The organism is Paenibacillus konkukensis (assembly GCF_023523925.1).
GTDB lineage: Bacteria > Bacillota > Bacilli > Paenibacillales > NBRC-103111 > Paenibacillus_S > Paenibacillus_S doosanensis.
Map to the genome: position 1 here is coordinate 7,635,295 of NZ_CP027059.1, position 57,671 is coordinate 7,692,965.

54 protein-coding genes, 2 tRNA genes and 2 rRNA genes (2 of these 58 only partly in view) are annotated in these 57,671 nt (G+C 50.7%); 52 read left to right on the forward strand and 6 right to left on the reverse strand.

Annotated features, from left to right (window positions below):
* The 40 genes from truB to SK3146_RS33590 form a co-directional block, all read left to right on the forward strand.
* Positions 1-80, forward strand: the 3' portion of a protein-coding gene (truB, locus tag SK3146_RS33395) for a tRNA pseudouridine(55) synthase TruB (protein WP_249862849.1). Its footprint begins 844 nt before the window's first position; only the last 80 of its 924 coding nucleotides appear in the window; its start codon lies beyond the left edge, outside the window; the stop codon is at positions 78-80.
* A 39-nt stretch (positions 81-119) separates the two neighbouring features.
* Positions 120-1,073, forward strand: a complete 954-nt coding sequence (locus SK3146_RS33400) for a bifunctional riboflavin kinase/FAD synthetase (protein WP_249862850.1) — start codon at positions 120-122, stop codon at positions 1,071-1,073.
* Positions 1,074-1,223: 150 nt separating this feature from the next.
* Positions 1,224-1,493, forward strand: a complete 270-nt coding sequence (gene rpsO, locus SK3146_RS33405; protein WP_249862851.1) for a 30S ribosomal protein S15 — start codon at positions 1,224-1,226, stop codon at positions 1,491-1,493.
* A gap of 213 nt (positions 1,494-1,706) precedes the next feature.
* Positions 1,707-3,809, forward strand: a complete 2,103-nt coding sequence (pnp, locus tag SK3146_RS33410) for a polyribonucleotide nucleotidyltransferase (RefSeq protein ID WP_249862852.1) — start codon at positions 1,707-1,709, stop codon at positions 3,807-3,809.
* Between the two features lie 194 nt (positions 3,810-4,003).
* The gene (locus tag SK3146_RS33415) at positions 4,004-5,047 is read left to right on the forward strand and encodes a polysaccharide deacetylase family protein (protein ID WP_249862853.1); all 1,044 of its coding nucleotides are present in this window, start codon (positions 4,004-4,006) and stop codon (positions 5,045-5,047) included.
* A 51-nt stretch (positions 5,048-5,098) separates the two neighbouring features.
* On the forward strand, positions 5,099-6,349 hold the full coding sequence (locus tag SK3146_RS33420) for a M16 family metallopeptidase (RefSeq protein WP_249862854.1): 1,251 nt from the start codon (positions 5,099-5,101) through the stop codon (positions 6,347-6,349).
* Positions 6,350-6,401: 52 nt separating this feature from the next.
* The gene (gene dut / locus SK3146_RS33425; RefSeq protein WP_249866519.1) at positions 6,402-6,788 is read left to right on the forward strand and encodes a dUTP diphosphatase; all 387 of its coding nucleotides are present in this window, start codon (positions 6,402-6,404) and stop codon (positions 6,786-6,788) included.
* Positions 6,789-7,412: 624 nt separating this feature from the next.
* Positions 7,413-8,705, forward strand: coding sequence for a group II intron reverse transcriptase/maturase (gene ltrA, locus SK3146_RS33430; RefSeq protein ID WP_249862855.1), 1,293 nt, complete (start codon positions 7,413-7,415; stop codon positions 8,703-8,705).
* A 369-nt stretch (positions 8,706-9,074) separates the two neighbouring features.
* Positions 9,075-9,974, forward strand: a complete 900-nt coding sequence (gene dpsA, locus SK3146_RS33435; protein WP_249862856.1) for a dipicolinate synthase subunit DpsA — start codon at positions 9,075-9,077, stop codon at positions 9,972-9,974.
* A complete protein-coding gene (locus tag SK3146_RS33440) occupies positions 9,971-10,564 on the forward strand; it encodes a dipicolinate synthase subunit B (RefSeq protein WP_249862857.1) in 594 nt (197 codons plus the stop codon). Before dpsA ends, SK3146_RS33440 begins: the two co-directional genes overlap by 4 nt.
* 31 nt (positions 10,565-10,595) lie before the next feature.
* The gene (locus tag SK3146_RS33445; protein WP_249862858.1) at positions 10,596-11,633 is read left to right on the forward strand and encodes an aspartate-semialdehyde dehydrogenase; all 1,038 of its coding nucleotides are present in this window, start codon (positions 10,596-10,598) and stop codon (positions 11,631-11,633) included.
* 140 nt (positions 11,634-11,773) lie between these two features.
* A complete protein-coding gene (dapG, locus tag SK3146_RS33450; RefSeq protein ID WP_249862859.1) occupies positions 11,774-12,991 on the forward strand; it encodes an aspartate kinase in 1,218 nt (405 codons plus the stop codon).
* 25 nt (positions 12,992-13,016) lie between these two features.
* Positions 13,017-13,892, forward strand: a complete 876-nt coding sequence (gene dapA, locus SK3146_RS33455; RefSeq protein ID WP_249862860.1) for a 4-hydroxy-tetrahydrodipicolinate synthase — start codon at positions 13,017-13,019, stop codon at positions 13,890-13,892.
* 189 nt (positions 13,893-14,081) lie between these two features.
* Positions 14,082-15,758: a ribonuclease J gene (locus tag SK3146_RS33460; protein ID WP_249862861.1), complete on the forward strand. Its 1,677-nt coding sequence runs from the start codon at positions 14,082-14,084 to the stop codon at positions 15,756-15,758.
* Between the two features lie 218 nt (positions 15,759-15,976).
* The gene (locus tag SK3146_RS33465) at positions 15,977-16,726 is read left to right on the forward strand and encodes a ClpP family protease (RefSeq protein WP_283942797.1); all 750 of its coding nucleotides are present in this window, start codon (positions 15,977-15,979) and stop codon (positions 16,724-16,726) included.
* Positions 16,723-16,944, forward strand: coding sequence for a YlzJ-like family protein (locus tag SK3146_RS33470; RefSeq protein ID WP_249862862.1), 222 nt, complete (start codon positions 16,723-16,725; stop codon positions 16,942-16,944). The genes SK3146_RS33465 and SK3146_RS33470 overlap by 4 nt, the downstream gene beginning before the upstream one ends.
* A 78-nt stretch (positions 16,945-17,022) precedes the next feature.
* A complete protein-coding gene (locus SK3146_RS33475; protein WP_249862863.1) occupies positions 17,023-19,554 on the forward strand; it encodes a DNA translocase FtsK in 2,532 nt (843 codons plus the stop codon).
* A 375-nt stretch (positions 19,555-19,929) separates the two neighbouring features.
* Positions 19,930-20,718, forward strand: a complete 789-nt coding sequence (gene sleB, locus SK3146_RS33480) for a spore cortex-lytic enzyme (RefSeq protein WP_249862864.1) — start codon at positions 19,930-19,932, stop codon at positions 20,716-20,718.
* An 88-nt stretch (positions 20,719-20,806) separates the two neighbouring features.
* Positions 20,807-22,090, forward strand: a complete 1,284-nt coding sequence (gene yfmF / locus SK3146_RS33485; RefSeq protein WP_249862865.1) for an EF-P 5-aminopentanol modification-associated protein YfmF — start codon at positions 20,807-20,809, stop codon at positions 22,088-22,090.
* 4 nt (positions 22,091-22,094) lie between these two features.
* The gene (gene yfmH, locus SK3146_RS33490; RefSeq protein WP_249862866.1) at positions 22,095-23,381 is read left to right on the forward strand and encodes an EF-P 5-aminopentanol modification-associated protein YfmH; all 1,287 of its coding nucleotides are present in this window, start codon (positions 22,095-22,097) and stop codon (positions 23,379-23,381) included.
* Entirely contained in the window at positions 23,378-24,142 is a 765-nt protein-coding gene (gene ymfI, locus SK3146_RS33495; RefSeq protein ID WP_249862867.1) for an elongation factor P 5-aminopentanone reductase, read from the forward strand. The genes yfmH and ymfI overlap by 4 nt, the downstream gene beginning before the upstream one ends.
* A 77-nt stretch (positions 24,143-24,219) precedes the next feature.
* On the forward strand, positions 24,220-24,468 hold the full coding sequence (locus SK3146_RS33500) for a DUF3243 domain-containing protein (protein WP_249862868.1): 249 nt from the start codon (positions 24,220-24,222) through the stop codon (positions 24,466-24,468).
* Positions 24,469-24,663: 195 nt separating this feature from the next.
* A complete protein-coding gene (locus SK3146_RS33505; protein ID WP_249862869.1) occupies positions 24,664-25,407 on the forward strand; it encodes a hypothetical protein in 744 nt (247 codons plus the stop codon).
* 109 nt (positions 25,408-25,516) lie between these two features.
* A complete protein-coding gene (locus SK3146_RS33510) occupies positions 25,517-26,281 on the forward strand; it encodes a DUF3388 domain-containing protein (protein ID WP_249862870.1) in 765 nt (254 codons plus the stop codon).
* A 38-nt stretch (positions 26,282-26,319) separates the two neighbouring features.
* Positions 26,320-27,171 carry a helix-turn-helix domain-containing protein gene (locus tag SK3146_RS33515; RefSeq protein WP_249862871.1) on the forward strand — a complete coding sequence of 284 codons (852 nt, stop codon included), beginning with the start codon at positions 26,320-26,322 and terminating at the stop codon, positions 27,169-27,171.
* Positions 27,172-27,326: 155 nt separating this feature from the next.
* Positions 27,327-27,818 (forward strand): YajQ family cyclic di-GMP-binding protein, encoded by a 492-nt coding sequence (locus tag SK3146_RS33520; protein WP_249862872.1) that lies wholly within the window; start codon positions 27,327-27,329, stop codon positions 27,816-27,818.
* Between the two features lie 128 nt (positions 27,819-27,946).
* Positions 27,947-29,275, forward strand: coding sequence for a 30S ribosomal protein S12 methylthiotransferase RimO (gene rimO, locus SK3146_RS33525; RefSeq protein WP_249862873.1), 1,329 nt, complete (start codon positions 27,947-27,949; stop codon positions 29,273-29,275).
* A complete protein-coding gene (pgsA, locus tag SK3146_RS33530) occupies positions 29,272-29,850 on the forward strand; it encodes a CDP-diacylglycerol--glycerol-3-phosphate 3-phosphatidyltransferase (protein ID WP_249862874.1) in 579 nt (192 codons plus the stop codon). Before rimO ends, pgsA begins: the two co-directional genes overlap by 4 nt.
* A 72-nt stretch (positions 29,851-29,922) precedes the next feature.
* A complete protein-coding gene (locus SK3146_RS33535) occupies positions 29,923-31,170 on the forward strand; it encodes a competence/damage-inducible protein A (RefSeq protein ID WP_249862875.1) in 1,248 nt (415 codons plus the stop codon).
* Positions 31,171-31,351: 181 nt separating this feature from the next.
* Positions 31,352-32,404 carry a recombinase RecA gene (gene recA, locus SK3146_RS33540; RefSeq protein ID WP_283942798.1) on the forward strand — a complete coding sequence of 351 codons (1,053 nt, stop codon included), beginning with the start codon at positions 31,352-31,354 and terminating at the stop codon, positions 32,402-32,404.
* Positions 32,405-32,484: 80 nt separating this feature from the next.
* A complete protein-coding gene (locus SK3146_RS33545; protein WP_249862877.1) occupies positions 32,485-33,201 on the forward strand; it encodes a RecX family transcriptional regulator in 717 nt (238 codons plus the stop codon).
* A 288-nt stretch (positions 33,202-33,489) separates the two neighbouring features.
* On the forward strand, positions 33,490-35,031 hold the full coding sequence (gene rny, locus SK3146_RS33550; protein ID WP_249862878.1) for a ribonuclease Y: 1,542 nt from the start codon (positions 33,490-33,492) through the stop codon (positions 35,029-35,031).
* Positions 35,032-35,122: 91 nt separating this feature from the next.
* A complete protein-coding gene (locus tag SK3146_RS33555) occupies positions 35,123-35,917 on the forward strand; it encodes a TIGR00282 family metallophosphoesterase (protein WP_249862879.1) in 795 nt (264 codons plus the stop codon).
* 140 nt (positions 35,918-36,057) lie between these two features.
* Positions 36,058-36,318 (forward strand): stage V sporulation protein S, encoded by a 261-nt coding sequence (locus tag SK3146_RS33560; RefSeq protein WP_005550495.1) that lies wholly within the window; start codon positions 36,058-36,060, stop codon positions 36,316-36,318.
* A gap of 227 nt (positions 36,319-36,545) precedes the next feature.
* Positions 36,546-37,487 carry a dipeptidase gene (locus tag SK3146_RS33565; protein WP_249862880.1) on the forward strand — a complete coding sequence of 314 codons (942 nt, stop codon included), beginning with the start codon at positions 36,546-36,548 and terminating at the stop codon, positions 37,485-37,487.
* 234 nt (positions 37,488-37,721) lie between these two features.
* Positions 37,722-39,473 carry a 2-oxoacid:acceptor oxidoreductase subunit alpha gene (locus SK3146_RS33570; protein ID WP_249862881.1) on the forward strand — a complete coding sequence of 584 codons (1,752 nt, stop codon included), beginning with the start codon at positions 37,722-37,724 and terminating at the stop codon, positions 39,471-39,473.
* Complete coding sequence (locus SK3146_RS33575; protein ID WP_249862882.1) at positions 39,461-40,327, forward strand: 2-oxoacid:ferredoxin oxidoreductase subunit beta; 867 nt, start codon at positions 39,461-39,463, stop codon at positions 40,325-40,327. The genes SK3146_RS33570 and SK3146_RS33575 overlap by 13 nt, the downstream gene beginning before the upstream one ends.
* Positions 40,328-40,456: 129 nt before the next feature.
* On the forward strand, positions 40,457-41,026 hold the full coding sequence (gene pduL, locus SK3146_RS33580) for a phosphate propanoyltransferase (protein WP_249862883.1): 570 nt from the start codon (positions 40,457-40,459) through the stop codon (positions 41,024-41,026).
* Positions 41,027-41,114: 88 nt separating this feature from the next.
* Complete coding sequence (gene miaB, locus SK3146_RS33585) at positions 41,115-42,590, forward strand: tRNA (N6-isopentenyl adenosine(37)-C2)-methylthiotransferase MiaB (protein WP_249862884.1); 1,476 nt, start codon at positions 41,115-41,117, stop codon at positions 42,588-42,590.
* Between the two features lie 91 nt (positions 42,591-42,681).
* A complete protein-coding gene (locus SK3146_RS33590; protein WP_249866521.1) occupies positions 42,682-43,071 on the forward strand; it encodes a YlbF/YmcA family competence regulator in 390 nt (129 codons plus the stop codon).
* A 240-nt stretch (positions 43,072-43,311) separates the two neighbouring features.
* Here SK3146_RS33590 and SK3146_RS33595 read toward each other — a convergent pair whose 3' ends face one another.
* Both SK3146_RS33595 and SK3146_RS33600 read right to left on the reverse strand, forming a co-directional pair.
* A complete protein-coding gene (locus SK3146_RS33595) occupies positions 43,312-43,650 on the reverse strand; it encodes a L,D-transpeptidase (RefSeq protein WP_249862885.1) in 339 nt (112 codons plus the stop codon).
* Between the two features lie 34 nt (positions 43,651-43,684).
* Positions 43,685-44,143 carry an Hsp20/alpha crystallin family protein gene (locus SK3146_RS33600; protein WP_249862886.1) on the reverse strand — a complete coding sequence of 153 codons (459 nt, stop codon included), beginning with the start codon at positions 44,141-44,143 and terminating at the stop codon, positions 43,685-43,687.
* 147 nt (positions 44,144-44,290) lie between these two features.
* Between SK3146_RS33600 and SK3146_RS33605 the strand changes: the two genes are divergently transcribed.
* The 5 genes from SK3146_RS33605 (at position 44,291) to SK3146_RS33625 (ending at position 45,994) form a co-directional block, all read left to right on the forward strand.
* Positions 44,291-44,527, forward strand: coding sequence for a spore germination protein (locus SK3146_RS33605; protein WP_249862887.1), 237 nt, complete (start codon positions 44,291-44,293; stop codon positions 44,525-44,527).
* Positions 44,527-44,730: a spore germination protein GerPB gene (locus SK3146_RS33610; protein ID WP_249862888.1), complete on the forward strand. Its 204-nt coding sequence runs from the start codon at positions 44,527-44,529 to the stop codon at positions 44,728-44,730. Before SK3146_RS33605 ends, SK3146_RS33610 begins: the two co-directional genes overlap by 1 nt.
* 67 nt (positions 44,731-44,797) lie before the next feature.
* The gene (gerPC, locus tag SK3146_RS33615) at positions 44,798-45,412 is read left to right on the forward strand and encodes a spore germination protein GerPC (protein ID WP_249866522.1); all 615 of its coding nucleotides are present in this window, start codon (positions 44,798-44,800) and stop codon (positions 45,410-45,412) included.
* Positions 45,409-45,573 carry a spore gernimation protein GerPD gene (locus SK3146_RS33620; protein ID WP_249862889.1) on the forward strand — a complete coding sequence of 55 codons (165 nt, stop codon included), beginning with the start codon at positions 45,409-45,411 and terminating at the stop codon, positions 45,571-45,573. Before gerPC ends, SK3146_RS33620 begins: the two co-directional genes overlap by 4 nt.
* 4 nt (positions 45,574-45,577) lie before the next feature.
* Positions 45,578-45,994, forward strand: a complete 417-nt coding sequence (locus SK3146_RS33625) for a spore germination protein GerPE (protein ID WP_249862890.1) — start codon at positions 45,578-45,580, stop codon at positions 45,992-45,994.
* Positions 45,995-46,027: 33 nt separating this feature from the next.
* On the opposite strand, the gene SK3146_RS33630 is transcribed toward SK3146_RS33625, so the two are convergent.
* Positions 46,028-46,192 (reverse strand): hypothetical protein, encoded by a 165-nt coding sequence (locus SK3146_RS33630; protein ID WP_249862891.1) that lies wholly within the window; start codon positions 46,190-46,192, stop codon positions 46,028-46,030.
* Between the two features lie 457 nt (positions 46,193-46,649).
* On the opposite strand from SK3146_RS33630, the gene SK3146_RS33635 reads away from it, so the two are divergent.
* From SK3146_RS33635 to SK3146_RS33655, 5 genes are all read left to right on the forward strand, one after another.
* Complete coding sequence (locus SK3146_RS33635; protein ID WP_249862892.1) at positions 46,650-48,125, forward strand: IS5 family transposase; 1,476 nt, start codon at positions 46,650-46,652, stop codon at positions 48,123-48,125.
* Between the two features lie 410 nt (positions 48,126-48,535).
* Positions 48,536-50,079: ribosomal RNA gene (locus tag SK3146_RS33640) — 16S ribosomal RNA — on the forward strand.
* Between the two features lie 278 nt (positions 50,080-50,357).
* Positions 50,358-53,280 (forward strand): 23S ribosomal RNA (locus tag SK3146_RS33645).
* Together the 16S and 23S rRNA genes with 2 tRNA genes alongside form the textbook arrangement of a ribosomal RNA operon.
* A gap of 152 nt (positions 53,281-53,432) precedes the next feature.
* A tRNA-Leu gene (locus tag SK3146_RS33650) sits at positions 53,433-53,518 on the forward strand.
* A 156-nt stretch (positions 53,519-53,674) separates the two neighbouring features.
* Positions 53,675-53,759 (forward strand) — tRNA-Leu (locus tag SK3146_RS33655).
* Positions 53,760-54,290: 531 nt separating this feature from the next.
* Here SK3146_RS33655 and SK3146_RS33660 read toward each other — a convergent pair.
* From SK3146_RS33660 to SK3146_RS33670, 3 genes are all read right to left on the reverse strand, one after another.
* Positions 54,291-54,692: a hypothetical protein gene (locus SK3146_RS33660; RefSeq protein ID WP_249862893.1), complete on the reverse strand. Its 402-nt coding sequence runs from the start codon at positions 54,690-54,692 to the stop codon at positions 54,291-54,293.
* An 80-nt stretch (positions 54,693-54,772) separates the two neighbouring features.
* Entirely contained in the window at positions 54,773-55,678 is a 906-nt protein-coding gene (locus SK3146_RS33665) for a M56 family metallopeptidase (RefSeq protein ID WP_249862894.1), read from the reverse strand.
* 11 nt (positions 55,679-55,689) lie between these two features.
* The gene (locus SK3146_RS33670) at positions 55,690-56,049 is read right to left on the reverse strand and encodes a BlaI/MecI/CopY family transcriptional regulator (RefSeq protein ID WP_249862895.1); all 360 of its coding nucleotides are present in this window, start codon (positions 56,047-56,049) and stop codon (positions 55,690-55,692) included.
* Between the two features lie 635 nt (positions 56,050-56,684).
* Here SK3146_RS33670 and SK3146_RS33675 point away from each other — a divergent pair.
* Together SK3146_RS33675 and SK3146_RS33680 are read left to right on the forward strand one after the other, a co-directional pair.
* Complete coding sequence (locus SK3146_RS33675) at positions 56,685-56,912, forward strand: hypothetical protein (RefSeq protein WP_249862896.1); 228 nt, start codon at positions 56,685-56,687, stop codon at positions 56,910-56,912.
* A gap of 53 nt (positions 56,913-56,965) precedes the next feature.
* Positions 56,966-57,671: the 5' portion of a helix-turn-helix transcriptional regulator gene (locus SK3146_RS33680; protein WP_249862897.1), read on the forward strand. Its footprint extends 122 nt past the window's final position; the window shows 706 of its 828 coding nt (coding positions 1-706); its start codon is at positions 56,966-56,968; the stop codon falls past the right edge of the window.

Consider the following 57,671-nt stretch of genomic DNA (forward strand, 5'->3'; position numbering starts at 1 on the left):
GCCCGGATGCCCGGTTTATCGGCATATTCGAATGGGACGGCGATAAGCAGGAGCTTCAACCGGTCAAAGTGTTCTCTTGAGTAAGCTTCGTCTGGAAAGAATGTAGGTGATGATGTTTCATGCAATCGATAAAGTTGACATATCCGATAACGGAAAATGACAGCCATACGGTAACGGAGCCGCAGGTGATGGCTATCGGCGAATTTGACGGCCTTCACCTCGGGCACCAGGAAGTCATCAAGCGCGCGCTGACTACGGCGAAGCATCTGCGCACTCCGGCGGCGATTATGACCTTCCATCCCCATCCGAAGGAAGTGCTCGGGCAGCAAAAATATACGCAGCTGTTGACGCCCGTGGATCAAAAGCGGCGGATGCTCGAGCGGATGGGCGTCGATACGATGTATCTGGTCTCGTTCAACCCGGATTTTATGCAGCTGACTCCGGAGCAGTTTGTTGAAAATGTGCTCATTCCCATGAAAGTCAATACCGTGATCGTCGGTTTTGATTTCAACTTCGGCTACCGCGGGGCGGGTACGCCGGATACGCTGTGCGAGCTTGCGCAGGGCAGGTTTGCGGTGGAGGTTGTCCGGCCTTACCAGCAAGGAGGAGTCAAAGTGAGCAGCACGCTGGTGCGGGAGCATCTGCAAAAAGGCGAGATAGAGGAAGCGAATGCGCTGCTCGGACGTCGCTACACTGTCGAAGGAACCGTTGTGAACGGAGACGGCCGCGGCCGTACGATCGGTTTTCCGACGGCGAATATCAATTTGGCGGAATCGTTCGTCATTCCCGCTTTGGGCGTGTATGCGGTTCAGGTGACGATCGACGGGGAGAAGTTCAATGCGGTAATGAATGTTGGCAAGAAGCCGACGTTTGTTGCCGACTTGGAACGCCCTACGCTTGAAGCGCATTTGTTCGATTTTTCACGTACGATATACGGAAGCGCGATTTCGGTCGAATTCATTGCGTTTCTCCGGCCTGAACGGAAATTCAGCGCAGTGGACGAGCTGATCGCTCAAATTCGTCGCGATGCCGATCGGGCGAAATCGATTTTAACGGCATTGGAAAATAATTAGCAAACTCTATTTTACTTTTAACCTACTTATGTGCTATACTGATATTCGTTGTCGATTGAAAGAATCGGCGAGGAACCTTGGCATGGAGATTCGATGACTCCGACGTTCTCTGGGCCAACGGGGATATACAACTATGGAGGTGAATGAACAATGGCATTGACACAAGAGCGTAAGCAGGAATTGATCCAAACGCACAAAACTCATGAGTCCGATACAGGATCTCCTGAAGTGCAAATCGCGATTCTTACTGAAAACATCTTGAACCTGACTAGCCATTTGAAGACGCACAAGAAGGATCATCATTCTCGTCGCGGTCTTTTGAAAATGGTAGGTCAACGCCGTAAGCTGTTAACTTATTTGAAAAACAAAGACGTTAAACGCTACAGCGCCTTGATCGAGAAGCTTGGCCTTCGTCGATAATAGGAATGTCTTCAAGGAGCAACCATCGTTGTCTGCTGTTTGGGTCCGGTTTGGGCCCGGACAACAGGCCGCGCGGTTGCTTTTTCGTATGTTTCGCACAATTTGCAGAGATTTATTTCGAAAAAGAAGGAAATACTAGGCAGTATGCAGAAGTGATAGTAGTTCAATTCATGCATCGTGAAGTTTTCTTACGAAAACTCTTAGGAGGATTTTATGGAAAAAAGAGTACAGTTGGATTTGGGCAGACGTCCGTTCACTCTGGAAACCGGACGTCTTGCCAAGCAAGCAAACGCGGCCGTAACCGCACGTTACGGAGATACGGTTGTGCTTTGTACAGTAACGGCTTCTGCTGAACCTAAGGATCTGGATTTCTTCCCGCTAACCGTCAACTATGAAGAACGGTTGTATTCCGTAGGGAAAATTCCCGGCGGATTTATTAAACGGGAAGGACGTCCGAGCGAAAAGGCGATTTTGGCCAGCCGCTTGACCGACCGTCCGATCCGTCCGCTATTTCCGGAAGGGTTCCGCAATGATGTGCAGGTTGTCGCCATCGTCATGAGCGTCGATCAGGAATGCTCTCCTGAAATTACCGCAATGATCGGGGTTTCGGCGGCGCTGAGCATCTCCGACGTTCCGTTTAACGGTCCTATCGGCGGCGTTATTGTCGGCCGCGTCGACGGGCAATTCGTGATCAACCCGACGTTGGAGCAAGCGGACAAGAGCGATATTCATCTTGTCGTCGCAGGTACGAAGGACGCGATCATGATGGTTGAAGCGGGCGCCGACGAGGTGCCGGAAGAAGTCATGCTGGAAGCGATCATGTTCGGACATGATGAAATCCGCAAAATCGTCGCCGCTCAAGAGCAGCTGGTTCAAGAAGCCGGTAAGCCGAAGATGGAAGTCAAATTACATAGCGTGGATGCGGAAGTGAGCAAGGAAGTTCGCGCCTTCGTGCAAGAACGCCTCGTCGAAGCGGTGAAAATCGCCGAGAAGCACGCCCGTCAGGACGCTATCGATGCGGTCAACGCGGAGACGGTAGAACACTTCGAAGCGCAATACGCAGAGACTCCTGAGAAGCTGTCCGACGTAAAAGAGACGCTTTATGATATCGTCAAGGAAGAAGTCCGCCGCCTGATTACGCATGACAAGGTGAGACCGGACGGCAGAGCGCTGGATGAAATCCGTCCGATCGAATGCGACATCAACCTGCTTCCGAGAACTCACGGTTCCGGCTTATTCACACGCGGACAAACGCAGGCGCTGAGCGTGTGCACGCTGGGCGCGCTGGGCGACGTACAGATTCTCGACGGACTTGATCTGGAAGAAACCAAACGGTTTATGCATCATTACAACTTCCCTCCGTTCAGCGTAGGGGAAGCAAGACCGCTTCGTCCTCCGGGCCGCCGCGAAATCGGTCACGGCGCATTGGGCGAAAGAGCGCTGGAGCCGGTTATCCCGGCAGAATCGGATTTCCCTTATACGATCCGCCTTGTATCCGAGGTGCTCGAATCGAACGGTTCCACTTCGCAGGCGAGCATTTGCGCAAGCACGCTTGCCATGATGGACGCCGGGGTGCCGATCAAAGCGCCGGTTGCGGGCGTAGCTATGGGCCTCATCAAAGACGGCGAGCATTTCTCCATCTTGACCGATATTCAAGGCATGGAAGATCATCTTGGCGATATGGACTTCAAGGTGGCCGGCACAGCCGCAGGCGTAACCGCTCTGCAAATGGATATCAAGATCGACGGCATCGACCGCGCGATTCTTACGCAAGCGTTGGAGCAAGCTAAAAAAGGCCGCATGCACATCTTAGGCAAAATGCTGGAGCGCATTCAGCAGCCGAAACCGACATTGTCGCCTTACGCTCCGAAAATTCTCACGATGCAGATCAATCCGGATAAAATTCGTGACGTTATCGGCGCCGGCGGGAAAATCATCAATAAAATCATCGAGGAAACCGGCGTGAAAATCGACATCGAGCAGGACGGCCGCGTATTTATCGCATCGTCGAACGAGCAGATGAACGATAAAGCGCGTCAAATTATCGAAGGTATCGTCAAGGAAGTCGTCGTAGGCGAAACGTACCTCGGTACGGTGAAGCGGGTCGAGAAATTCGGCGCATTCGTGGAAATTTTGCCGGGCAAAGAAGGCTTGGTGCATATTTCGCAGCTATCTACCGAACGGGTTGCCAAGACGGAAGACGTCGTAGCCGTCGGCGACACCATTACGGTAAAGGTGACCGAGATCGATCAGCAGGGCCGCGTGAACCTGTCGCGCAAAGCGGTGCTAGCAGCTCAAGTGTCTGCGCAATCGTAACACCCGCTTTAACCCCATATAGCATTAACGATAAGAGCCAGAGTCGTCTGTCTCTTTTTGTTTTGTCCAAAAAAGGTTCCAAATCGTGCCCTCCACCTTCGCAGGCTTGTTTGCCGGGAAGAAAGGAGCCTGTCATAAAGTCGTCCCGATCCGCATAGAAATGGGACAAACGATCTAACGACAGGAGCAGGCCAATGAGACGTGTTCAGGTGTTAGTGTTGTCCGGTCTTTTTGCGTCGGTATTCATAGGGGTAGAGCTATCGGATAGTGTGCAGACGTTCGTTCAATATGCGAAGCATCGGGGCGATCAGGCCGCGGCGCCGGGATTAAGCGGTTTGGAGCTGTCGGCTTCGGCGGTGCTGGCCGGAATGAAGCGGCTTACTGAGGACCGGAGAGACAGGCTTAGGCAAGCGATTGCCCTGGAAGCGGAGAAGCGAAGAATCCCTCCCATCAACGCCCAGGTGGATAGGGTATGGAAAGCGATCCCGGGCTATAACGGGCTGGAGGTTGATGTCGAGCAATCGCTTGCCTTGTCCGAGCAGCTTCCCGATATGGAGAAGCCGAGAATTGTGATGAAAGAAGTGCCGCCCGCCATCGGCTTGGATCAGCTCGGAGCGCAGCCGATTTATAAGGGCAATCCGAACAAGCCGATGGTTTCGTTAATGATTAACGTCGCTTGGGGGAACGAATATTTGGATAGCATGCTGGACGTGCTCGCCAAGGAGAAGGTCCGCGCCACCTTTTTTTTTGACGGGACTTGGCTGAAAAACAATATTGCCGAAGCGAAAAAAATTAAAGACAAAGGCCATGAGCTGTCCAACCACGCGTATTCGCATAAAAATATGAGCGAGCTTTCGCGGTCGCAGGCAACGGCTGAAATTACAAAGACTCAGCAGCTGCTGGAGAAGGAGCTGGGGGTGCAGAACACGCTGTTCGCTCCGCCGTCCGGCGACTTTGATCAACAGACCGTGCAGATCGCGCATGAACTGAAGCTGAAAACCATATTATGGACATTGGATACCGTAGATTGGCAGCGGCCGGACCCGCAAACGATCGTCCGCAAAATCTCTTCGAGAGTCGAGCCGGGCTCGCTGATCTTAATGCATCCGACCTCATCCTCCAGCCGAGCGCTGCAGCAAATGATACAGGTTATCAAAAGCAAGGGGCTTCATTTGGGGACGGTGAGCGAGCTTATTTCTCCGAAGCGGGTTCCCGAAGTTGAGTCTACCCAGCAATAATGGTAATATCATAGAGGTACATACCGAGATTTTCCGAGGAGGCTCCATTCATTGAATAAATACGTGTTAAACAATGGCTTGCGGGTTATCGTAGAACCGATTCCTACGTGCCGCTCCGTATCCTTCGGGATCTGGGTTAAAACCGGTTCCCGCAACGAACATTTGCATAATAACGGGATCTCCCATTTTATCGAGCACATGCTGTTCAAGGGAACCGATAAATATTCGGCTAAAGATATCGCTGAAATTTTCGACGGCATCGGCGGCAACGTCAATGCGTTTACATCGAAGGAATACACCTGCTATTACGCCAAAGTGCTTGACGAGCATTTGCCCATAGCGGTGGAAGTTCTGGCCGATATGTTTTTCCGTTCTTCGTTCGACCCTTCCGAGCTGGAAAAGGAAAAAAACGTCATTTTCGAAGAAATCTCCATGTATGAGGATACGCCGGACGATATGGTCCATGATCTGATAGCGAAGGCGACGTTCAGCGACCATCCGCTAGGCTATACGATTATCGGAACGGAACAAAATTTGACGGCTATGGACTCGAATACGCTGCGCGAGTATATGAAGGAGCAATATTCGATCGACCGTACCGTCATTGCGATCGCCGGCAACGTGGATGACAGCTTGATGACGCTGATCGAAAAGCATTTCGGCGAATTTAAAAATACCGGCGCGGAGCAAATCGTAGAAGCTCCGGGATTCTCTTCCGATCTGAAATATCATTCCAAAAAGTCGGAACAAAACCATATCTGTTTATCGCTTCCCGGATTATCTGCGAACGACGACCGTTTGTATGCCATGGTTCTGCTGAACAATGCGATCGGCGGCGGAATGAGCTCCCGGCTGTTCCAGGAAATCAGGGAAAAGCGCGGCATGGCCTATTCCGTCTATTCTTATCATACATCGTATCAGGACAGCGGAATGTTTACGGTATACACCGGGACGGCTCCGAAGCAAACGGCCGACGTGCTGAAGGTGACGATGGAGCTGCTGAGCGAAATCAAGGACAAAGGGCTGACGGCCGCCGAGCTGAAAAAAGGCAAAGAGCAAATGAAGGGCAGCCTGATCCTGAGTCTGGAAAGCACCAGTAGCCGCATGAACCGGCTCGGAAAAAACGAGTTGATGCTCGGCAAACATTACAGCATGGACGAGATTATCGCGCGAATCGAGCAAGTGGAGCTTAGCGATATTCAAGGGCTCGCCCGCGAGATGATGTCCGTACCGTTCGCTCTGGCGATGGTCGGTCAAAAGGACGACGTGATCGACGGCTTCAGGAGGGATCAGCTTGTTTAACGTACAAATCAAACGATTGCCCGGCAACGAAGATATTCAGCTCCCGCAAAAAATGTCTCAGATGGCAAGCGGCTTTGACCTGTATGCGGCGGTAGAGGAGCCCGCCACCTTGAATCCGGGAGAACGCGCGCTGATTCCGACCGGCTTTTCGCTGGCGATGCCTGCGGAGCTTGAGGCCCAAATCCGCCCCCGCAGCGGACTTGCGCTGAAGCACGGCATTACTTCGCTGAATTCTCCGGGAACGATCGATGCGGATTACCGCGGCGAAGTAAAGGTTCTGCTCATTAACCACGGCCAAGAGCCTTTCGTCATTCGGAGAAACGAACGAATCGCGCAAATGGTGTTTCAAATCGTGCCTGCCGTAGAGCTTACGGAAGTGGATGAATTATCGGATACCGAGCGCGGCGCAGGCGGCTTCGGACATACCGGCACGAAATAAGACCGCAGTGGGTGGAAACCTTGCCGACAGCAGGCCGTCCATCAATCACCGCGCTTCAAAGCATCTTCCTGTTTTATCGGGAAGGTGCTTTTTTGTTGTTTAGCGTGCCCAGAGGCACGCATCTTCTAGCCGGTGAAAATCCGGTCGCGGGAGGGGCCAAGCCCCCGCGTAGCTAGGATGCCTGCGTACGGCGAAATCTGTGCGTAGAAGCGCGTCGACGAAAGTACCTGTCAGAGATAGGGCGAGCAAGATACCAGGCCGTAACATGAAGTGAATCCTGCCGCGTCGTCAAAAAGGCCTCGCAAGAGGGGAGAGAGGAAGTCGAACCTCGTGGATATGGGTGAAGACCAAGGAAGCTGCTGGGAACTTGGAGCGGCAGCGAAGAATCCTCCGGCGTACGGGGATCGGTATGGTATGAAAGAAGATGCAGTGAACTGGGGAGACCCTCCCCTGCACGAAATTTTTTTTTTCGTAACGAGACGTTCTATAAGCCCAGCCGGTGAAATGAACGGTCTGCAGGAAGGGAGTCCGAGGGGCTCATACTACCGAGGAACGCAGGACAACACAACCTGCGGGAGGGAAGGGGTCCTGCTTTGTTCATGTTTCTTAAGGAGGTACGAGTCAGTGAATGCCGAGAGGCTAACAACACCAAAGGAAAACGTTCAACAACTCCAAGAGAAACTAGGTCATGCGGCCAAGGAAAACAAGAAGCGTAGATTCCATGCGCTTTATGACAAGATCTACCGGATGGATACTCTGTGGGAAGCATGGAAGAGAGTACGAGCAAATAAAGGGTCGGCTGGAATCGACGGAGAGACACTGGCGGACATCGAAAAGCAAGGGGAGTATCTTTTCTTGTATGAATGCCATCAAATCCTCAAAGAAGGCAAGTATCATCCCCAGCCCGTAAGACGGCACTACATTCCGAAGAAAGATGGAAAGCAAAGGCCGCTAGGCATTCCCACCATCCGAGACCGCGTCATACAGATGGCGACGAAACTGGTATTGGAACCGATCTTTGAAGCGGATTTTCAAGAATCCTCGTTTGGATTCAGACCGAAGCGAAGCGCCAAGCAAGCGCTGGACCGAATCCGAAAAGCATGTAACCGCAAAGGCAATTGGGTGGTCGACGTCGATATCCAAGGTTACTTCGACAACATCAATCAGGAAAAGCTGATGAAACTGCTGGAGATGCGAATCAGTGACAGACGTATCCTGAAACTGGCACGGAAGTGGCTAAATGCAGGGGTCATGGAAGAAGGAACGGTTCGACGTTCGGATTTAGGAACGCCGCAGGGGGGAGTCATCTCTCCACTTTTAGCGAACATCGATCTGAACTACTTCGATATCCTGTGGGAACGATATGGTAGCGAATTCGGGGAACTGACGCGTTATGCGGATGATCTCGTGATCGTGTGTAAGACGAAGAAAGACGCAGACCGGGCATACGAACGTATTCGTGCCATTATGGATCGTCTTGAATTGACGTTACACCCGACCAAAACACGCATCGTCGGACTTTGGACAGGAGAAGAAGGCTTTGATTTTCTTGGCATGCACCATCGCAAAACGAAAGCGGAAACTTCTCAAGGGAAGGTGTACTATACAACCCAACAATGGTTGGCCCGGAAAGCGGAAGAACGCATCCGGGAGGTCGTAAAAGAACGTCTGGCCCCGCCGAACATGAGGCATAAATCATTTCTCGAACATGTGGAATGGCTAAATCCTAAGATTCAGGGGTGGAGGAACTATTACTACACGGCTTACAGCCAATTAAAGCTGGCAAAGTTGGACTGGTACATTTTGCAGAGGCTCACGAGATGGTATGCCAAGAAGAGGCAACGCGCAAGATGGATGAGTTCGCTACAAGAAGTGAGGTTCCTAAGTAGTCAATATGGACTTAAAACGCTCTTGTAATCTGCATGCACATGAATGACGAACATCGGAAAGCCGTATGAGGGAAAACCTCACGTACGGTTTGATGAGGAGGGGCAGATTTCTCTGCCCTTTACTCTAGGGAAATGATGCGCAGCAATGGCCTGTGGATATCCGGGGGCTCCCCCGAAAGTAATGTCTACCCATAGAGATCCCAGAGGAATGGTTAGACGCCGATCCAGCTTAGGCGGGATGCGGACGGAATAAGCTTCAGAGCATCACGTCACTTTGGGGGGATTTGTTCCGTTGGATGAGGTTCTGGCCGGAACGTAAGAGAGAGCTGTAACCCATTTTTAGGCGGCCGCATAAGATGAGTTATCGAAAGCGACAGAAAGAAAGAGGTGAGAATGAATGCTTACAGGAATTCAAGTGGCTATCATCGGTGGCGATGCTCGCCAGCTTGAAGTTATTCATAAATGCTCCGAGCTGGATGCTTCGATTACTTTGATCGGATTCGATAATTTGCAAAATCAATTCAGCGGCATCAGCAAAGCCGGACTGACCCCCGAAGCCCTTGAGGCGTTGGATGCAATCATTTTGCCTGTTGTTGGTACAGACGATCACGGGATTGTGGAAAGTATTTTTTCCACATCCGAGCTGCGCTTGACGGAAGAACACATCAAGGCGCTTCCCAAGCACGCCCAGGTATTTACAGGTATGGCTAAAGCTTACTTGCGCAAACTGTGCTCCCAGTATTCGATTCGGCTGGTGGAATTGCTTGACCGGGACGATGTGGCGATTTACAACTCGATACCGACTGCTGAGGGCGCCATTATGATGGCTATTCAAAATACCGATTTTACGATTCACGGCTCAACCAGCATGGTGCTGGGCTTCGGCCGAACGGGGATTACCGTGGCCAGAACGCTGCAAGGCCTGGGCGCTAAAGTCAAGGTAGGCGTCAACAAGCCGGAGTACTATGCAAGAGCTTGGGAAATGGGCTTCACCCCTTTTTACACGCAGGATTTGTATGCTCAGGTGGCGAATATTGACTTGCTTTTTAACACAATTCCGTCTATGATAGTCACAGCACAGATTATTGCCAATATTCCACATCGCGCAGTGATCATCGACTTGGCCTCGAAGCCGGGAGGGACGGATTTCCGTTTCGCCGAGAAGCGGGGGATCAAGGCTTTGCTCGCGCCGGGACTCCCTGGAATTGTTGCGCCGAAAACAGCCGGTCGCATCATTGCCGACACCCTGAGCCGCATTATCCTTGAGGATGCAGGACAGAGGAGGAATAAGGAATGAATTGGCAAGGAACGACGGTAGGTTTTGCGCTTACGGGATCCCATTGCACTTTTGCTGAGGTTATGCCGCAGATTCAGCGGTTTGTCGACGCCGGAGCCCGTGTGGTTCCGATTGTTTCGTATACGATACTTACAACGGATACCCGTTTCGGTACATCCGAAAATTGGCAGCAGCAGTTGAAGGAGATTACCGGGAACGATATCATTGCTTCCATTGTAGATGCGGAGCCGCTTGGACCTTCCAAGCTGCTGGATGTGCTTGTCATCGCTCCTTGTACGGGGAATACGACGAGCAAGCTTGCTAACGCCATGACTGAAAGCCCGGTCTTGATGGCGGCCAAGGCGCAAATGAGAAATCAGAAGCCGTTGGTATTGGCCATATCTACGAATGACGGTCTTGGACTGAATGCAATGAATATCGGCAAATTGTTGATTACCAAAAACATTTACTTTGTTCCGTTCGGGCAAGATGCGCCTGCGGCCAAGCCGAATTCTCTCGTTGCGCGTATGGATCTTATTATGGAAACGTGCGAAGCCGCACTTGAGGGCAAGCAGCTTCAGCCGATGGTGATCGAACGATTCAATTACTAATAATGATTTTGTTTAGGGAGAGACAATCAAGATGTCGAATCAGAAATTATTCAACATTGCAGTAGTAGGCGCAACAGGTGCAGTAGGAGAGCAAATTATACGCTTGCTGGATGAACGTAATTTCCCTATTCAAGAGTTGAAGCTGTTATCGTCCGCGCGTTCCGCAGGAACGAAGATTAAGTTCAAAGGTCGCGACATTACCGTTGAAGAAGCCGCTCCCGATAGCTTCAAAGGTATCGATATCGCTTTGTTCAGCGCAGGCGGCAGCGTAAGCGCGGAGTTGATTCCCCATGCCGTGGAGCATGGCGCCGTGTGTATCGATAATACCAGCGCCTTCCGGATGGACCCGGAAACTCCGCTTGTCGTGCCGGAAGTGAACATCGACAAAATCAACGAACATAAAGGCGTTATCGCCAATCCGAACTGCTCGACGATCCAGATGGTTGCCGCCTTGAAGCCGCTGTATGACCGTTACGGCATTTCCCGTATCATCGTCTCCACCTATCAGGCGGTATCCGGCGCCGGAGCACGTGCGATTGATGAAATGCTGCGCCAATCGAAGGAAGTGCTGGGGGGCCGTCCGGCAGAACCGCAAATTTTGCCGGTCGGAGCTTTGCCCGTGAAGCATCAGATCGCTTTTAACGCCATTCCGCAAATCGATAAATTTACGGATAACGGCTTTACCTACGAAGAGATGAAAATGATTAACGAGACGAAAAAGATTCTGGGAGACGAATCGCTGGAAGTGACCGCAACTTGCGTGCGTATTCCGGTCGTATACGGTCATTCCGAGTCGGTCTATGTCGAGTTGAATCAGGATTTTGACGTGGAAGAAGTGAAGCGGCTGCTTGCGGACGCGCCTGGTATCGTTTTGCAGGATAATCCGTCGGAGCAGCAATATCCGCTTGCAACGGACGCAGCGGGTAAACTCGAAACATTCGTCGGCCGCATTCGCCGCGATTTGAGCAATCCCCGCGCGCTAAACCTGTGGATCGTATCCGACAATCTGCTGAAGGGCGCGGCCTGGAATGCGGTACAAATCGCGGAATATATCGCTATCGAGCAATAATTGTACATTGCAGGCTTCCGCAAGGAGGCCTAGCTGTTGTTCTGCATATAAGGATGCTTACGAAGCGGGCTTCTTCGATAACCGGGTCCGGACGACCCGCGAAGCAAAGCTTGTCTTCCGACATTGACAGGAGGGACCTCATGAACATTCTGGTTCAGAAATTCGGAGGCACGTCCCTTTCCAGCGTCGAAGCTAGAGCACTCGTCGTCGAACACATTCAGGATGCATTGGCACAAGACTACAAACTCGTTATCGTCGTATCGGCTATGGGAAGAAAAGGCGAGCCCTACGCAACGGATACGTTATTGGATTTCATAAGCCAAAACGGCAATCGATTGCCGGCAAGAGAAAGAGACATGCTGCTGTGCTGCGGCGAGCTGATTTCGGCCGCCACTTTATGCAGTCTGCTGCATGCCGGCGGAATCTCGGCTACGGCTTTGACAGGGGCTCAGGCGGGGATTACGACGAACGACGATTTCGGCAACGCGCAAATCGTTTCCATACAGCCTCAGCGCATTATGGAGCTTCTGAAACGCGATCAGGTCGTTATCGTCGCCGGCTTCCAGGGCCAAACGAAGCAGCATGATTTTACTACGCTTGGCCGCGGCGGCAGCGATACGACGGCTACGGCTCTGGGAGCCGCGCTGAAAGCGGAAATCGTCGACATTTTTACCGATGTCGAGGGCATTTTAACGGCCGATCCGCGGATCGTCGAGGATGCGAGACGGCTGCCTGTCGTCTCCTATTCGGAAATATGCAATATGGCTCATCACGGAGCCAAGGTGATTCACCCCCGTGCGGTGGAGGTGGCGATGCACGCCAATATCCCGATCCGGGTCCGCTCCACCTTCAGTAAAGATCCGGGCACTCTGGTGACTCACTCGGATGCGATCGTACAAAAGAAAGACGCGGTTCAGGACCGTTTTGTTACAGGAATCGCCAACTTTGCGAACATCACGCAAATCCAGGTAGCGGCAGGTGAAGGCGTTTACGACCTGCAGCTGAGCGTATTTAAAGCGATGGCCGTCCACCATATCAGCGTGGATTTTATCAACGTGAATCCGTCGGGCGTGGTTTACACCGTGTTCGACCATGAAGCGGAGAGGGCCGTCCGCATATTGACGGAATTGGGATATAAACCGCAGCATACTTCCAATTGCGCCAAGGTGTCCATCATCGGGGGCGGCATGAACGGCGTTCCGGGCATTATGGCGCAAATTGTCGAAGCGTTGACGGAAGAAGATATAAGCATACTGCAGTCCGCGGACTCCAACGCGACCATCTGGGTCCTTGTCCAAGGAGCCGATATGGCTCATGCGGTCCGCGCGCTGCACAAAAAATTCGAGCTGCATCGATAACAGAAAACGTGGGAGGAATTTAGTCGTGGATTTCGGAAGACTCATTACTGCAATGGTGACGCCTTTTGATGCCAATTTGCAAATTGATTGGGATCAAACTGCCAAACTGATCGATTATTTGATTGAGGAGCAGGCTAGCGACAGTTTGGTCGTTTGCGGGACAACCGGAGAATCGCCGACGCTTACCGAGGAGGAGAAGCTGGAGCTGTTCAAATTTGCAGTCAAGCATGCAGGCGGCCGCTGCAAAATCATCGCAGGTACTGGCAGCAATGATACCGCGCATTCCATTCATTTATCACGGGAAGCCGAGAAGCTGGGCGTCGATGCCCTGCTCCTGGTAGTCCCTTACTATAATCGCCCTTCCCAGGAGGGAATGTATCAGCATTACAAAGCGATCGCCGAAGCGGTCAACATTCCGTGCATTTTGTATAACGTGCCCGGGCGCACCGGCGTCAATCTGAATGCCGATACGACGATCCGTTTATCGCAGATTCCTAATATCGCGGCTACCAAAGATTGCGCCGATCTCGATCAATTGACCCGAGTCGTCAGAGACGCAGCTCCCGGATTCCTTGTGTACAGCGGGGAGGACAACATGACGCTGCCTGCGTTATCCGTCGGCGCGCATGGGGTTATTAGCGTAGCGAGTCATGTGATTGGAAAAGATATGAAGAATATGATAAACTGTTATTTGCAGGGAAACGTTCGCGAAGCGACGCAAATCCATGCCAAACTTCATCCCGTATTTAAAGGCTTGTTCGAATGCCCGCATCGCGTGCCGAACCCGGCACCGGTCAAATTCGCTTTGAACGGCAGGGGAGTCGAAGTGGGGGGAGTTCGTTTACCGTTAATAAATGTAACCGAAGAAGAAGGACGATTCATTACTTCGTTGTTTGAATGAGGTGTCTTAGAAAATCGGTGCGTTTTTTAGCATCGGTTTTCTTTTTTTAGGAAACAATAGCTCGTAAAAAGGGCAGCTTGAAATTGCGGTTTTTCTTCATGTATAATGGTGGCAAGTGACTGGTGCGGTTTTGGTTTGGTTTGAGTTCTTATGAAAATTCGTCGTCAATATAAATTAGGAGGTATTGCTTTGTCTAAGAAAAATATAGATAAGCTTTCGATTATCGCTCTGGGCGGCGTGGGCGAAATCGGGAAAAACATGTATGTGGTGCAGTATGCCAATGATATCGTTGTCATCGATTGCGGTTTGAAGTTCCCTGAAGAGGACATGCTGGGTATCGACATCGTAATCCCGGATATCACTTATTTGTCCGAGAACCGGGATAAAGTCAGAGGAATTATCATTACGCACGGACATGAGGATCACATCGGCGGATTGCCTTATGTGCTCAAGCATTTGAATGTTCCTGTATACGGTACCAAGCTGACTTTGGGATTGATCGAAACGAAGCTGAAAGAAGCGAATTTGCTCGGTGAAACGAAGCGGATTCTCATCAATTCCGAAAGCGAGCTTAAGCTGGGTGCCTTGACGGCGACATTCTTTAAAACGAATCATAGTATTCCGGATTCTGTAGGCGTTTGCGTAGAAACTCCGGAAGGCAATGTCGTGCATACGGGGGACTTCAAGTTCGACCAGACTCCTGTAAACGGACAGTATGCCGATCTGCATAGTATGGCCGCTATCGGCAGAAAAGGAGTGTTGGCTCTTTTATCCGATAGCACGAATGCCGAGCGTCCGGGTTATACCGGTTCGGAGAAAAGCGTCGGCATTCAAATCGAGGAAGTATTCCGCAGGGCGAAGCAGCGGGTTATCATCGCTACATTCGCTTCGAACATTCATCGGATTCAACAGGTTGTGGACGCTTGCGTAGCTACCCGGAGAAAGCTGACGGTGATCGGACGCAGTATGGTCAACGTCGTAGGGATTGCCAGTGAATTGGGCTATTTGCATATTCCTGACGGAATGCTGATCGAGCCGGAGGAAGTGAACAAGCTGGCGGCGGACCGTGTAGCCATTTTGTCGACGGGAAGCCAAGGAGAGCCGATGTCGGCTCTTACGCGGATGGCCAGATCGACCCATCGCAAGGTGGATATTTTGCCTGGGGATACCGTGATCATCGCGGCGACTCCAATTCCGGGCAATGAGCGCTACGTGGGAAGAACCGTAGATGAATTGATGCGCATCGGCGCTCACGTTATTTACGGTCCTGGTTCCGTTACGGGAGTTCACGTATCCGGGCACGGCAGTCAGGAAGAGCTGAAGCTGATGCTTAACATCATGAAGCCGAAATATTTCATTCCGATTCACGGCGAATACCGGATGCTGCGTCAGCACGGGTTGTTGGCGGAATCCGTAGGTATTCCGAAGGAAGATATCTTCATCGTGGACAACGGCGAAACGGTGGAAGTTCAGGACGGAGTTGCCCGCAAAGGGTCGAAAGTTCCTTCCGGCAACATTCTGATCGACGGTCTGGGAGTGGGCGACGTTGGCAATATCGTGCTTCGCGACCGTAAGCTTCTTTCACAGGACGGCATCCTGGTCGTTGTCGTTACGCTAAGCAAACAAGACGGTGCTATATTATCCGGGCCTGATATTATATCCAGAGGTTTCGTATACGTTAGAGAATCGGAAGGCTTGCTGGATGAAGCAAACCGGATCGTAACAAGCACACTGAATCGTTTGATGAACGAAAATGTGAACGAATGGGCATCGTTGAAAACCCATGTAAAAGATGCACTAGGACGATTTTTATATGAACAAACCAGAAGAAGACCTATGATCCTTCCAATCATTATGGAAGTTTGATCCAAAACCACCAGTCAGCAGCTTGTAACCTTTTATCCATATAGGTGTTTGCTTAATCCAACCGAAGATCGAACGGGGGCTTGTCCCTCGGGCGATCTTTTTCTTTTTCCGCCAAACGTTTCTACCTGTCATAGCGGCACGAACGGACGCTGCATATTTTCGCACAGCCAATCCATACTATGGGGGATGATGAAACGATAGTTAGGGGGACTTCCTTTATGACCAATTCGAAGCAGCAAGAGACTCAGCCGCAACCGCCGGCACAGCCTATGACAGACGAATCCAGAAAGAATCCGACCGTCGACGCGATTCAGCAGTTAGGGCAGACAGCGACCCCGACGAACGAATCGAATATTTTCTGCATGACGATTATCGGACAGGTGGAAGGCCATTTGGTGCTGCCGCCGCAAAATAAAACGACCAAATACGAACATTTGATTCCTCAGCTGGTCGCAGCCGAACAAAATTCGAAAATCGAAGGCGTCCTTATCATCCTCAACACGGTCGGAGGCGATGTCGAAGCGGGGCTGGCCATTGCCGAGATGATCGCGACTTTATCGAAACCGACGGTAACGCTTGTGCTCGGGGGAGGCCACTCCATCGGCGTACCGATCGCCGTATCCGCCAATTACTCGATTATTGCCGAGACGGCGACGATGACCATTCATCCGATCCGATTGAACGGACTGGTTATTGGAGTACCGCAAACGTTCGAATATTTGGATAAAATGCAGGAGCGGGTCATTCGCTTTATTACGGGACACTCCAGGGTCACCGAAGAAAAGCTGAAGGAATTGATGTTCAAGACGGGAGAACTGACGCGCGATATCGGGACGACGGTTATTGGGGCCGATGCCGTGAAATACGGCCTAATCAATCAAATCGGCGGCTTGGGCGACGCCATCGGCGAATTGAACCGGAGAATTGAAGACAGACGCCACTCGCAAGCCGGAGGGATGGTTCAATGATCCATTACACCGTTATGCCGCTCGATGTCGTCATGGAAGGAATCGACAAGCTGGAAGCCAACCATATGGAGATTGTCATGAACGGGATTACGATGCAGGTGCAGCCGATGAATGCGAATCAGGCCGCAATCGTCCGGATTATTAGCTGCAATCCTCAGGATTACATGCATCCGGAGTATGCACCGGGTCGAATTATCGAATTTCATCCGACCATTTAGTTCTCTGGTCTGATTTTTGCCAAGCAGTTAAGCTTCCACCCAAAGTATGGTATAATCTGTACTTGGAGGTGAGCCGCGTTGGCGAGGCCAAAAAAGAAAAGCAAGGCCATTAAAACGAACTTGAAATATGAATTGTACGGCATCGTCATCTTGACGCTGTCCATCATTGCGCTATCGCTAGAAGGGCCTGTAGCGCGAGCCTTCATGTATTTGTTCCGGTTTACCATCGGGTCGATGGATTTTACGATACCGCTTGTTTTCATCTACATAGGATTGTATGTTATGGTCAAAAGAGAATGGCCTGTGTGGCGGACGACACGCAAATCGGGAGTGCTGCTGATTTTATTGGCTCTGATCCTGATGAACCATATCTCGCTGTTCGACAAGCTGTATCCGAACGGCAAGTTTACTGCAGGGATGATATGGTCGCAAACATGGAAAAGCATGATGGACGGGCTGCAAGCGTCGGACAAAGGGCGAGTGGTGCTAGAGGTCGAAGCCGGCGGCGGAATGATCGGCGCGTCGCTCTACAGCATCTTATTCTTTCTGTTCGCCAATCTGGGAGCGAAGCTGATTCAATATACGATGTTTATGATAGGGATACTGCTCGTTACGCGGATATCGATCGGCGATTTGCTGCTGAAGATCAAGGGCGGCCACAAATTTGCCGATACGCTGCTTGGCCAGTACATCAAGCGGAAGCTGGTGGAACGAAAACGGAAGGCAGCGGCCGTTCCGGCGAAGAAGAAAGCCGTGGTTATTCCTTTTGTGCCGGACGATAACGAGTTCGACGAAGAAACCTTAAAGCCGGAGCGTAAAGGCAAGAAGGCCGGCAAGAAACGTTCGTTGTTTATGGATTTGATCCAGCCCAAGCAGCAGGGGACGGATGAGAAGGAAGCAGACGGCGGCGGGGACGATGCTTTCCCGGCCGGTCCCGCGGCGGCAGGCAAGGCCGTAGCCGAATGGGACGAGGACGAAGCGCCGTACGATCAGGATCAGGAGCCGCTCATTCCGGTGATCCGCGATTTCCAAGAGCATGTGCAGCAGGAAACCGTCCAGCCTGCCCACAAGCCTCAAGCGGTTTCCGCTCCCGCTTCGGCGGCTCAAGCGCAAGCCCAAACCGGCAAAGAGCAAGATGGTGAAGGCGGGGCGCCCGAGGATTTCGACATTAACAACAAGCCGCTGGCTGCCCCTTACGAGCTGCCTTCCTTCCAGCTGTTGGCGAAGCCAAACGTAGGCAAAGGAGGAGAAACGCTCGATTACAAGGCGGTGGCGCGTAAATTGGAGGCTACGCTCGAAAGCTTCGGGGTGCGAGCCAAAGTGCTTGAGGTTGTCCGCGGCCCGTCGGTCACACGTTACGAAATTCAGCCGGACGTCGGCGTGAAGGTCAGCCGGATCGTCAGCTTGACCGACGATATCGCGTTGGCGCTTGCCGCGAAGGATATTCGTATGGAAGCGCCGATTCCGGGTAAATCTGCAATCGGGATCGAGGTTCCGAACACCGAGGTATCGATCGTAACGATGCGCGAGGTCATGGAGAGCGGCGCGTTTCAGGAAGCCAGCTCCAAGCTGTCGATCACACTGGGCCGCGATATATCCGGCCAGCCTATCGTCGGAAATTTGGCCCGGATGCCGCATATGCTGGTAGCAGGTGCGACCGGTTCCGGTAAATCCGTGTGTATCAACGGCATTATTACGAGCATTCTGTATAAGGCGAAGCCGGATGAAGTAAAATTTCTGATGATCGACCCGAAGATGGTCGAGCTTAACGTATATAACGGCATCCCGCATTTGCTGGCCCCGGTCGTCACCGATCCGCGCCGCGCGTCGTTGGCTTTGAAGAAAGTCGTCGTCGAGATGGAGAAGCGTTACGAGCTGTTCTCGAAGAGCGGGACGCGTAACATGGAAGGCTACAATACGATGCTGCTGGAGACGCAATCGGGGGCTCCGCTGCCGTATATCGTCGTCATCGTGGACGAGCTCGCCGACTTGATGATGGTGGCCGCGGGCGACGTCGAGGACGCGATTTGCCGTCTGGCGCAGATGGCGCGGGCTGCCGGAATCCACTTGATCATCGCTACGCAAAGACCTTCGGTCGACGTCATTACCGGCGTCATCAAGGCGAACATTCCTTCGCGTATCGCTTTCGGCGTATCTTCGCAGGTCGATTCGCGGACCATTCTCGATATGGTCGGCGCAGAGAAGCTGCTTGGCCGCGGCGATATGCTGTACTTGCCGATGGGCGCATCGAAGCCGGTTCGCGTTCAGGGAGCTTTCCTGTCCGACAGCGAAGTCGAGGCGGTCGTTAACTTCGTCAGAACGCAGGGGCAGGCCAACTATGTCGAGGATATGGTTCCGCAGATCGAGGAGCAGAGCGATGCTCCGGAGCAGGTTGAGGACGAATTGTACGATCAGGCGGTACAAATTATTCTCGAGGCGAAGCAGGCATCGGTGTCTCTGCTTCAGCGCCGCATGCGCGTAGGCTATACGAGAGCCGCGCGTCTGATTGATTCGATGGAAGCCAAGGGCATCGTAGGGCCTTACGAGGGAAGCAAGCCGCGCGAAGTGCTCGTGTCGCTGGAGCAGTATCAAGGCCGAATGTCTTCGTAATGCGGCTAGGTATAACAAAAGCATGCCGATCGGATGAATCGGCGTGCTTTATTATTGTTTAGGAAATGATGCGCAGCCATATCCTGTGGATATCTGGGATCTCCCCCGAAAGTAAAGTCTACCCATAGAACGATCCCAGAGGAAGGGTTAGACGCCGATCCAGCTTAGGCTGGATGCGGACGGAATAAGCTTCAGAGCATCACGTCACTTTTGGGGGATTTGTTCCTTAGGACTTCTTTCTATCCAAATTCGCGGCTTCTCCCCATACGGCTCTCCAGTACTTTCCTGTTTTGTCTGAATAGAAGCTTACTTCCTTTCTCATAATAACCTTAAAAAGGTTGCCAATATGAATGTGGGAAAGGTGAGTACAACTACATGAATAAACGTCTGATTGTCATTACATTCTGTTTGGTTTTTGTCTTGTTTGCCGGCTATCAGGTTAAGCACCGGTTCGATGCCCAGCAAACGTTCAGCAAGAATGATATCGCCTACGGCGCAGCGGGCAAAGATGTCTATGAGCTCCAGGGGAGATTGAAATACCTTGGCTTTTATTACGGGAGCGTCGACGGAGATTTCGGTTATAATACCCTGCGTTCCTTGAAATGGTTTCAATCCGAATTCGGCTTGAATGTAGACGGGATCGCCGGCTCCAAGACCAAGCTGAAGCTGTGGGAGGCGACCAAGGATTATAAGCCTGCGGCCAACGAGCTGCCGCCGACCACAGGAAACGCGGGAGCGGGGCAAACGGGCGGAGGAGAACAAGCAGGCAGTCCGCCGGCAAATATGACTTCGTCGAACCACCTCGGATTGTCGCAGCAGGATTTGGACATGATGGCCAACGCCGTTTACGGAGAATCCCGCGGGGAGCCTTACATCGGTCAAGTGGCGGTAGCGGCGGTTATTTTAAACCGCGTGCATTCCCCGAGCTTTCCGAATACCGTATCGGGGGTCATTTTCCAACCGGGCGCATTTACCGCGGTGGCGGACGGGCAAATTTGGCTGACGCCGAACGATACGGCCAAACGGGCCGTTCAGGACGCTTTAAACGGGACCGATCCTACTGGGGGCTGCCTGTACTATTTTAACCCGGAGACGGCTACGTCCAAATGGATTTGGACCCGCCCGCAGGTGAAGCAAATCGGCAAACATATTTTTTGCAAGTGAGGAAGACGAGAAGTGACCCTTAGCGGTTGCTTCTTCTGTTTCTGAAGGAATATAATGGAATAAACCCGACGAAAGGAGTTATGTCCCGTTGAAAAACATTCAATTTGAGCGTGGCACGATCCGTAATATTCGTGTGCATGTGCTGCCCACGCAGCAGTTTAAGACGTATGCCGTATCGGTGTACATCGGTACCCCCTTGGAGGAGGAGAAGGTAACGCCGACGGCTTTTACCCCTTTCGTGCTTCGCCGCGGTACGCAGAAATATCCGGAGACCAAGCAGTTCCGCGAGCGTCTAGATGATTTGTACGGGGCCGGCTTCGGATTCGATATTTACAAGCGGGGCGACTACCAAATGGTCCAGTTCCGTATGGATCTTATTCACGATCAGTTCGTTAACAGCACCGAGTCTTTGCTGCAGAAGGGGATCGAGTTCGTCGGAGAGGCTATCACGAAGCCTGCGCTCGATAACGGCAAATTTGTGAGCAAGTATGTGGATTCCGAGAAGATTACCCTGCAAAAACGAATTGAATCCATCATTAACGATAAAATCAGATACGCGGCTGAGCGATGCATTGAAGAAATGTGCAGCGATGAGCCGTACCGGCTTCATCCGCTCGGCAAAATCGATCGGCTGCAGGAGATTACTCCCGAGTCTTTATATTCGCGTTATCAGGAATGGCTGCAATCGGCCGTCATCGATATTTATGTCGTCGGCCAAACTTCGCTGGCGGAAGTGATGCCGATAGTCGAACGCAGCTTCGATGTGAGCAGAGCGGATGCCGGCAGCTACGCCAAAAAACCGGAGCATCGCAGCGTCTCCGAGGTCCGCGAAGTCATCGAGCGCCTGGATGTCAATCAAGGCAAGCTGAATATGGGGCTGCGCGTCTATACGACTTATGCGGATTCTACATATCCGACCGTCCTGATGTATAACGGCATTCTGGGAGGTTACCCGCATTCGAAGCTGTTTACCAACGTGCGGGAAAAAGCGAGCTTGGCTTATTACGCATCGTCGCGTCTCGACGGGCATAAAGGAATATTGACGATCCAATCGGGCATCGAGCTGGACAATTACGAGAAAGCCGTCGCCATTATTAAAAAGCAGCTGGAGGCGATGAATAACGGCGACATCAGCGATGTCGAGCTGCAGCAAACGAAAGCGATGATCACCGGACATTTGCGCGAGCTGCAGGATTCCGCCTTTGAGCTGATCGCCTTCGATTTCAACAATATTTTGTCCGGAGTGGAGCGCACCGTGCCGTCGTTAATCGATGATGTGCTTGCCGTCGATAAAGCGCGCATTCAAGAAGTGGCCAATCAGGTGAAGCTCGACACGATCTACTTCTTACGCGACCGGAAGGGAGGAGAATGAGCAGATGAAGGCTATTCCGTATCCTCATGTAAAAGAAACCTTATATGTCGAGCAGCTGCCGAACGGTCTGTCCGTTTTTATTTTGCCGAAAGAAGGCTTCCAGAAAACGTATGCGACCTTCTCCACCAAGTACGGTTCCATCGACAATCATTTTCAAGTGGAGGGCGGGGAAGAGAAGCGGGTTCCCGACGGCATCGCTCATTTCCTGGAGCATAAAATGTTCGAGGAGCCTACGGGCGACATCTTCGCCGTATTCGCTTCGCAAGGCGCCTCGGCCAACGCCTTCACCAGCTTTGACCGCACAACCTATTTATTCTCGGCGACCGAGCATATTCACGATAATTTGAAGACGCTGCTTAATTTCGTGCAAAATCCTTATTTCACGGATGAAAATGTGGAGAAGGAAAAAGGAATAATCGGGCAGGAAATCAAAATGTACCAGGATAACGCGGACTGGCGCTCCTACTTCGGTCTGATTGAAACGATGTACCATACTCATCCCGTGCATATCGATATAGCGGGAACGGTCGAGTCGATCTCTCACATCACGAAGGAGCTGCTGTACGACTGCTACCATACGTTTTACCATCCGAGCAATATGAGCCTCTTCGTCGTCGGTGGAGTGAAGCCTGAGGAAATTATCGAGCTGGTCAGGGAAAATCAGGCGGCGAAAGTATATGAGCCGCAGGGGAACATCGCCCGCTACTTCGATCAGGAGCCTCCTGGGGTCAAGCAGAAGGAGAAGGTTACGATCCTGCCGGTATCGCTTCCCAAATGCTTGTTCGGCTGCAAGGAGCCGGAACAGAAAGCGGCGGGCAAGGAGCTGCTCAAGCGGGAGCTTTCGATGAAGGTGCTGCTCGATATATTGCTTAGCCCCAGCTCGAGCATATATCAGAAGCTGTATGACGAACAATTGATTTCGGACAATTTCGGAAGCGAATATAACATCGCCGAAAACTATGCTTTCTCCGTCATCGGCGGCGATACGAAAGACCCCGAGAAGCTGATCGCGCGCATTAAAGAAGAGATCGATCAAGTGAAGCGGGACGGTGTGCAAGCCGCGGACTTCGAGAGAAGCCGCAAAAAGAAAATCGGCGGCTTTATGAGACAGCTCAACTCGCCTGAAGCGATCGCCAATGAATTTACGAAGTACCGCTTTAAAGGAATCGAGCTGTTCGATATTTTGCCGGTGTATGAGCAGATGACTATAGAAGACGTGAATGAACGGCTTCGTCAGCATTTTGATTGGAATCAGTTGGCGGCTTCCATCGTAAGAAGCGAGAAGGTTTGAATCCAGGCGTGAGCCATAAGCCGTTTACCGAGCAGACGGTGCTGATCACCGGGGCAAGCAGAGGCATCGGCGCGGCGATTGCGCAGCGGTTCTCCACGGTGGGAATGAATGTGATCATTCATTATTTGCAATCCCACGAGGGGGCTAACGAAACGGCACGCAGCTGTATGAAGCACGGCGCCAAGGTGCTGACGGCTGCAGCCGATTTGCGCAGCAGAGAACAAATTGCAAGATTGTACGAAAAGCTGGATCATCACAATATGATACCGGATATTTTGGTCAACAACGCCGGTATCTCCCATTACGGGCTATTGTCCGATGTGACCGAAGAAATGTGGGACGATGTGATGGGCGTCAATTTAAAGGGCACTTTTTTGACTACGCAGCAGTTTATGCAGCCGATGATCAACCGCAAATACGGCCGAATTATCAACGTCTCCTCGATCTGGGGCATATCCGGCGCTTCCTGCGAAGTCGTATACTCTACGGCCAAAGGCGGTATGAACGCATTCACCAAAGCGTTGGCCAAAGAACTGGCGCCATCGGGCGTTACCGTCAATGCCGTCGCTCCGGGAGCGGTGGACACGATGATGATGGCCGGATTTGATTCCGAAGAGAAAGCCGCGCTGGAAAACGAAATTCCCGCAGGACGATTCGCCCAGCCGGATGAGATCGCTTCGCTGGTCTATTTCTTGGCGTTGCCAGAATCCGGCTATATTACCGGGCAAATCATAAGTCCCAACGGCGGCTGGCTGACTTAGCGAACTGCATATTTCGCCTCCTTTTTGCGAACATTAGTATTCGTAGTGATACTTCATCTAAAGGGAGGCTGACAACAATGGCAACAGCATTGAAGGTGTTCGATCGTTGGAAAGAATTTTTGGGCGATCGGGTAGAACAAGCTCAGAAGTCGGGAATGAGCGAAGATACGATCAGCAAGCTTGCATTCCAAATCGGCGAATTTCTGTCTGACAAGGTCGATCCGGAGAACAATGAAGAACGTATTTTGAAAGATCTGTGGGATGTCGCCGACGAGTCGGAACGCAAAACGATGGCTCGCCTGATGGTGAAACTTGTAAATAAATAAGCGATGTTACGAGCCTCCTGCCAAGGAGGCTTTTCCATGCCAATCATGGTATACTTAAAGGAAATGTTCCAAAGAAAGGCGGCAAGAAGAAGTTTGAGTACATGGAGATGGGCAAGATGTTCAGCAATCATAATGTGCGTACTATTCATTGTTAGCGGCTGCGGTAAAAATATACCCGCAATCGACCCGGCGCTTTTGCAAAACAAACAATCCGTGCTTCTCATTACGGAGCCGAATTTGCCGGATACGACCAAGTCGTTGATTTCCAAAACGCTGTCGTCTTGGAAGGATAAAGAGTTTATTGCGAATGAATGGCTCCCGGATGTCACGTCCTTGTCCGAAGAGCAGGTTAATAAAATTCATTCCGTAGCTTATGATTACATCATCGTAGCGGGCAATGGCCTCAATCAGCAGGTTTTGCCTTATATCGGAACGACTCCGGACAAAAAGTGGATTTTGCTGGATAACGCGATCGATCGTACGGAAACGCCGGTATCGGCTACCAATCTGGAATGGAAGAGAAGCGGCGCGGAGTTCATGCGTTCCCAATGGGGCGAATGGGTCAAACAGCAGCAGGCTATGGGCAAAGCGATTGAATGGATTACCGCATCGGCCAATCCGATCCCATCCGAATGGGCTCCTTCGGAGGAAGCGGAATATATTTCGCTCTCCGATGCTGAGGGATGGTACCCGCAATTTCAAAATCAGGTGAAGCAGCATGCTCCTGACTGGATAGCGGTATACTCGCCGCTGGAGGCGAACGTGCTGCAGCGGATGAAAAATTTGCAGGTACCCGTGATGAATATGGCCGCGACCTCGGTCGCGCTGAAATGGGATACCGTGCTTAACGGTATTTTGGACCAGATGAAAAATAAACGGTGGACGCCGGGAATTCAAAACTATACGGATCAGGAAATTACGATTAACAAGCCGCAGTAAACTTTTTCTGAAAACGAGAAGGAATTTAGCGAATTTTGTAGAATATTTTCGTAAGATGTTACAAAATATGAAAAGATGCGCACTGAACATCAACGACGAGGTGTAAATAATGGAAACGAAGCAATGGTACATGGAATACCGAATTCATAAAAACCGTCCCGGTCTGTTGGGAGATGTCGCTTCCTTGATGGGGATGCTCGATATAAACATCGTGACGATTAACGGGGTAGAGGACCGCACTCGCGGCATGCTGCTGCAAACCAATGATAATGAAAAAATCGAATTAATGGGTAAAATGTTGAAAAAAGTGGATAATATAACTATAACGGCCCTTAGGGAACCCAAATTGGTAGATATTTTGGCCGTCCGCCACGGACGCTATATCGAACGGGACTCGGATGACCGTAAAACCTTCCGCTTTACCCGCGATGAGCTTGGCTTGTTGGTCGACTTTCTGGGGGAAATTTTCAAGCAGGAAGGCAATCAGGTTGTCGGACTAAGAGGAATGCCCCGCGTAGGCAAGACCGAGTCGATCATCGCAGGCAGCGTATGTTCCAATAAACGCTGGACGTTCGTTTCGTCGACGCTGCTTAGACAAACCGTGCGCAGTCAGCTGTCGGAAGATGAGATGAATGCGAATAACGTATTTATTATCGACGGGATCGTTTCGACGATTCGCTCGAATGAGAAGCATCATGTGCTTCTGCAGGAAATTATGAGCATGCCTTCCACTAAGGTCATCGAGCATCCGGATATTTTTATCCGCGAATCCCAGTACACCTACGATGATTTTAACTATATCGTGGAGCTGCGCAACAACCCGGATGAAGAAATTTCGTACGAAAGCTTTATCAGCGGGTTCGATGAATATTAATACGAACATATCAGCCGCAACGGAAAGAGGGTGACAACATGACGGATCTTGGCCAACTGCTGCGAAAGGCAAGGTTGGATAAAAAAATATCGCTGGAACAATTGGAAGAAACGACGAAGATTCGCAAACGTTATCTGGAAGCGATCGAGGACGGGGACTATAAGGTCTTGCCGGGCAATTTCTATGTGCGGGCTTTTATCAAGAGCTACGCGGAAGCGGTGGGAATGGACCCGAACGAAGTGCTTCGTATGTATCAAAACGTGATTCCGACTCCCGAGCCTGAGCATATCGAGCCGATCCGGGCCAAAAGAACGGGGCGAAACACGGAAAAGATCGGGAAATACGCTTCGACGATCATGATGGTTTCCTTTGTAATTCTCATTCTGGGGATCATCTATTACTATATCAATGCGAATTATAACGGCAAGCAGCAGGAAGCGGGCGCTTCGAACGAGCCTAACCGGGTGACGGATAAGGGGGAGCCCGCCTCGGTGACAGGCGATACATATGGAATTTCGCTGAATGCATCGACGCCGACGCCTACTCCTACGCCGACCCCGCCACCGGCGCCGCAGGTCGATGTTAAGCTTGTGAAAAGCCAGAACGGAACCGACTTCTATTCGGTCAGCAATACCGACAAGCTGAAAATCGAAATGAAGGTTACCGGCGACGCCTGCTGGGTACAGATCGATTCGCTGGGAGAAACGCGGAAGACTCTCGAACAAGGAACTTACACGAGCGGTGAGGCTCCTAATTGGGAACTCGACAATTCGGCGTTTATGATCTTCGGACGATCCAACGCGGTCGAGCTTACGGTGAACGGCACGTCGATTACGGTCGGCGATACGCCGAACGCGAAGCGGATTCAGATCGATTTGGCCAAAGCATAAGGTTTATGGGCTGCGCTTTTCGGGCAGTCTGATGAGGAAGCGCGCAGCCCGAAAGTTGATGCAAGCAAGGAAAGGCACCCGAAAGCGTTGGCTAAGGTGTCTTTTTGTGTTATTCTCTGGGTAGAGGAAAAATCAGGATAAAGGATGAGTGAAGAATGAGTTCCGAAAGTTCGTTTGATATTGTCTCCAAAATGGATATGCAGGAATTGAACAATGCGATTAACCAGGCGGAGAAAGAGATTTCGACCCGCTTTGATTTTAAGAACAGCAAGAGCAGCATCGCTCTGGAGAAGGAGGAGCTGGTCATTGTCTCCGACGATGAATTCAAGCTGCAGAACGTGCTCGATATACTGCACTCCAAGATGGCCAAGAGAGGCATCGCCTTGAAAAATCTGGAGTACGGCAAGGTAGAGGGAGCCTCTTCAGGAACGGTTCGCCAGCGGATCAAGCTGAAGCAAGGCATCGATCAGGACAATGCCAAGAAGATCAACATCCTTATCCGCGACTCTAAGCTGAAGGTGAAGAGTCAGATTCAAGGAGAACAAATCCGCGTAACCGGTAAAAACAAGGATGATTTGCAGCAAATTATCCAGCTTCTCCGCAAGGCGGACTTGCCTTTGGAACTGCAGTTTCTGAACTTCAGGTAAGCTTTTTCGGGAGCGTTTGCCCTTGCTCCTAGCTTTATGCGGCTGCGAGGGCCCTTTTTTGACACTCTTTATACCCATGTATTATACTTGAGACAAAATAGTAGGGCTTGAACATTGGAGGATTTTACATGACAGAGAAAGTGAAGGTAGTTACGCTTGGTTGCGAGAAAAACCTGGTCGATTCGGAGATTATGTCAGGTTTGGTTCACGGGCGCGGCTATGAATTGGTCGACGATAAAGAAGAGGCCACCGTTATCATTGTCAATACATGCGGATTTATCGACGCCGCCAAAGAGGAATCGGTAAATACCATTCTCGATATGGCCGATCTGAAGCAGACGGCGAATTTGAAGGCATTGATCGTATCCGGATGCCTTACGCAGCGGTACAAGGAAGAGCTGATGAAGGAGATGCCCGAGATTGACGGGATCGTCGGTACGGGTGATTTTTATAAAATCAACGAGATCGTCGATGAGGCGCTGGCCGGCAAAAAGCCGATCCACGTCGGCAATCCTATCTTTAATTACGAGGCTTCGCTGCCCAGACGCGTAGCGACTCCCCGCTACACCGCTTACGTCAAAATCGCCGAAGGCTGCGACAATGCCTGTACCTTCTGCAGTATTCCGATCATGCGGGGCAAATTCCGCAGCCGGAGTATCGAGTCCATTATTGCAGAGGTAGAGCAGCTTGCCGCGCAGGGTGTCAAAGAAATCAGCCTGATCGCACAGGATTCGACCAACTACGGCACGGACTTGTACGACGGTTTCATGCTGCCCACGCTGCTGAACCGGGTCACCGAAGTGCCGGGCATCGATTGGGTGCGCCTGCATTATGCTTATCCCGGATTTTTCACCGATGAGCTGATCGATACGATCGCAAGCAACCCGAAGGTGTGCAAATACGTCGACATGCCTCTGCAGCATAGCGAGGACAGCATTCTGAAACGGATGAGAAGACCGGGAAGACAGCGGGACGCGCGGGAGCTGATCAGCAAGATTCGTGCCAGAATCCCGAACGTTTCCTTGCGAACTTCGCTGATCGTCGGTTTCCCCGGAGAGACGGAGCAGGATTTCGAGAATTTGAAGCAGTTTATCCGCGAGGTGGAATTCGACCGTCTGGGCGTGTTCTCTTATTCCAAGGAGGAAGATACGCCGGCGTCCCGCTTGCCTGACCAGGTGCCTGATGAAGTCAAGGAGTACCGCGCGAATACGTTGATGGAGATTCAACGCGAAATCTCGAATCTGCGCAACGGCAGCCGGATCGGCCAAGTCGTCGACGTGCTGATCGAGAAGTATGACGGCAGAAGCGACGTATATGTCGGCCGGACGCAATACGACGCTCCGGAAATCGACGGAGAAGTGTTCGTGAAAGGCGCCAAGCTTCAAATCGGTGAATTAGCCAAGGTTCGTATTACCCATTCGTTCGAGTTTGATTTATCCGGGGAGGTTGTGGCATGAACCTGGCCAATCGGATCACTTTGGCGAGGATCTTTTTAGTTCCCATCATTATGTTTTTTTTGCTGGTGAACGTGAAGTTTCCTCATATCCGAATCGAGCAATTCGTTATTACCTACAACCAGATCATTGCCGCATTGATCTTCATCATTGCCGCCAGCACGGACAGTCTGGACGGCTACATTGCGCGCAAGCGCAAGCTGGTCACCAATCTCGGGAAGCTGCTGGACCCGCTCGCGGATAAGCTGCTTGTGTCCGCCGTGCTCATTTCTCTGGTGGAAATGGGCAAGCTGGGCGCCTGGATTGCGATCGTCATCATCAGCCGCGAATTCGCGGTAACCGGCTTGCGCCAAATCGCGCTCGTGGAAGGCCATGTCATCGCGGCGAGCAAATGGGGGAAATGGAAGACGGCGACGCAGATTACGGCGATTATCGCTTTGCTGATCAATAATTTTCCGTTTGCCTTCATCAATTTCCGCTTCGATATGTTCGCCAGCTGGATCGCGGCAATCATCACGGTCTATTCCGGTTTCGATTATTTCGTAAAAAATAAGCATGTCCTGAATTTCAGCGATTGAAAAACAGTAGGTTTATCCTATTGTTTTTTTGTTGCCCGCTAAAACCCGGACTTTGAGAAGGAGATGTCGAAGATGAAGGCAGAGATTATCGCCGTAGGAACGGAGTTGCTGCTCGGTCAGATCGTGAATACGAACGCGCAGTTTTTGGCGCAAGGCTGCGCCGATCTGGGGGTTACCGTTCACTTTCAGACGGTGGTGGGAGACAATGAGGCGCGCTTGATTGAAGCGCTCGGACTGGCTTCCGGACGGGCTGATCTGGTTATATGCACCGGAGGGCTGGGGCCGACCCAGGACGACCTGACCAAGGACGCGCTGTCCGCCTATTTGAACCGCCAGCTGATTTTGCATCAGCCGTCGATGGACAAAATAGAGACTTTTTTCCGCGATCGCGGCATTCATATGGTCGAAAGCAACCGGAGGCAGGCGCTGATGCCGGAAGGCAGCGATCCTTTGCCGAATGACGCGGGGATGGCCGTCGGCACGGCGCTGACTCAGGACGGGACCCACTATGTGCTGCTGCCCGGTCCGCCGAAGGAAATGAAGCCGATGTTCGAGCGCTATGCGGCCGCCTGGATTTCGACCAAGCTGGACGGCGTGCACCCGCTGCACTCCCGCATGCTGAAGTTCGCCGGAATCGGGGAATCGTCGCTTGAACACGAGCTGCTCGATCTGATCAAGGAACAGTCGGACCCGACTATCGCTCCTTATGCGAAGGAAGGGGAGGTTGCGGTCCGCATCACCACCCGCGCGGCCTCCAAAGAGCAGGCGGACGCCAAGCTGGACCCGCTGGAAGCGGAAATCCGCAGCAGGCTGGGGGCCTACATTTATGCATCCAGGGACATTAGTCTGGAGCAGGCGATCGTTCGGATCATGCAGGAGAGAGGGCTGAAGCTGTCGGCGGCCGAGAGCTGCACCGGAGGCTTGCTCAGCGACATGATCACCGCCGTGCCCGGAAGCTCCGCCGTCTATCAGGGAGGCATCGTCTGCTATACGAACGAATGGAAGCACCGGCTGCTGGGCGTTCCTATGGACGTGCTCGAAGGGACGGACGCTCCGGGAGCCGTCAGCGAGAAGGCCGCGCGCCTGCTTGCCGAGGGGCTGCTGCAGCGTTCGGACAGCGACTTTGCCGTCTCCATCACGGGCGTAGCGGGCCCGGGAACATCGGAGGGCAAACCCGTCGGACTCGTGTACGTCGGCATCGCCCGCAAGGGCTGCGCAACCGAAGTTGCGCAGCTGGCGCTCTCCGGCACCCGCGACATCATTAAGCTGCGGGCGGCGCGAAGCGCCCTGTACCGGCTCTGGAAGCTTCTATCAAATTAGCGCTTGATTAGTGCCCCGGCATTGTAATATAATAGTTTTACGGAAGAACCGTGACAATGGCAACTTGTTGCGGTTTTTATTTTGACTGACAATCGAATGTATGTTCGCAAAAAATGCTTGGCAATAGAGACAAAACAAGTTATCATAGAAGTATCCAATACGAGAAAAGGAAGTGACCGTTTTGACAGATCGGCGCGCAGCACTGGAAAATGCCCTTCGTCAAATTGAGAAGCAATTTGGCAAAGGCTCTATTATGAAACTGGGTGAATCCACCCACATGCAGGTTGAAACGATTCCGAGCGGTTCCCTCGCTCTTGATATTGCGCTGGGCATCGGCGGTTTCCCTCGCGGTAGAATTATAGAAGTATACGGTCCGGAATCTTCCGGTAAAACGACGGTTGCCCTGCATGCTATCGCAGAAGTGCAAAAAGCGGGCGGACAAGCCGCTTTCATCGACGCGGAGCATGCGCTCGATCCATCGTACGCCAGCAAGCTGGGCGTCAATATCGACGAGCTGCTGCTGTCCCAGCCGGACACCGGGGAGCAGGCGCTTGAGATTGCCGAAGCATTGGTGCGCAGCGGCGCCGTTGATATCGTCGTCATCGACTCCGTAGCGGCTCTGGTGCCGAAGGCCGAGATCGAGGGCGAGATGGGCGATTCCCATGTCGGTTTGCAGGCTCGTCTGATGTCGCAGGCGCTGCGCAAGCTTTCCGGCGCTATCAACAAATCCAAGACGATCGCGATCTTCATCAACCAGCTTCGCGAGAAAGTCGGCGTCATGTTCGGTAACCCGGAGACAACGCCGGGCGGCCGCGCTTTGAAATTTTATTCATCCGTCCGTTTGGACGTACGCCGTGTGGAAACGATCAAGCAAGGTAACGACATGGTAGGTAACCGCACGCGGGTGAAGGTCGTTAAGAACAAGATGGCGCCTCCGTTCAAGCAGGCCGACATCGATCTGATGTACGGCGAAGGCATTTCCCGTGAAGGAAGCATCATCGATATCGGCACCGAGATGGACATTGTCCAGAAGAGCGGAGCCTGGTATTCGTACAACAACGACCGTTTGGGTCAAGGGCGCGAAAATGCGAAGCAATTTTTGAAGGAAAATCCTCATATCGCTGATGTGATCGAAAAGAAAATCCGCGATAACAGCAACTTGATCGTCGCTAACGGCTCCGATCTCGCCGAGAAGGATGAGGAAGAAGAAGCGGATTTGCTGGCATTTGAATAACATTTGAATAATATAGGAACAGAAGGCGCCTGTACTTTGGTATAAGGTGCCTTTTCTTCAATTTGAGGTGTTTGAGACTATTGGAAACGGATAACGTTAGGGAAACCGAACAGCAGGACGCAGTTCGATGCGGCACGATAACGAAGATCGAGCGACAGAAGCGGGTCAAAGACCGCTATAACCTGTATATCGATGATCAATACGCTTTCTCCGTGCACGAGGATGTGCTGATCAAGCATAGGCTGGTCAAAGGCGCGGAGATCGGCGTAGAGCATTTCAGAGCGATTGCGCAGGCTCAGGAGCGGCAGCAGGCTTATGTGGACGCCATCCGGCTCCTCTCCTTCCGTCTGCGCTCCGAATACGAGCTGAAGGCGCGGCTCAAAGAAAAGGGATACGATCCGCAGGTGGCTGCCGAGACGCTGGAGAGGCTAAGGCGGGAACAGTATGTCGATGACAGTCAGTTTGCCGAGCAGCTGGCCATGCAGCGCATTCGCTCGCAGAAAAAAGGCCGCAACTGGGTTAGGCAGGAGCTTCAGCATAAGGGGCTTCAACCCGAGCATATCGCCCAGGCGCTGGAGCAAGTAGACGAGGAGACGGAATACCGGTACGCTTTTGAGCTGGCGTTCAAAAAATACCGTTCGGACTTCGCAGAGGACCCTTTGAAGGGCAGAAGGAAGGCCGCCGGCTTCCTCATGCGCCGGGGATATTCATCGAGGATTGCCACTCGCGTCATAAGAGAGCTGGGTCTAGCTTACGGAGAGCTTGATCTGGAGGAAGCCGACTATGAATTTGAATAAAACAATGGAAATGCGATTCCGTCAAACCTGCGCCGCACGGCGGCTTGCCGGGATTCGGCGTGTTCCGGAGCAATCATTTCTGCGGGGGACACCTTGACAAGCTTCTTCGACAAAAGATAAAATAATCATGTATATTTTTATACACAGAATCTTCCTGCAATGCTTGAGCGGGAAATTCACAAAGTAAAATCGCCAATTTTTACTTTATCTTAAGCTTGTTATGCGGATTAAAAACCATACTGTCCCAAGCTTACCCCTTGGAGAAACAACGAGGAGGTGAACTGGATCATGCATCCGGCCATCTGGATCTTACTCATTCTCGTTGTTGGTGCGCTATGCTTTTGGATTGGTTATTTTATCCGCAAGTCCCTTGCAGAAGCGAAAATTTCGAGTGCCGAGCAAGCCGCTGAGCAGATTAAAGAAAATGCTAAGAAAGAAGCGGAGGCATTGAAGAAAGAAACGGTTCTGGAAGCCAAGGATGAAATTCACAAGCTCAGAACCGAAGCTGAAAAAGACATTCGTGATCGTCGAAATGAAACACAACGACAAGAGAGACGATTGTTGCAAAAAGAGGAATCGCTGGATAAAAAATTAGAAGCCCTAGAGAAAAAAGAAGAGCAGGTCGCCAACAAAGAGAAAAGAATCGAAGAAACGCAAGCGCAAATCGACGAGATTTACAAAAATCAAGTTGCCGAGCTCGAACGGATTTCCGCCCTTACGATGGAGGACGCGAAGCAAATTATCCTCACGAACGTAGAGCAGGAAGTTCGCCATGAAACGGCTCAGCTCATCAAGGAAATCGAACAACAGGCCAAAGAAGAGGGCGACAAGAAGGCGCGCGAGATTATTACGCTGGCGATCCAGCGTTGCGCCGCCGATCACGTTGCGGAAACGACGGTTTCTGTCGTATCGCTGCCTAACGAAGAAATGAAAGGCCGCATTATCGGCCGCGAAGGAAGAAACATCCGTGCATTGGAAACGCTGACGGGCATCGATCTGATCATCGACGATACGCCTGAAGCGGTAATTCTTTCCGGGTTTGATCCTATTCGCAGGGAGATTGCCCGCACTTCGCTTGAAAAATTGGTTGCCGACGGACGTATACACCCTGCCCGCATAGAGGAAATGGTCGAGAAGTCGCGCAAGGAAGTGGATGAGCGGATTCGTGAATACGGGGAACAAGCTACATTCGAAACCGGCGTTCACGGATTGCATCCGGATTTGATCAAAATTTTAGGCCGCTTGAAGTTCAGAACCAGTTATGGACAAAACGTATTGAAGCATTCGATGGAAGTGGCCTATTTAACCGGATTAATGGCTGGAGAGCTCGGGGAAGACGTGACATTGGCGAAACGTGCCGGTCTCCTGCATGACATCGGTAAAGCTTTGGACCACGAAGTCGAGGGTTCACACGTTGAAATCGGTGTTGAAATTGCCAAGAAATACAAAGAGCATCCGGTTGTCATTAACAGTATTGCATCCCACCACGGCGATTGCGAAGCCACATCGGTCATCGCTATGCTGGTAGGCGCAGCGGATGCGCTGTCCGCGGCCCGTCCGGGAGCGCGGCGCGAAACGCTGGAGACTTACATCAAGCGTCTGGAGAAACTGGAAGAAATTTCCGAGTCCTTCGAAGGCGTCGAGAAGTCGTACGCGATCCAAGCAGGCCGCGAAGTACGCGTGATGGTGCAGCCGGAGAAAGTCGACGATACGGAAGCGTTCCGTCTCGCTCGCGACATTACCAAGAAAATCGAGAGCGAGCTCGATTATCCGGGTCACATCAAAGTCACTGTGATTCGCGAGACCCGCGCGGTCGAATATGCAAAATAAGCAACTGCATACACTAAGATGAAAAGTGGCTGAATAAGCCACTTTTCTTTTCCCTCAAAAGGGATGTTCCAACAGCGAAGGGAGTCGTACCATGAGAATTTTATTTATCGGCGATATCGTAGGCTCGGTCGGACGCAAAGCCGTCAAAGCCTGTTTGCCGGGCCTCAAAGCCAAGTATAATCCGACGGTGGTTATCGCCAACGGCGAAAACGCGGCCGGAGGGAGAGGAATCACTTCCGCAATTGCGAAGGAATTTTTCGAGCTTGGCGTGCACGGGATTACGATGGGCAACCATACATGGGATCAGAAAGATATTTTTGATTTTATAGATGATGAGGAACGGATCGTGAGACCGGCCAACTTCCCCAAAGGAACTCCCGGCCGCGGACATACGACGATCAAAGTTAAAGACCAGGAGCTCGTGATCGTCAATCTTCAGGGGCGCACTTTTTTGCCGCCGCTGGATTGCCCGTTCGAGAAAGCGGACGCCATCCTGGAATCGCTCAAAAAGAAGCATAAATATATACTGGTCGACTTCCATGCGGAGGCTACCTCTGAGAAGCTCGCAATGGGTTGGCATTTGGACGGAAGGGTGTCGGCAGTAGTCGGTACGCATACGCATGTTCAAACCCATGACGAGCGAATTTTGCCGTCAGGAACGGCCTATGTAACCGATGTCGGGATGGTCGGCCCGCGCGACGGAATTTTGGGGATGGACCGGCAGGCCGTTCTGCAAAAATTTAAAACCCAGCTGCCCGTAAGATTCGTCGTAGATGAGGGCAAATGGCATTTTCATGCCGTTTGTATCGATTTGGACCCGGCGACGGGGCTCGGTACGAAAATCCGGCTGATCCGAATGGACGAAGATCAATTCATATTCGAATAAAAATAGGCAGTCGCGCATAAATTGACGCGCAATTCGCAATTTTTAGTATTTACTATCTTCGGGAAGAAGGAATTAACGGCAATTTCCTAGAATATGATTAGTACTGGAAGCAATCCATCATTCCCGAGGAGGTACTTTTCATGGAAGTATTAAAAGTTTCAGCAAAGTCCAATCCTAACTCCGTAGCCGGCGCGTTAGCAGGAGTATTGCGTGAACGCGGTGCAGCTGAGCTGCAGGCAATCGGGGCTGGGGCTCTCAACCAAGCGATTAAGGCTGTAGCGATTGCACGAGGATTTGTGGCTCCCAGCGGGGTTGATTTGATTTGCGTACCAGCATTCACCGATATTGTTATAGACGGGGAAGACCGGACGGCCATCAAGCTTATCGTAGAACCGAGATAAATTGCTGAAACTTTTATTTGATTATGCAGCCTTAACGCCTGTTTACTTTGTAGACAGGTTTTTTTACCACAAAGGAATGAAAGCAGCAAGCGAGCAGACTCTTTTTTTTCGGAGATCGGCTCGCCGCATGAAAGTTCCATCCACCATACCATCAACCTCTAAACGCGATCTTGATCCTTTAACGGGCCGCGGGTAGAGGTTTTTTCTATTCCGGGAGGGTTGTCCGAATGAAAATAATCGACGGTCATTGCGATGTGCTGCTAAAAATGTTTGAAAATTCAAGCATCGATTTCTATGATCCGCTGAACGCAGAACTGGATGTAAGCTTTGCCAAAATGAAACGATCGGGAGTGAAGATCCAGTTTTTCGCGATTTATTTGGCTGAGAGTATGAAACAACCAAATTTTGACCATTATTTGGAGTATATAAATATTTTTTATCAGAAAATTATTGCAAACGGTAGAATCGCCCTGATCCGAAACCGAACCGACCTTAACAACGTAATGAATGGAAGCGCTTGTGGCGCTATTCTTACCTTGGAAGGAGCGGATGCGATTCGGAACCATTCCTTGTACACGCAAATCTTGTTTCATCTCGGAGTGCGCTTGATTGGGGTTACTTGGAATTACGCCAACTGGGCTGCAGACGGCGTTCTGGAGCCGCGGCAGGGAGGTTTCTCGCGGGAAGGCAAACGGTTTATTAAAGAATGCAACGATTTGGGTATAATACTAGATGTATCCCATCTGTCGGTGAAATCGTTCTGGGATGTGGCCGATTTGTCGCAAAAGCCTTTTGTCGCCACGCATTCCAACGCCAAGGAGGTTTGTCCTCACCCGCGCAATCTGGATGACGATCAGATCCGGGCTTTGCTCCTGCAAAAAGGAGTTATCGGAATCACGTTCGTCCCTTGGTTTGTTAAGGAAAAGGGCGCCGTGATCGATGATTTGGTCCGTCATATCGAGCATATTTGCGCTCTGGGAGGGGAACGGCAGCTGGTGCTCGGGTCCGATTTTGACGGTATCAGCCAATGGATTCCCGGGCTTGAAAACGCCGGCCAGTTCGCTCATTTGGCGCAGCATCTTAGTAAATATTACAAGGATGAATGGATCGAAGGATTTTTTTTCCGCAACTGGTACGATTTTTTGCGAGTCAACCTTCCGCCCGGGTGAATTTTACATCTTCAACGGAGATATATGCCCATAAGATCGATCTATTTACGATATGGATATCATCTAAAAATACTATCTTTCGTTTTGGATGAAACTACTTGCTTTTTAGCATGCAAAGTCATAAAATTTGGTTGACAACTGAAAGAAATTTTTTATCCATTTGTGAAATTTCTTTTAAATGCTTCAAGTTGATCTATTTGCAATGTCAGTGACAAATAAAAGGAGTGGACAACGGTGATTAGCCAATTATCTTGGAAGATCGGAGGACAACAAGGGGAAGGTGTTGAGAGTACCGACAAAATCTTCTCGACGGCATTGAATCGTCTTGGATATTATTTGTACGGATACCGTCATTTCTCCTCTCGTATTAAGGGGGGACACACCAACAACAAGATCAGAATCAGTACGAAACCGATTCGTGCGATTTCCGACGACTTGGATATCCTTGTTGCATTTGACCAAGAAACAATCGATTTAAACGCGCATGAGCTTCGTGAGAACGGCGTAGTTGTAGCAGACGCCAAATTTAATCCTGTTGTACCTGAAGGTGTTAAAGCTCGTTTGTTCCCTGTGCCTATTACAGCGATCGCTGAAGAGCTGGGAACATCCTTATTTAAGAACATGGCTGCTTCCGGCGCGTCTTGGGCTTTGCTCGGTTTGCCTTTGGAAGTATTTAATAAAGCGGTAGAAGAAGAATTCGGACGTAAGGGTCCGGCTGTCGTAGAGAAAAATATCGAAGCGGTTCGCAAAGCGGCCGAGTTTATTCTGGAAATGAACGGCGGTCCATTGCCTGAATTCCAGCTTGAGCCGGCTGACGGCAAGCAGAAGCTGTTTATCATCGGTAACGATGCTATCGGTTTGGGCGCCGTTGCAGCGGGCTGTCGTTTCATGCCTGCATATCCGATTACGCCTGCATCCGAGATCATGGAATACCTGATCAAAGCGCTGCCTAAATTCGGCGGTACCGTTATCCAAACCGAAGACGAGATTGCTGCGGTAACGATGGCGATCGGCGGCAACTACGGCGGCGTGCGCACGATGACGGCATCGGCGGGTCCCGGTCTTTCCCTGATGATGGAAGCTATCGGTCTTGCCGGCATGACGGAAACGCCTGTCGTTATCGTCGATACGCAGCGCGGCGGTCCAAGCACGGGTCTTCCGACGAAACAGGAACAATCCGACTTGCTCGCGATGATCTACGGAACGCACGGCGAGATTCCGAAAATCGTATTGTCCCCGTCCACGATTGAAGAGTGCTTCTATGATACGGTCGAAGCGTTCAACCTGGCGGAGAAATACCAAGTTCCTGTCATTTTGCTGACCGACTTGCAGCTTTCTCTCGGTAAACAATCCAGCGAATTGCTCGATTACAACAAAATCGTGATCGACCGCGGGCGTTTGGTGCAAGGCGACTTGCCTGAACTGGAAGCCAATAAAATGTTCAAACGTTATGAATTGTCGGAAGACGGAGTATCCCCGCGCTCGGTTCCGGGTCAAAAATATGGTATTCACCATGTTACCGGCGTAGAGCACGATCAAGAAGGCCGTCCGTCGGAAAGCGCGATTAACCGTAAGCAAATGATGGATAAACGTCTCGGCAAATTGAAGAATGTGAAAGTGACGAACCCGATTCTGGTCGACGCTCCTCATGCTGAACCGGACCTGCTGATTATCGGCATGGGCTCGACAGGCGGTACGATCGACGAAGCGAGAAGCCGTCTGGACAAACAAGGCATCAAAACAAACCATATTACCGTGCGTTTGCTGAATCCGTTCCCGGTTGAAGAATTGCAGCCGTATCTGGAAAAAGCAAAAACGGTAGTTGTCATCGAAAACAACGCAACGGCTCAATTGGCATCCTTGATCAAATTGAACGTTGGTTATGCAGATAAAATCAAAAACTTGCTGAAATATAACGGTAATCCGTTCTTGCCGGCAGAAATCACTACATTTTGTCAGGAGTTGAGTCCAGTATGGCAACGTTAAAAGATTTTCGCAACAATATTAAACCTAACTGGTGTCCGGGGTGTGGAGACTTCTCCATCCAGGCTGCTATTCAAAGAGCCGCTGCTAATGTAGGTTTGGAGCCGGAGCAATTGGGCGTGGTTTCCGGTATCGGCTGTTCCGGGCGTATTTCCGGTTATATTAATGCATACGGCTTCCACGGCGTTCACGGCCGTTCCCTGCCGATCGCGCAAGGCCTGAAAATGGCTAACCGCGAGCTGACCGTTATCGCGGCTGGCGGCGACGGCGACGGCTTCGCTATCGGTATGGGTCATACGGTTCATGCGATTCGCCGTAACATCGACATTACGTACATCGTTATGGATAACCAAATCTACGGGTTGACGAAAGGTCAAACGTCGCCGCGCAGTGCGGAAGGCTTCAAAACGAAAAGTACGCCGTCCGGCTCTATCGAGACGGCACTGTCTCCTCTGGAAGTAGCTATTGCCGCAGGCGCTACGTTCGTTGCGCAATCGTTCTCCAGCAACCTGAAACAGCTGACCGCCTTGATCGAAGCGGGTATGAAGCACAAAGGCTTCTCCTTCATCAACGTATTCAGCCCTTGCGTAACTTTTAATAAAGTGAACACATACGACTGGTTTAAAGAAAACATCGTCGATCTGGAGGATACTCCGGATTACGATCCAAGCAACCGCGTTATGGCTATGACCAAAATCATGGAAACGAACGGTTTGCTGACCGGCCTGATCTATCAAAATAATAGCAAAACGAACTACGAGAGCCATGTTGCAGGCTTCAAGGAAGAAGCGTTGGCTAAACAAAACATCAAGATTACCAAAGAAGAATTTGAGAAATTGATGGCGGAATTTAAATAATTTTATGAAACTTGCAAAAGCATGCGGCTCCGCCGTATGCTTTTTTTATTTGCTTACGTTATAATCAAGAGGAGTCTGCAAATACTGGAAAATGGTGCATAAGACTAATAACCGCAGGGGGTAATACGTATGAAACAAGTGCCTATCGGAGTATCGGCAAGACATATCCATCTATCGCTAGAACATATCGAACGCTTGTTCGGGGAAGGTTATCAGTTGAATGTGCTTAAAGATTTGTCCCAGCCCGGGCAGTATGCGGCTGCAGAAACGGTCGCCGTGGTAGGGCCTAAGGGGCGTTTCGATAAAGTAAGAATTCTCGGTCCGGCCAGAGGCAAGACGCAATTGGAAGTGTCCCGTTCCGACGCCTTTGCGCTCGGTATGAATCCTCCGGTGCGCGAATCCGGACATACGGAAGGAACTCCCGGAATCACCGTTATCGGCCCTGCAGGGCAAGTAGACATCGAAGAGGGAGTAATCGTAGCCGCGCGCCATATTCATTTCCATAGGGATGACGCGGCCCGTTGGGGCATTGCCGACAAGCAGCTGCTGACGGTTAAGGTGGAGGGAGAACGCGCGTTGATTTTCGAGAAGGTGCTGGCCCGTGTATCCGACCAATTTGCGCTCGATATGCACATCGATACGGATGAAGCGAACGCGGCCGGGGTCAAGACCGGAGACGTAGCGGTTATATTATCTTAGAATCAAGCGAATTTCTTTGAAATTCATACTGCGATAATGGTATAATAAAAGGTATGATATTTGCAGTATATTTCAGGAGGAACGCTTAATGACAACAAAGAATAAATCTGAAAAAGATTTTTCTATATATTTTCAACCTCCTTCTCTTACAGATGCGAAAAAAAGAGGGAAAGAAGATATCAAAGTTCATTATAACTTTGAAATTCCGGAGGATATGCAGTCGTTCGGCAAAGACAAATATTATTTGATTCAAACGTATGGCTGTCAAATGAACGAGCACGACACCGAGACGATCATGGGCTTGCTGGAGCAAATGGGTTACAAGGCGACGGATGACCGCAAGCAAGCGGACGTCATTCTGCTTAATACCTGTGCGATCCGCGAGAACGCCGAGGACAAGGTGTTCGGGGAGCTGGGGCATCTCAAGCATTTGAAGGCGGAGAAGCCGTCGTTGGTGCTGGGGGTATGCGGCTGTATGTCGCAGGAAGAAGCGGTCGTAAACCGGATTTTGCAAAAGCATGGGTTCGTCGATCTGATCTTCGGAACGCATAATATTCATCGCCTGCCATTTTTGCTCAAGGAAGCTTTCTTCGGCAAAGAAATGGTCATCGAAGTATGGTCCAAGGAAGGCGATATCGTCGAGAACTTGCCCAAAAAACGCGAAGGCATTAAAGCGTGGGTGAATATTATGTACGGCTGCGACAAGTTCTGTACGTACTGCATCGTCCCTTATACCCGCGGAAAAGAACGGAGCCGCCGTCCTGAGGATGTGCTGGCCGAGGTTCGCGACCTGGCGCGGCAAGGTTTTCAAGAAATTATGCTGCTCGGACAAAACGTCAATGCTTACGGCAAAGACTTCGATGATATCGAATACCGCTTCGGAGACTTGATGAACGATATTTCCAAGATCGACATTCCGCGCGTACGGTTCACGACGTCGCATCCGCGTGATTTTGACGATCATCTGATCGAGGTGCTGGCGAAGAAAGGGAATCTTGTGGAGCAAATCCATCTTCCCGTTCAATCGGGCAGCAACGAAATATTGAAGCGGATGAGCCGCAAGTATACCCGCGAGCATTATTTGGACTTGGTGGCCAAAATTAAAAAGGCTATTCCGGAAGTCGGCTTAACTACGGATATTATCGTCGGCTTCCCGGGAGAGACGGACGAACAGTTCGAGGAGACGCTCTCTTTGGTCAAAACGGTCAAATACGATAGCGCCTATACGTTCATTTATTCGCCTCGCGAAGGAACGCCTGCCGCGGGTATGGCTGACGATGTGCCGATGCAGGTGAAGAAAGAGCGGCTGTACCGGCTTAACGAAGTTCTTGCCGAGTTCAGCAGGGAAAGCAACGAGAGCATGAAGGGCCAAGTGCTTGACGTGCTGGTCGAAGGCGAGAGCAAGAACAATGCGGAAGTGCTGGCAGGCCGTACCCGCACGAACAAGCTCGTTCATCTGTCCGGTCCTAAGGATTTGATCGGAAAGATCGTGCCGGTGAAAATTACGGACGCCCAAACCTGGTATATTAAAGGAGAATGGGTGCCGGCAGCTGTTGCACAATAATTTTATATGTTGAGGGGCGTGACCGACCATGTCGGGACAACATCATAACCACGATCATGACCATCACCACGGGAATTCGCCGTGCAGTCAGATGGAATGTTACACGAATACCGAAATGATCGTTCGGGAGGATATTTTAGAGAAAGCCAAGGAGCTTGCCGAATTGATCTCTACTTCCAACGAAGTGCAGTTTTTTCAACAAGCGGAGAAGCAAATTGCTTCCAATGATCAAATTCAAGTGCTTATCAGCGCGATTAAAAAGAAGCAAAAAGAAATCGTCGCGTTCGAATCGTTTGAAAACAAAAAGATGGTAGAAAAAATTGAGAAGGAAATCGATGAGCTGCAGGATCAACTCGATAATATTCCGATCGTCAACGAATTTCGCCAGTCACAAGAAGACATTAACTATTTGCTGCAGCTGATTATGACGGTGATCCGCGATACGGTTTCCGAGAAAATTACGGTGGAAACAGAAAACTAAACCATGGCAAATAAGAACCGCTTTGCTTACTTCGTAAGCAAGGTGGTTTTTTAATTGTTTAGGAAATGATGCACAGCAATTTCCTGTGGAAATCTGGGTTCTCCCCCGAAAGTAAAGTCTACCCATAGAACGATCCCAGAGGAAGGGTTAGACGCCGATCCAGCTTAGGCTGGATGCGGACGGAATAAGCTTCAGAGCATCACGTCACTGTTGGGGGATTTGTTCTCGGTAAACACGCCGCTATTGGCGAATCGTGACACGGGTGCCGATAGGAACGAGAGCGGCCAAGGCCAGCACATCCTCGTTGTACATGCGGATGCAGCCGTGGGAAGACTGCTTTCCTATCGACGACGGATCGTTCGTTCCGTGAATGCCGTAATGGGGGCGAGAAAGCCCCATCCAGAATACGCCGAACGGGCCGCCGGGATTTGGCGCCTTATTGACGATCGAATACGTTCCTTCTGGCGTTTGGGTGAGCTCCTTGCCGATCCCTATCGGGAATTCCCGCACGACGGTGCTGTCTTGCAGCAGGTAAAGCTTGCGTTCGGATAAATCAATGATGATTTGGTACATTTGCATGGCCCCCTTGAATGATCGGCTTGCCGGAGCGGTTCTACAAATATCTGACGGATACTTCGTGGTAGGCTGTGCTGATTTTTTTCTTGCGCATCTTGATTTGGAGAATGCCGTCCTTGTAGGAAGCTCTGCTAAGATGCGGGATCACATGGCAGGGAAGCCGGATAATTTGCGATTTATTGTTACGCAGGCCGTCGATCTTCACTTGATCCGCTCTAATTTTGACAATCGGGTTGGAGTTATTTTCCATATTGATTTTGACAATAACGTAATTATGGGTTTGGAATACTTCTTCCTGGGGCTGGAAAGCGTTGATCATCCCTTTCTTGGGCATGCTCTTCTCCAGCATGTTTTGAACGTAATCCCCGACCCAGGACGTGTCTTTCCACAGATCCATATGCTCGCTGGACGGCAGAGCAGGCAGCTTTGTTCCTAGAAGCGATTCGAGCGCTTCCCAGCGGGAGCGATTTTGATTATCGTTATCTTTGCGGTTCACCGGTCCATCCTCCTCCGAGAGAAATGCCTTTGTTATCATATGTAGGCGGCGATCATGTTGATACTTTTGGGAAGATGGTTCTTCATTTAAGTACCCATGGGCAAATAACTACATACAATGGAGCAAGAAGAACAAAGGAGAACGCTTATGCCATCGATTGTCGGTAATATTAAAATTTCAAACGTCGGTGCCGGTTCCATCGTTCAGATCGGAGATGCCGTACAATTGGCTCCTGAAAGCACATCCAAAATTTTTGCCGGTTCGGGATCGTTTAATGTCGGCGATTTTCCGGTAACGAATAATGCCATCAGCAATACGAATACAAGCGATAACGACGTCGCCGATGCAAGCCAGCAAACGGTGGGGAACAAGGGGGTAGTTTAATGAATCTGGTTGTCAATCAGCATATTGTTATTCATCAGCTGCGGGTCGACAGCGTGTCCAACTCTTCGATTTTGCAAATAGGCAGCGCGGGCATGATCAAGCCCTTATCCAATAATTACAACACGTCGGCGAGCAAGGAAGCCCAATCCGAGGCGGAAGAAAAGACCGCGGCACCGCTCGTACCTCTCCCCAGCCCCTCCTAAGTTATCTCTGGGCTAACACCCATGTACGCCTTGCTGCATATTCTAACTGCAGGAGGTGGTGAAGGTGATGATGAACACGTGGTATCAATGGACTCAATACGTCGGACAGCTGCACTCCCAAATTCATAAACAGTCGCTCCAACTGGCAGAGCTTGAAAAAGCTTTGAAGTCGCTTCAAGCGGAAGTCGCTTCATTGAAGGAGCAAAAACAAATTCATATCGATAAGATTGAATATAAATTCGATCAGCTCAAGGTCGAAAAGCTGGACGGTACGTTAAATATCGGGATTACCCCCCAGCAGATTGAGGATCTGGCCGTAGATGCCGATGCAGCGGCGCAAAAAGGGGAAGAGCCGGTCAAACCTTCATCCGAGCTTAACAGCGTCCTGCAAAAAGAACTCGGTCGTTACCTCAATGAAGAGGTGCCTAATCATATAGAGGTTCTGCAAAAACAGTTGGGCCTTGAACTCGATTCCTGGCACCGTCAAATGATTTTACAGGATTTGGGGAAACAAACGGAGCAGCGAATGCATTTTTATTTGCAGCAAATGGAGCCGGGGGCTACAACCGATCAATTGTCTTCGATAAAAGACTCCGTTCTTTTTAGAACGAAGAATGATATAAAGAAAGCCATCGATCATTATTTCAGTAAATTGCCGAAGAAGGATGTGAACGGTTCATGAATTTTCAAGTCAATAATAAAGAGCTAACCGTCGGTGAAATCAAAATCGTCGAAGTTTCGATTTCCTCCGTATTTTTAATCGGGGATACCGAACAGATCGTATGTTCGTCCATTTCGGACACACCTCCTATAGAGGCCGTTGGTCCGTCTGCCGCCAAGTAACGCTATGGTTCGTTGGTCTCTTGTTCAGTTTATCAATATTAACAGCATCTCCCGTTCCTCGATTATTCAAATTGGAGATAATAAAGAGATAGAACCTTCAGCGAAAGTGCTGTCCATTATGAGAGGAAAGACGAAGTTTGTGGAGTCCAAAGAGACGGAATTAAATTTCGAGCAATTTCCGTTATATTCGCGGGAAATTCCGGAGATAAAAGCGAACGAGGATATTGAAATGACGGTTAACAACGATGACTCCGCGATCCACGTAGGCTTGATTAGGGTGAACGCATTAGCCGCTTCAAGCGTGATTCAAGCCGGCCGCAACGAACGCATTCAGTCGGAAGCTCGAATTAAGCGGATCAACTGGGTAGTGCCGGAAGAGAAAACATCGGATCAGAAACAGCAACCTGATGGTAAGAATTAGGCTTCCTGCCTATATGGACGGGAAGCCATTTTTTCATACGGGTGAAGCTGGGGAGTGATTGTCTTGTTCAGCACCGTTCTCCGCATAAGCGATTAGTACGATATTTTCTTTGGCGCTGTTCCTTAATTTATTCTCCAGCTGCTGAATTTCCGATAAAAGCTCCGGCGATAATTGAGCGACGGCAAAATGAGAATCCATAATGCATACCTCCATAATGATGGAATGGTATTATGTTTTCCATAACGCAACGCGCGTATCGCTGGGAATCGTTAGGCTTTAGCCAACACGATTGGAAGGGTTAAGTCCACATATAACTGCCGCAGTGTTTGAGCTCAATGGGTTCGTAAAAGCGTTAAGCCGTTTTGCTCCCGATTCCAATCGAATATCGCAAGCTGCTTGAAGCTATGGCATACTGTATGAAAACGTTTGTTCTATTAGAAGGGGCAATAGAGGAGATAGGGGTTAGCGAAGCTGCGGTATAAGGGGGAAGGAAAGCGTTAGCAGCTCCGTTATATGGAAATGCAAGTTAGTTAGGGCTTGCTGAACGACCAAAAAATCCAGTAACGACAAGGGTTTGATGCGCATTTCGTCGAATTCATATGCAAGGAAATCGTTTCAAAACGATGAAAAACCGTGCACATGGAGGATGACGATCATGTACCAACCGTACGCCCATGAGGAAAACCAGTTGTTGCTGCCGAGCGAGTTTTTCTTGCCATTCGGTGGCCGTCTAAATCCGGATAATCGCTGGATCAAGCTCGCACAGATGATCCCGTGGGCGCAGGTGGAGCACAAGTATGCAATGTCATTCAAGAAATCGTTCCGCGGCCAAAAGGCGATTTCGGTTCGGATGGCGCTGGGTGCCTTGATCATCCAGGAAAGACTGCAACAGTCCGATCGAGAGACGGTCGAGACGATCATCGAGAACCCGTATCTCCAATACTTCCTCGGCTTGGCGGGCTATCAGGATCGGCCGCCGTTTCATCATTCACTGATGACTCATTTCCGTAAGCGCCTCGGCGAAAAAGTGATCGCGGAAGTGAACGAATGGATCGCTGTAGAAGCTGCGAAGGCAGAACAGCAAGATGATGACGACGACATGAAGCCCTCGGCTTCCGGCGGTCGAGGCGGAAAGTGCAAACGCTCGAAGGCGGACCCTAACCAAGGAACGCTGCTGCTTGATGCGACCTGTGCGCCCGCCGACATCGCGTACCCGACGGATATCACGCTACTGAACGAGGCCCGCGACAAGCTGGAGACAATCATCGACGTGTTACATGCCCCGCATGTGGGACAACGTCCGAAACCGCGCACGTATCGGGAAAAAGCGCGCCGCTCGTATCTCGCACTCGCCAAGCAGCGCCGAATCGGCTATCGGGCGCTGCGCCGTGGAATCGGTAAGCAACTCGCCTTCATCAAACGCGACCTTCGCATCATTGAAGAATTAGCGAAGATCACGTCGCTCACAGCGCTGAGCAGACGGCAATACAAGCAGCTGCTTGTCATTCAGGAGTTGTATCGACAGCAACGACTGATGTATACGAAGCGAGTCCATCATGTGGAAGATCGCATCGTCAGCATTCATCAACCGCATATTCGTCCGATCGTTCGCGGGAAAGCAAAAGCGAAAGTCGAATTCGGGGCGAAGGTGTCCGTCAGCATGGTGCAGGGGTTCGCCTTCTTGGAACGCCGCCAATGGGACAACTTCAATGAAGGCGTCACCTTGATCGAATCGGTAGAGACGTACAAAGCTCGGTTCGGCGTGTACCCGAAAGAAGTGATGGCCGATCAGATCTACCGAAACCGGGAGAACCGCGCGTACTGTAAGGAGCGCGGCGTACGGCTCAGCGGACCTCCGCTCGGCCGACCTTCGAAGCAGGCGGACACGGCGGAGATGAAACGAATCGCCAAGCTGGATGCAGGCGAGCGCAATGCGATCGAAGGCAAGTTTGGCGAAGGAAAACGAAAATATGGGTTGAATCGAATCCGGGCGCGACTCGAGCAAACGAGCGGGGCCGTCATCGCCCTGCAGTTCCTCGTGATGAACCTAGAGCGCCGCTTGCGGCTTCTTTTCGTCTTCATGTTCAACATTATGCTGAATCGTATCGGCTACATTAGATTTGCTCTGTAAAGTTTCGTTCAGCAAGCCCTAGTTAACTAAGAATTGTTATTTTAGTTGCAATTCTTATCGTAACATGGTATATTGTGTACCTGTTGTTGAACATGTTGGTTTCATTCATCTGGTCTTGCGGAGTATCCCTGGATTGGAGAAAATAAAAACTTGCAATACAGCAATGAAATGTGGTATATTGAAATTCCGGTCGTTAGTGATAACGATTTGAAAAGTACAAGCAATAAGTAAGATTGTCCTTTGAAAACTGAACAACGAGTGAGTGTTAAATAGAGAATGAAAATTCTCGCTAGCATTGAATTTTGAGCTTAAGACAAGCTCTGATAATGCCCCATGACTTGGTTCGTGGGGTCCACGGAAAGTAATCGGAATATGCTTCGGCAGCTTCTCTTCACTTTCTGGGGAACACTTTATTGGAGAGTTTGATCCTGGCTCAGGACGAACGCTGGCGGCGTGCCTAATACATGCAAGTCGAGCGGACTGTTCCTTCGGGAACGGTTAGCGGCGGACGGGTGAGTAACACGTAGGCAACCTGCCTGTAAGATCGGGATAACTATCGGAAACGATAGCTAAGACCGGATAGCTGGTTTTCTCGCATGAGGAGATCATGAAACACGGGGTAACCTGTGGCTTACGGATGGGCCTGCGGCGCATTAGCTAGTTGGTAGGGTAACGGCCTACCAAGGCGACGATGCGTAGCCGACCTGAGAGGGTGATCGGCCACACTGGGACTGAGACACGGCCCAGACTCCTAAGGGAGGCAGCAGTAGGGAATCTTCCGCAATGGACGCAAGTCTGACGGAGCAACGCCGCGTGAGTGATGAAGGTTTTCGGATCGTAAAGCTCTGTTGCCAGGGAAGAACGCCTTAGAGAGTAACTGCTCTAAGGGTGACGGTACCTGAGAAGAAAGCCCCGGCTAACTACGTGCCAGCAGCCGCGGTAATACGTAGGGGGCGAGCGTTGTCCGGAATTATTGGGCGTAAAGCGCGCGCAGGCGGTCATTTAAGTTTGGTGTTTAAGCCCGGGGCTCAACCCCGGATCGCACTGAAAACTGGGTGACTTGAGTGCGGGAGAGGAAAGTGGAATTCCACGTGTAGCGGTGAAATGCGTAGAGATGTGGAGGAACACCAGTGGCGAAGGCGACTTTCTGGACCGTAACTGACGCTGAGGCGCGAAAGCGTGGGGAGCAAACAGGATTAGATACCCTGGTAGTCCACGCCGTAAACGATGAGTGCTAGGTGTTAGGGGTTTCGATACCCTTGGTGCCGAAGTAAACACAGTAAGCACTCCGCCTGGGGAGTACGCTCGCAAGAGTGAAACTCAAAGGAATTGACGGGGACCCGCACAAGCAGTGGAGTATGTGGTTTAATTCGAAGCAACGCGAAGAACCTTACCAGGTCTTGACATCCCTCTGAATCCCCTAGAGATAGGGGCGGCCTTCGGGACAGAGGAGACAGGTGGTGCATGGTTGTCGTCAGCTCGTGTCGTGAGATGTTGGGTTAAGTCCCGCAACGAGCGCAACCCTTGACTTTAGTTGCCAGCATTTCGGATGGGCACTCTAGAGTGACTGCCGGTGACAAACCGGAGGAAGGCGGGGATGACGTCAAATCATCATGCCCCTTATGACCTGGGCTACACACGTACTACAATGGCCGGTACAACGGGAAGCGAAGGAGCGATCTGGAGCGAATCTTTAGAAGCCGGTCTCAGTTCGGATTGCAGGCTGCAACTCGCCTGCATGAAGTCGGAATTGCTAGTAATCGCGGATCAGCATGCCGCGGTGAATACGTTCCCGGGTCTTGTACACACCGCCCGTCACACCACGAGAGTTTACAACACCCGAAGTCGGTGGGGTAACCCGCAAGGGGGCCAGCCGCCGAAGGTGGGGTAGATGATTGGGGTGAAGTCGTAACAAGGTAGCCGTATCGGAAGGTGCGGCTGGATCACCTCCTTTCTATGGAGTCCATGGTGACTGTAGGTCATCGGACATAAGCAACTGACAGTTGCACAATAGTTGATAACGGACATCGACGAACTCGATGTAACAGTTGCAACGCCACTCACTCGTTGGTCAGTTTTGAGAGGACAAAGACGCCCCGAAAGGGAAGTCGATGTGTATCTCAAATAACACTGACAACTGACATCGAGAACTTGATGTAACAGTTGCAGATTGTTCCTTGAAAACTAGATAACGAAACGAAATGCGTAGAGCAATACAACGTGTATTAGCATGGTTAAGCTAATAAGAGCACACGGAGGATGCCTAGGCGCTAGGAGCCGAAGAAGGACGTGGCGAACGACGAAATCGCCTCGGGGAGCCGTAAGCAGGCTTTGATCCGGGGATGTCCGAATGGGGGAACCCAGCTGAGGTAATTCTCAGTTACTCACATCTGAATACATAGGGTGTGCAGAGGCATACGAGGGGAACTGAAACATCTAAGTACCCTCAGGAGAAGAAAACAAGAGTGATTCCGTCAGTAGCGGCGAGCGAAAGCGGAACAGCCCAAACCAGAGGGCTTGCTCTCTGGGGTTGTGGGACGTCAACATAGGTGCAGCAGGGTAGACGAAGCGGTCTGGAAAGGCCGGCCATAGAAGGTAAAAGCCCTGTAGTTGAAATTCTGCGAACACCTTAGACGGATCCCGAGTACCGCGAGACACGTGAAACCTCGTGGGAAGCAGGCAGGACCATCTGCCAAGGCTAAATACTCCCTAGCGACCGATAGTGAAGCAGTACCGTGAGGGAAAGGTGAAAAGAACCGCGGGAGCGGAGTGAAATAGAACCTGAAACCGTGTGCTTACAAGAAGTCAGAGCCCGTTAACGGGTGATGGCGTGCCTTTTGTAGAATGAACCGGCGAGTTACGTTCCCGTGCAAGGTTAAGGTGAAGAGCCGAAGCCGCAGCGAAAGCGAGTCTGAATAGGGCGACGAAGTACGTGGGCGTAGACCCGAAACCGTGTGATCTACCCCTGCCCAGGGTGAAGGTGCGGTAACACGCACTGGAGGCCCGAACCCACGAATGTTGAAAAATTCGGGGATGAGGTGGGGGTAGCGGAGAAATTCCAATCGAACTCGGAGATAGCTGGTTCTCCCCGAAATAGCTTTAGGGCTAGCCTCGGGAGATGAGTAGTGGAGGTAAAGCACTGATTGGGTGCGGGGCCCGCCAAGGGTTACCAAGTCCAGTCAAACTCTGAATGCCACATACTTTATCCCGGGAGTCAGACAGTGAGTGCTAAGATCCATTGTCAAGAGGGAAACAGCCCAGACCATCAGCTAAGGTCCCCCAGTGTGTGTTAAGTGGGAAAGGATGTGGAGTTGCGCAGACAACCAGGATGTTGGCTTAGAAGCAGCCACCATTGAAAGAGTGCGTAATAGCTCACTGGTCGAGTGACTCTGCGCCGAAAATGTAACGGGGCTAAACACACCACCGAAGCTATGGATTGTAGATTTTATCTACTCTGGTAGGGGAGCGTTGTGTACAGGTTGAAGGTGTACCGTAAGGAGCGCTGGACAGTACACAAGTGAGAATGCCGGTATGAGTAACGAAAAGATCAGTGAGAATCTGATCCGCCGAAAGCCTAAGGGTTCCTGAGGAAGGCTCGTCCGCTCAGGGTAAGTCGGGACCTAAGGCGAGGCCGAAAGGCGTAGTCGAAGGACAACAGGTTGAAATTCCTGTACCACCGTGAACCGTTATGAGCAATGGGGTGACGCAGAAGGATAGTGACGCGGGCTGATGGATGCCCGTCCAAGCAGAGAGGCTGATGTGTAGGCAAATCCGCACATCGATAAGGCTGGTCTGTGATGGGGAGTGAAAATAACAGTAGCGAAGGTCATGAGTTCAGGCTGCCAAGAAAAGCCTCTAGCCAGGGAGAAGGTGCCCGTACCGCAAACCGACACAGGTAGGCGAGCAGAGCATGCTAAGGCGCGCGGAAGAACTCTCGTTAAGGAACTCGGCAAAATGACCCCGTAACTTCGGGAGAAGGGGTGCCTCGGTAGGGTGAATAGCCCGAGGGGGCCGCAGTGAAAAGGCCCAAGCGACTGTTTAGCAAAAACACAGGTCTGTGCGAAGCCGCAAGGCGAAGTATACGGGCTGACGCCTGCCCGGTGCTGGAAGGTTAAGGGGAGTGGTTAGGGGTAACCCGAAGCTATGAACCGAAGCCCCAGTAAACGGCGGCCGTAACTATAACGGTCCTAAGGTAGCGAAATTCCTTGTCAGGTAAATTCTGACCCGCACGAATGGCGTAACGACTTGGGCGCTGTCTCAACGAGAGATCCGGTGAAATTTTAATACCTGTGAAGATGCAGGTTACCCGCGACAAGACGGAAAGACCCCATGGAGCTTTACTGCAGCTTGATATTGGACTTTGGTACGATCTGTACAGGATAGGTGGGAGCCTGAGAAGCATGAGCGCCAGCTTGTGTGGAGGCGACGTTGGGATACCACCCTGATCGTATCGGAGTTCTAACCTGGTACCGTAGATCCGGTATGGGGACAGTGTCAGGTGGGCAGTTTGACTGGGGCGGTCGCCTCCTAAAGCGTAACGGAGGCGCCCCAAGGTTCCCTCAGAATGGTTGGAAATCATTCGAAGAGTGCAAAGGCAGAAGGGAGCTTGACTGCGAGACAAACAGGTCGAGCAGGGACGAAAGTCGGGCTTAGTGATCCGGTGGTACCGAATGGAAGGGCCATCGCTCAACGGATAAAAGCTACCCTGGGGATAACAGGCTTATCTCCCCCAAGAGTCCACATCGACGGGGAGGTTTGGCACCTCGATGTCGGCTCATCGCATCCTGGGGCTGAAGTAGGTCCCAAGGGTTGGGCTGTTCGCCCATTAAAGCGGTACGCGAGCTGGGTTCAGAACGTCGTGAGACAGTTCGGTCCCTATCTGTCGTGGGCGTAGGAAATTTGAGAGGAGCTGTCCTTAGTACGAGAGGACCGGGATGGACGTACCGCTGGTGTACCAGTTGTTCCGCCAGGAGCATGGCTGGATAGCTACGTACGGACGGGATAAGCGCTGAAAGCATCTAAGCGTGAAGCCCCCCTCAAGATGAGATTTCCCAGTAAGTAAGACCCCTTGAAGACGACGAGGTAGATAGGTTCGGGGTGGAAGCACGGTAACGTGTGGAGCTGACGAATACTAATCGGTCGAGGGCTTAACCAAATTCCCAAGAAAGTGAAGAGAAGCTTCGAAGCTGATTCCAAATACTTTCTCGGGGCCCGGAAACAAACCGGGAAGAACAAATAATCATTGCTCAACAACGCGCACAAGTTTCGTATCTAGTTTTCAAGGCGCAAGCCTTGAAATGAATATATGCGGTTGTGGTGGAATGGCAGACACGCTATCTTGAGGGGGTAGTGGGCGTACGCTCGTGGAGGTTCGAGTCCTCTCAACCGCACCATTTATGTAACTACGGCTGATCGACAAATATACATTGTTTAGATACTTGTGTAAAAGTCGAAAAAGTTAGGTTATACGATTTTACCGAAGTTTTAGTTCTCAGTTCTCCCCTGTAGTTTCTTATGCTTTTCGAAGTACTGACTGAGGAGAAAGATTTGCGGTCGTGGCGGAATTGGCAGACGCGCACGGTTCAGGTCCGTGTGGGCTAACCCCCCGTGGAGGTTCGAGTCCTCTCGACCGCATCACCTTAACAATGAACAAGCTCTTGAATTCGTCCTTGCGACGATTCAGGAGCTTTTTGCATTCCTAGGATTTGGAATGTGTTACTTATGACTTGAGCTGACGAAATCTTTGAGCAATTGTTTTCCTCTATTCGCCGCTTAATTCCGGATAACGATATTATGAACACTTTACGGCGCGTTGGATTGGACAAGCAGGGCGTACTGGAAATACGAGCGTTGCTTGAACATTTTGTAATCCGCCTTTGTAATTCATCCTTCATTTGAATCGTGGACAACTATTATAACGATCCAGAGCTTGTAATTTTATGAAAGCTGGTTTTAAGTCAATTGATAAAACTGCCTCTGAGGGCAGTTTTATCGGTTTTTGAGGTTTGCTGAAACGATGGAATATAATTTTCTATAGGGGGAGGTCAGTATGCAACAACGGAAGGGTTACTTTTTGTCTCTCTACTCTCACCTGTTGTCCATTTCTGATTATCACATTTTTATACTTTAAAACTGACGGTTTTGCTTTTCCATCAATGAAACAGATTATTTGTTTCTCCAATATTCCAGATTGGTCATCATACGTTCAAATTCTACTGGATGATTTTCTTCCATCGCACTTGCGTATTCTTGATAAACAGCAGCAATAATCTGTCCGCGCGCATCATGACTTGACTCTTTTAAAATAATTGACAATGCTGGAACAAACTCAAAAGATTCATACATTAGAAGAATCCGAATATCCTCCTCCGTATTTCCAACCAAAACATGTGTTTTGGCATAGTCGTATAGGCTGGTGCTTTGAGCATTCGTGATAGCCGCAGCAAGGATACTTGAAATATTATCCGGTTCCGATCCGGTAAGTTCAAAATGAGATAAAATCTTATCTATATATAGGTTTGCGTACTTTATCGCATTATCATCTTTACTAGCATCTGCCATAATCATTTGGTTATTATTTCCCTTTTCATCGGTATGATCTGCCGCCGTTGCAAATATAAGTGCAACAACGGATACAAGAACAACAGCTAAATAGGAGAAAATACGTGGCGTTTTTTAATTTTCATAATCGACACAATCCTCTCTTCAATAGCGTTTTTACTGAAATTGTTTACAAGCGGAGTAAAACGGTTTTTCTGTTCTTCCAGCCCAATCAATGTCAGAGCATAGGCTGATTTTACATTTCTCCCAAAAGCCCTTACAACAGCTTCATCACAGGACAATTCGATATCCCTATTCGCAAGTACATACATCAGCCACACAAAAGGGTTGAACCAATGAACGCATAAAGCGATTGCCATTACTAACTTTTTCAACGTATCAAATCGCCGGATATGCACAAATTCATGGGTCAGGATATAGCGCAGTCGGGTTTCGTCTGTCCAATCCATTTGTTTAGGCAGAAGTACAACCGGTCGGAATATACCATAGGTCAGGGGGGCAAAAATTGTATCCGATTGCCGTATTTGAACACCTCTCCATATTGGATGTTCCTGTTGCCAGAGTTTCACAAAGGCATTGTCGATAGGAAGCGCCGTCTTGTACTCCTTGCGGCAACGCAGGTGTGTTACAAGGAAAAACAGAGTGCAGACCGCTAAACCAATGAGCCAGATTATTATTAAAGGAGATACATTTGCACGCGCCGCTTCCGGCAAGGTTGCAGCAGTTTCTGTTATAGCCGTATGGTTTGGCACAGCAGGTATTCCTGCCAACGGTAAATCGGTTCCGGAAGCTCTGCCTTCCAGCAGCATATTTACAACCGAATAAATGCTGAACCGTGACGAAACCTCAAAGGGAATCAGCAGGCGGCATAACGCTACGCTCCACAAAACAAGAAAGGCTCTTTTCGGCAGTTTGTGCAATAGCAGCGCACGGATGATTATAATAGCTAGAATAAGTATAGCAGCCGAAAAACTCATGTTTAGCAAACTCATAAGCAGCCCCCTTATTCCAAGCTATTGACGAGCCGCTTTAGTCTTTCGATTTCTTCCGGGGGTAGGTTTTTGCGTCCCAAAATAGAAGCCACAAGCTGGTCGGCGGCGCCGTCGTACATTTTGTTAATGAGTTCCGTTGTTTCAAGCTCTCTAGCCTGATCAATCGTGACAAGGGGATGGCATACGAAATTAGGTTCAATACGTTCAATCGCCCCTTTGGCAATGCACCTTTTGATTAGCGTGTAAGTCGTCGTTTTGTTCCAACCTACTTGCTCTTTTAAGATTTCTGCTATCCGCTTTGCAGTGGTATCCCCATTCTTCCAGAGAACATCCATTATCTTTAGTTCTGAATCAAATAACTTGATTTGCATGGTTAAGCTCCTTTACAATAGCATTTTACTACAGTAGAATGATTGTGAGTTCATTTTACTCCAGTAGAACAAACTAGTCAACATGGGGGAAGTGTCAAATAGCCCCCACTATGCGGCGGGAGCGAGCACGAAGAATTGGGTTAAGTCTTTTTCATCCGGCAATCGGCTGGAAGTGCATCGGACCAAGATAGAAATGATTCGAGTGGGTCGGCGTCAAGCGGATAGATGAACTGAGGCAGCTCCTCGAAAGGTACTGCAAGTTTAGAAGAGGTGAGGACGAGAGGGGACTCATCAGGGCTGAAATGAACGCTTTGGCCAGTAGGCCATAGTAGCTTGGGACAGCCCCTTTCAGACTGATAGCTTCTTTTTAACATTGATTTATCAGTAGGTACGAAAGTTGAGTTAGTTTATAACAACTAGAAATTGAATTAAAGAGGTACGTCAGATTCCCGTACACTAACTTTTCCACTTACTATACCATTATCTGTATTATAATCTAAATAAAAAGCATGTCCACTTGCGTGAGTATCATTAATAGTCAAATTGCTATTTGCATTAACAGTAAATGTTCCGATATTTTGTTTGCTACCAGATAATCGTATCCAGATTGCTGGGACCAAGAATTTCCACCATTATTGAGATTAGCATTATCTAACGTTAAAAAATATTCGGGGGTAGTTCACTGGGCCACGATCGCCGGACAGTGTATAAGGAGGCAATTCGTCGTTCGCGGTTTCCGCATGGCCGGCGGCGGACGAGCGGCTCTGTTCGCCTGCGGAATCCGCAGGCGCGGCATTGGTATCGAATACGGCCGTGGCGCCGATTACAACGACCAGCGCGAGCAGGCTTCCGGCTTCAACTAATGAAGCGTGATATATACAATCCCACCCGGCACAATGAGGAGGCTTCGACCACGATGGTCTATCGAACATACAAGCCGTCACCGCCGCTAACCTATTTCGTCCAAAACATCTGGTACTTCGCGGGCTACCGTCCGCTCGAGCCGACGGAACTGCGCATGCCTGACGGTACGGCATCCATCACCTTCCAACTAAACGGGAAGGTAGTACGGCTTGCGGACCGTGAAGCTGGCGGGGCTCTGCGCTCTTTCGGACGAGCGGTTGCGGGCGGCTCGCGATCGGAATATTTTAGGATGGATACCGGGAACGAATCGACCATGCTCGGCATTCAGTTCCAGCCCTCAGGCGCCTTGCCCTTCCTGAAGTATCCGGGGCAAGAGCTGCACAATACGCTGTTGCCGCTTGCCGATCTATGGGGCAGCGATGCGGCGGAGTTGCTGGATCGGCTGCTGGAAGCTGAGACGCCGGAGTGCATGTTCGCCGTCACGGAGCAGTTCTTGTTGAATCATCTTAATGGCTCGATGGAACGCCACCCGTCGATCGAATTCTTCCTTAGGCAGGCGGATAGCGCCGCGATCAACTCAGTTGCCGAAATTGTCGGTCAGATCGGAATGAGCCAGCGACGATTCATCGAGCTGTTCAAAATAAATTGCGGCATGACACCGAAAGCTTTCCTGCGCGTTCGCCGCTTTCAGGATGCGCTTAGATTAGCCGCTTCTCCCGGATTTCAGGGGAATTGGACGGAGGTCGCCATAGCATGCG

Excerpts from the sequence above, each read along its gene's own strand:
- SK3146_RS33445 (WP_249862858.1), top strand. The coding sequence starts at position 10,596 with ATGTCGAATCAGAAATTATTCAACATTGCAGTAGTAGGCGCAACAGGT.
- SK3146_RS33590 (WP_249866521.1), top strand. The coding sequence starts at position 42,682 with ATGGAATGTTACACGAATACCGAAATGATCGTTCGGGAGGATATTTTA.
- SK3146_RS33635 (WP_249862892.1), top strand. The coding sequence starts at position 46,650 with ATGTACCAACCGTACGCCCATGAGGAAAACCAGTTGTTGCTGCCGAGC.
- SK3146_RS33610 (WP_249862888.1), top strand. The coding sequence starts at position 44,527 with ATGAATCTGGTTGTCAATCAGCATATTGTTATTCATCAGCTGCGGGTC.
- SK3146_RS33520 (WP_249862872.1), top strand. The coding sequence starts at position 27,327 with ATGAGTTCCGAAAGTTCGTTTGATATTGTCTCCAAAATGGATATGCAG.
- gerPC (WP_249866522.1), top strand. The coding sequence starts at position 44,798 with ATGATGAACACGTGGTATCAATGGACTCAATACGTCGGACAGCTGCAC.
- dapG (WP_249862859.1), top strand. The coding sequence starts at position 11,774 with ATGAACATTCTGGTTCAGAAATTCGGAGGCACGTCCCTTTCCAGCGTC.
- pgsA (WP_249862874.1), top strand. The coding sequence starts at position 29,272 with ATGAACCTGGCCAATCGGATCACTTTGGCGAGGATCTTTTTAGTTCCC.
- SK3146_RS33660 (WP_249862893.1), bottom strand. The coding sequence starts at position 54,692 with ATGATTATGGCAGATGCTAGTAAAGATGATAATGCGATAAAGTACGCA.
- SK3146_RS33670 (WP_249862895.1), bottom strand. The coding sequence starts at position 56,049 with ATGCAAATCAAGTTATTTGATTCAGAACTAAAGATAATGGATGTTCTC.
- pduL (WP_249862883.1), top strand. The coding sequence starts at position 40,457 with ATGAAACAAGTGCCTATCGGAGTATCGGCAAGACATATCCATCTATCG.
- SK3146_RS33465 (WP_283942797.1), top strand. The coding sequence starts at position 15,977 with ATGACCAATTCGAAGCAGCAAGAGACTCAGCCGCAACCGCCGGCACAG.
- yfmH (WP_249862866.1), top strand. The coding sequence starts at position 22,095 with ATGAAGGCTATTCCGTATCCTCATGTAAAAGAAACCTTATATGTCGAG.
- SK3146_RS33510 (WP_249862870.1), top strand. The coding sequence starts at position 25,517 with ATGGAAACGAAGCAATGGTACATGGAATACCGAATTCATAAAAACCGT.
- SK3146_RS33560 (WP_005550495.1), top strand. The coding sequence starts at position 36,058 with ATGGAAGTATTAAAAGTTTCAGCAAAGTCCAATCCTAACTCCGTAGCC.
- SK3146_RS33620 (WP_249862889.1), top strand. The coding sequence starts at position 45,409 with ATGAATTTTCAAGTCAATAATAAAGAGCTAACCGTCGGTGAAATCAAA.
- SK3146_RS33565 (WP_249862880.1), top strand. The coding sequence starts at position 36,546 with ATGAAAATAATCGACGGTCATTGCGATGTGCTGCTAAAAATGTTTGAA.
- rny (WP_249862878.1), top strand. The coding sequence starts at position 33,490 with ATGCATCCGGCCATCTGGATCTTACTCATTCTCGTTGTTGGTGCGCTA.
- SK3146_RS33400 (WP_249862850.1), top strand. The coding sequence starts at position 120 with ATGCAATCGATAAAGTTGACATATCCGATAACGGAAAATGACAGCCAT.
- SK3146_RS33625 (WP_249862890.1), top strand. The coding sequence starts at position 45,578 with ATGGTTCGTTGGTCTCTTGTTCAGTTTATCAATATTAACAGCATCTCC.
- SK3146_RS33515 (WP_249862871.1), top strand. The coding sequence starts at position 26,320 with ATGACGGATCTTGGCCAACTGCTGCGAAAGGCAAGGTTGGATAAAAAA.
- rpsO (WP_249862851.1), top strand. The coding sequence starts at position 1,224 with ATGGCATTGACACAAGAGCGTAAGCAGGAATTGATCCAAACGCACAAA.
- SK3146_RS33415 (WP_249862853.1), top strand. The coding sequence starts at position 4,004 with ATGAGACGTGTTCAGGTGTTAGTGTTGTCCGGTCTTTTTGCGTCGGTA.
- rimO (WP_249862873.1), top strand. The coding sequence starts at position 27,947 with ATGACAGAGAAAGTGAAGGTAGTTACGCTTGGTTGCGAGAAAAACCTG.
- SK3146_RS33500 (WP_249862868.1), top strand. The coding sequence starts at position 24,220 with ATGGCAACAGCATTGAAGGTGTTCGATCGTTGGAAAGAATTTTTGGGC.
- pnp (WP_249862852.1), top strand. The coding sequence starts at position 1,707 with ATGGAAAAAAGAGTACAGTTGGATTTGGGCAGACGTCCGTTCACTCTG.
- SK3146_RS33630 (WP_249862891.1), bottom strand. The coding sequence starts at position 46,192 with ATGGATTCTCATTTTGCCGTCGCTCAATTATCGCCGGAGCTTTTATCG.
- SK3146_RS33470 (WP_249862862.1), top strand. The coding sequence starts at position 16,723 with ATGATCCATTACACCGTTATGCCGCTCGATGTCGTCATGGAAGGAATC.
- sleB (WP_249862864.1), top strand. The coding sequence starts at position 19,930 with ATGAATAAACGTCTGATTGTCATTACATTCTGTTTGGTTTTTGTCTTG.
- miaB (WP_249862884.1), top strand. The coding sequence starts at position 41,115 with ATGACAACAAAGAATAAATCTGAAAAAGATTTTTCTATATATTTTCAA.
- SK3146_RS33605 (WP_249862887.1), top strand. The coding sequence starts at position 44,291 with ATGCCATCGATTGTCGGTAATATTAAAATTTCAAACGTCGGTGCCGGT.
- dpsA (WP_249862856.1), top strand. The coding sequence starts at position 9,075 with ATGCTTACAGGAATTCAAGTGGCTATCATCGGTGGCGATGCTCGCCAG.
- SK3146_RS33535 (WP_249862875.1), top strand. The coding sequence starts at position 29,923 with ATGAAGGCAGAGATTATCGCCGTAGGAACGGAGTTGCTGCTCGGTCAG.
- SK3146_RS33665 (WP_249862894.1), bottom strand. The coding sequence starts at position 55,678 with ATGAGTTTGCTAAACATGAGTTTTTCGGCTGCTATACTTATTCTAGCT.
- SK3146_RS33575 (WP_249862882.1), top strand. The coding sequence starts at position 39,461 with ATGGCAACGTTAAAAGATTTTCGCAACAATATTAAACCTAACTGGTGT.
- SK3146_RS33555 (WP_249862879.1), top strand. The coding sequence starts at position 35,123 with ATGAGAATTTTATTTATCGGCGATATCGTAGGCTCGGTCGGACGCAAA.
- dut (WP_249866519.1), top strand. The coding sequence starts at position 6,402 with ATGTCTCAGATGGCAAGCGGCTTTGACCTGTATGCGGCGGTAGAGGAG.
- SK3146_RS33595 (WP_249862885.1), bottom strand. The coding sequence starts at position 43,650 with ATGCAAATGTACCAAATCATCATTGATTTATCCGAACGCAAGCTTTAC.
- SK3146_RS33440 (WP_249862857.1), top strand. The coding sequence starts at position 9,971 with ATGAATTGGCAAGGAACGACGGTAGGTTTTGCGCTTACGGGATCCCAT.